The following is a 43,014-nucleotide window of genomic DNA, read 5'->3' as shown; positions in this document are numbered from 1 at the left end:
ATCCACCCGATAAGCAGGTCATGGTCTTCTTTTTCAAATGCTCTAAGTTCCATTTTTCCCTCTAAGGTTATAACGCCGCATTAAGGTGTGAGCAACGCTACCTCAGCACTAAACCAATGCGCCATAAACACGAAACCCAACGATGGAATGAAAAATGCCAAGCGTTGGGAATCACTCTTAAATGCTTTGTTATACGATAGCGCGCGCCAAATCCTGTGCGACTTTTTTAAACGCAGTTAACTCTTGCTCTGTTCTGCCACTTGCAACTGTTACCCATTGAAGCCCCACTTCATCTCGATGTTCAAACTCAACTTGCAACTGGTACTTCGAACGATAGACTGAAAGGAAGAAAACAACTGGAAACGTAACGAGTAAAGCCACTAAGCCAGCATTGATACTAAATCCCCAAAGAGTCGCAAATGGTTCGAACAACCACAAAATACTTGAAGCTATAACTGAAGTAACAATCGCTTTGATTAGATGCGATGACACCTTATTTTCAACGACTTTAACACTCTTTATCTGGCTAAGCCCATAGCTATCCTTTTTTACCATCAGCCGGCCGCTAACTATTGTAAAGTCAGAAACTTTAAACATAACACATCCTCGTTTGGGTTAAAAAGTTAGAAAAATATTTCCTCAAACGATTGGATTGATTGTTAAACATAGATAAGTAATATGCAATGAGTTTTAACTACATATGTCGTATAACGCCCTGTTAAGGTGTGAGCAACGCAATACCAATGCTCCCGCATACCACCTTAACCACTAAAACTAACGCATAGTAAAAATGCCACGCGTTGCGAATCACTCTTAAACAGTTTGTTATGTGTTGGCTAAATTGACAGAAAGACTATTCTCACTATGATCAATTTTTAGCTTAACATTCTTCCCGCTTGCCACGCTTAAGAAGACATTGAGAACATTAACCAATTGAATGTAATACAGTTCTTTCTTACTGTCATAGTCAGAAACAAAATAGAACCCCACACAGAAGCTCTCATCAGGCACAAATGGCGAAAAGTGAACGCTATGAACAAATTGGTGGCACATTTTCTTTAGGCTAAACAGCTTAGCAAAGCCCTTGCTGTGATTGTAATTACGAATCCATTTTTCTGATTTAGCTTCTTCGCAAGAAGGATAAGCTGTTAATGTCCAATTCAGGCTGGATACGCGTTGATCCAAATGCCCGCTTTCCTGTAACTTCCGAATAGCGTAAAACCCAACAAATATCGATTTTTCAACCTCATATTCTAGCCGTTCACTCCACTCTCCAGAGCGATAAAGTCCCTCTAGAAAATGTGCTGAGGCTTTAAGTTCATCCAGCCAATATTGCTTTAGACGTGCATCAATCATTATTACCTCGTAAACACATAACGCTCAATTAAGGTGTGAAGCACGCAACCACGACACCTGATTTGACCACCGTAAACACAGAACTTAACTCAAGCCAAAAATGCCAAGCGTGCTGAATCACTCTTAAATTGTTTGTTAGGCTTCTGAACAGACAGACTTAGCTTTACCTATTGTCTCTGTCCCCAACAAACCTAAATCAACTTCGGATTCTTGAATTGTTATTATCAGATTGGCAATAGATTTATATGTCTTTTGCAATTGTTCAATACGCATATCATTTGCATCAACATTATTTACCGCCACACCGTCAAATAATTTACCTAACCTTTTAACCCATTTTTGATGCTCAGGCTCTTCACTTTCAAACATGGCTTCAAACTCTTTATAGCCAATCACATCAAAAGTACGATTCTTGGACTCAGATTTGACTAGCATCAATTCACCAATACCTGTTTGCCAATCGCGATATATCCATGCTTCTCTAATAGCCAATCGCTTTGCCACATCGAACTGTGTAACTCTTAATTGTTCGTCAGCAATCCTAGCTATGTCGAGAGAATCACATAAATAATCCGCACATTGTCGAGCAACTTCCAGATTTCGGTCAGCAGATAGATCACTAATTAACTGAACTTCGCTAACTTTTAGTTCATGCTTTACAATACGTGATATTTCAGAACCTAGCGCCATTAATTCAGCTTGCGGAACCTCTATACTCCAAATCTCGCATAAATACCTTGCTCGATTTTCCTCAGTATGAGGTCCATCAGCTAGTGACTTTTCTAGTTTATTTAGCGCTTCTAAGAGTTTCTTACTATCACCATCATTACTTGCTCTAATATATGACTGCTCTTTTTTAATAGCAGTTATCCAACCTAATAGCGCACCCAAACGATATAGAGTACTGATATATTTGTAGTTATCGAAGTCTGTGATAACTTTCCCACGCTCCAAAAACTTTGCCTTTGTTCCGTTAGAAAAGATTTCATTCAAACGCCAAAACATACTTTCAGCAGACTTCCCTAATGGTTCAGCATACTTTTTGTAGATTTCAATCTTTTGCTTTTTCTCTTCCTTTGTTGCTTTCAATTTCGGGAGTAGCAAATCTCTTATGAAAAATAAAGAAATCGCTACTACTGACGAAATCACTACCGCTTGTATTCTAATATCCATATATTCTCTTTAATTTATAATCATCTTGGAGGTGCGTGTGGAAGCTAAGAAGCCTAACGCCCAATTAAGGTGTGAGTAACGCTACCACGCAACTCGATAAAACCACCGTAATCACTAAAGCCCAATTTTACACCAAAATTGCCAAGCGTTAGGAATCACTCTTAAATTGTTTGTTAGGGCTATTTTGGTAAGTTATAGCTCACTTTTGTGCCATTAATTGAAACTAATTTAGCAGCAACTAAGAGTTCAACTAAATGATCTACTTCTTTGTCTTCAAGTTGCTTCATAAACAACTGGCGAATTGAATTAGATAATGTTTTTACTGCTCTAGGCTTCGAGACACCACGAGTTATAAGGTATTCGGTTATTGCACTGATTCTTTCCGAGTCGGACTTGGTGTTAGAGATTTTTAATACTTGGATTTCTGAAACGTCTTTAACACGATTAGCCAATATTTTTCTACTTTTGAGATGTTTGATCAAAGGATCAAAGCCTGAATCTTTGGAAATAATATGGAAAAAACAGTCCTTATCTAACGCTGAAATACTGCCAATATAATAGGCAATATGGAAATCCAAAGCATTTGGTCCATTTCCATCTATTTTAATGTACTGTGCGCTAGAGCCTAGGTTTTGCATAGCAGTTGCGATATCAAAAGGAACCTTTGTTTGATTTGCACCAACAAAGACTATGACTTTAAAAGGGTGTCCCTCTAGCAACGATAAGTTCTTTGGCTGTACATTCTCAAAATCAATAAGAATATAATTCGTCTTCAATTTGTACTCCTAACTTTTGATAGCCCTAACGCCCAATTAAGGGGTGAACAACGCCTCCACCCTAACCTAAAGCATTGTGCCATAAACACTAAATTTGAAGTAGAAGCAAAAATGCCGAGCGTTGTGAATCCCTCTTAAATTGCTTGTTAGTTTACCTTTCGCACAAATCGCGCGATTTAATTAGATTGACCATTTCATGCGACCAACTATAATCTTACTGTAATTCCAGATTTGGAGATTGATCATGCATACATTAACAGCAAATGATGCCAAACGTAATTTTGGTGAGCTACTCCTAAGCGCCCAACGAGAGCCTGTGAAGATTAGCAAGAACAGTAAAGATGCCGTAGTTGTAATGTCTATCAAGGACTATGAAGAACTAGAAGCAATGAAAGCCGATTACCTTAGACATTGCTTCGAGTCCGCAAAACAAGACTTAGCACAAGGTGATGTGGTTGATGGTGAAGACTTTTTAAACGCCTTATAACCCGATATGCAAAAGAACAAATACAAACTGAGTAAATTAGCTCAGGCTCATTTACGGAAAATTAAAAGCTATACAGTGAACAATTTCTCCGAGATGCAGTGGCGAAGCTATAAAGATACGTTACTAACTGGTTTTCAAATGCTTGCTGATAATCCAGCTGTTGGTCGCAGTTGTGATGAAATCTACCCAAGCGGATTCTATTTTCCCGTAGGCAAGCATACCGCTTACTTTACAAAGGAAGATGGTTTCATTTTAGTTGTAGCTATACTCGGTCAATCACAGCTTCCTCAGAACCATTTATAATCAAGGTTTCACCCTAGATTTGAACTTAGGGTGATGATATTGATTGGTAAACTAACGCCGCATTAAGGTGTGAGCGACGCTTGGCTATACTTGAGCGAAGCGAAAACGCCAAGCGTTGCGAATCACTCTTAAATGCTTTGTTAGCTGTATACTAAATTATTTCTGAGAGATGCCCATTTACTGGCTCAGAAGGCATGCCTTGTGTGTGTTTAGCAAATGATTCAGGACAAGGGAGTTGGTTGACTACTCTTTTCTCCACATGACTATAATAAAACTGGTTGTCCCATGTTTTAGATATAAATCTATTTTTATAGGAATTTAACCTATTATCACTCCCACCCCAACCGAACCAAATTATAGGGGTATACTCTTTTTCACTTTCACAAGTCGGTATATTACTGAAATTCGCAATTTTGTTACATGCGGAGCTCAAGTCAGCGTCGCATAAGTAAAAAAGGTTCCAGACACGAACATAAGCGTTTATAGGAATGTCCTTCTGAGCAATTTTATAAGCATCCAAAAAGCGATTGCGAACGGCTGGAAGCATTTTGTCGCCATTGAGATCGAGAGGTTGCAGTTCTCCAAAAATGTGAGGTTGAGCCGAACCAGGATTTTTACCAACTATGGCTCCGACACAAACACTCGGTTCTTGCGGGTCAAACTCCGTAAGGTAAATACGAGTATCAAACCTAAAAAGTTGACCATTTATTTTTTCAAATCTTGCAAAATAACTCAATTTTACCTCCTTGCAGCTAACGCTTTCTATACGGCGACTTGCCGTCTTTCTGGCAGGCTACCGCCTTCTTTCTTATCAAAAGCGCTATCAATCGTAGCACTTATCTGTATGAAACAAATAGAAAAACAGTATGAATATGTGTGGTGGCGCGCGCAATTAGGCGGCGCACAGCACGCTAATTTCAAAAGTGGTGATACATTAACGGAACTGTGTAAATAAACAGGTTAATTTATCATGAAAAGTCAGTTTTTACTTAGTGTAAAAGAGCACATGCTTACTCGTCATTATGCGAATAAAACTATCGAAAGTTATCTATTTTGGATAAAACGTTTTATCACTTTTCACCAGCTCGCCCACCCATCAACACTAGCAGAAGATGATGTCATTCAATTTCTGAGTTACTTAGCGGTAGAAGAAAAAGTTGCGGTAAAAACGCAAGCTTTGGCGCTGAACTCAATATCATTTTTATATCGTGATTATTTTAAAACCCCACTATCACTTGATATGAGATTTCAGAAATCCTTGACCGAAAAGAAACTTCCCGTTGTGTTAACCAGGGAGGAGATCCGAAGATTCGTTCAGCATATCGACCCGAGGTATAGACTCCATATTCAGCTACTTTACGGCTCCGGGCTTCGAGTTATGGAATGTTTACGCTTAAGAGTTCAAGACATCGATTATGATTATGGTGCAGTTCGCGTTTGGCAAGGAAAAGGAGGTAAAAATCGTACAGTCACATTAGCCAAAGAACTACATGAACCACTCAAAGCTCAAGTTAATTTAGCAAGAAACTACTACTTTAAAGATAGGCACATGCCTGGTTATGCGGGCGTATACATCTCTGAAGGTTTACGACGTAAATACCCAAAAGCGGAGCTAGATTTTAACTGGCACTTTTTGTTTCCATCAACAAAGTTAAGCGCAGATCGAGACACTGGTGAATTGAGAAGGCATCATATCAATGAAAGCGCAATACAAAGAGCAGTAAAGCGCGCGGCAAGCGACGCAAGCATTGAGAAAACTGTAACTTGCCACACACTAAGACACAGTTTTGCCACGCACTTATTGGAATCTGGCGCAGACATTAGAACTGTTCAGGAACAATTAGGGCATACTGATGTAAAAACCACGCAAATCTATACTCACGTTATCGAGCGCGGGGCTGGTGGTGTGTTGAGTCCATTATCCAGCCTTTAGAAAAACAAAGCCACCTCGAAAGGTGGCTTTGTTTTATAACTCTTTATTGACGAACACCGAGTTTCACATTGCCTTTTGAATCAAACCAAAGTGCTTGCGAACGGCGACGTCCTATTAGTATCGGACCATCGTCATAAAAGAGAAAGTTCTTCCAGTGCTTTTTAAAAATAGACCATTTCGTTTCGATGACATTGTACTTCTCGTAGCAAAAGTAAACGGTTACATCGTCTTGCCAATCGATATGTGCCTCAGCTTCCGCTGGCATGTCAGGATCATCCGACTCCCACGCAGCCATCCAATCCACAGTTTCAGACCAATTCGCCTCGTTCATTGGCCAGTCTTGGGAACTTAGTCTATCCATATCAGGGCTTTGAGCACTGATATTTTCTTTCCAAAATTGTGCTGAGCGGGCTTGGCTCATCGGCTTAATAAAAGCCAAATCTTCTTCTGGCACAGGCATCGACTGATGCGTAAAAATCCATTTTCTTTGGTATTCGTCCAAAGGCAAATAAGACATTCAGTCTCCTTTATTACGATTTCAGCCAACCTTTCTCTGTGGCTTCTTCAATCAACTCTTTCGCTTTGTCCCATAAGGTAACAGAGCCAAATTCAATTCGTTTATTAATGGTAAGTGCTTGTTCGCGTGAGACACCATGTTCCTTCCAACTCTGACCATTATTATGGTAGTTCAAGAGCATTGGAATTAACCGATCGAGTGCTTTTGCATACTTAGCATCATCGGTCTGCGCGGCTTCAAATTCATGCCAAAGCGCCAATAGCTCTTGCTCCTGATCGCTGGGTAACATACCAAACAAGCGCTCTGCAGCTCTAATTTCTTTTTCTGCTTGCTCTTGAGACGCAGCAGTATCATAAACAAAGGTATCGCCCGCGTCGATCTCTACTACGTCATGTATCAATAACATTTTCATCACTCGGCAAATATCAACAGGTGCATTCGCATGCTCTTCCATCAATATTGCCATCAGTGCGACATGCCAACTATGCTCACCACTATTTTCGAGGCGCCCTTCAGCACTTTTAACTCGAGTTCGGCGCAAAATGCTTTTGAGTTTATCGAGCTCGATTACAAGTGCTAACTGCTTTTCCAATCGTTCCATACTATCGCCCTTCTGGCTGCCAATTCGGATTAGTAAGCGACGTTAGAACGTGGTCTTGCCACTCACCATTAATCAAAAGGTAATCTTTTGCATACCCTTCTCGGTTGAACCCTACATGCTCTAGCACAGCTTCACTGCGTTTATTGTGAGGCATGTAGCCAGCTTGAATACGATGCAGTTTCTGAACGTTAAACATGTAGTCGCAAGCCATGGTTAATCCACGACGCATATAACCATGCCCTTGCGCTTTTTCAGCGAGAGAATATCCGACGTTACAAGAATAAAAAGGAAAACGACTCAAACTACTAAAGGATATCGTACCTAGCATTTCACCCGAAGAGGCTCTGACTAAAAGGCAATAATACCCCAATCCCATTCGATGCAGCTCATTGAGCTTGATAAGCTTTTGCAACCAACCGTTCACTGAGAAAAAAGCCTCTTCACGTTTCGGTTCAAACGGTTTCAGGTATTCTCGGTTGGCTTGAAAATATTCGGCAATCATATCTGCGTCACCGATTTCAGCGGTACGAAGAAGCAAGTCACCGTCCAACTTATGAACGGCGATAGATGAGCTGTTATCTTCCATTACAAATGATTAATTCCGTCTTTTCGTTCAATTCGATTAATTCTTACGGATACCGTAATCACGCAGTTTATTAGCGATTGAGGTATGCGATACATTTAAGCGCTTAGCAAGCTTGCGGCTTGATGGGAATGACTGATACAAACGTTCCAGAACTTGAGATTCATAATCACGCATGATCTCATCCAATGAACCGTCGATGTTAAGCGTTGCACTACCAGCGCCGACTGACTGAGGCTGAGGTAAATTGAAGTGATCCGCGTTTAGTATACCACCATCCATTTCCGTGAGCGCTCGAAGAACCATGTTATCCAGCTGGCGCATGTTTCCTGGCCACTGATAATTTGCAAGGGCATCAACTAGACCATCATCAAACTCTGGCTTATCAATCCCAAGCTGTTGAGCATGTTTCGCCACAAACAACTCAAGCAATGGTGCAACGTCGTTTGAGCGCTTACGTAACGGAGGAATGCTGAGCGTAAGTACGTTGAGACGATAATACAAATCTTCACGGAACATTCCTGCTTCAGAAAGCTCGGCAAGGTTATGTTTTGTTGAAGCGATGATACGAACATCGACATGCATCTCATCTTCTGCACCGACACGACGGAAATTACCATCCTGTAGAAAACGTAACAGCTTGATTTGAAGGTGCGAACTCATTTCACCGATTTCATCAAGAAATACCGTCCCGCCATTTGCTTGCTCAAAGATGCCTTTGTGGCCTTGTTCATGATTAAATGAACCCGGCGCATGACCAAACAGCTCGGTTTCTGCTACATCGTCAGGCATCGAAGCACAACTCAAAACTAGGAATGGCTTGCTCGCGCGGCTAGAACGGCTGTGGCAAGCTTTAGCAAGCATTTCTTTACCAGTCCCCGTTTCGCCCTCAATCAACAATGGTTGGTCAAGCACAGACAGCTTCTTAGCTTGGTTCATTAGTGCTTTATGACGGTTCGATATACCAACAAAGTGCTCAAAACCCAGAGGATTATGCAGCGGTAGCGCTTCTTCAATTCTGGCAACTTGCTGACTAGAGCGAATCGTCATTAGAGTACTCGCTAGAGTCGAGTTTTGCGCTTCGTCTCGGATATAAACGGGCATCAACTCTAGAACATAGTCCAAGCCATCAATCACAAGGTTTTCCCGCGTTCGACCATTAACACCTTCAGACCAACGAGAGAAACGAACACTTGGTAACAAAGCACCGATTTGAGTACCAATCACTTCTTGCTTGTGAAGGCCAAGCAATGAAAGTGCAGACATGTTTGCCATGTCTACGGCACCTTTAAGATCAATGGCAAAAACCGGATCGGGCAAGTTATCAACTAACGAGAGCAGCTCCGTATTGTGGCGCTCCATCGGCATAAACTGGATTTTACGTACGTCTTTCACCCCCGGAATACGGCGGATTTCAGCCATCAGCTCACTAAACGTATCAAAATCAATATCTGGGCAATTCAAATAGATAATACCGCTAATATCGATTTCGATACCACGCAAGTCGATGCTTTTAGACGCTAAAATATCGAGCAGTTCTCGGGTCAAGCCGAGTCGATCTTCACATAAGACTTCAAGACGCACTTAAAATATCCCAATTCACAACTGTCAGGAAAAGTTGACAGTAGTTTCTATCATGCTTGGAATGGCGTCAAGCAATCCTATCCATCAAAGTTGATATTCGTTACGGTTTCATCGTAATTGATGCAACTTTCGCCGCCACTGCCTTGCGTATGGTGCCCAACTTAACCTGACGGTCAGGATACCAGGGTAGTGGACGCAATAAGGTCATCGCTTTCAAGCCCAAACGTGCCGTTAGAATACCAACACCTAGTCCCTGCCCCGCACGAGCAGAAACTTTGCCAGCAAGATCCATCGACATCAAATCCATACTGGCATCAATAGCGAGCTCACTGGCACCAGCCGCCGCCATATTGACAAATACCGCTCTTAGTAACTTGATGCGAGATGCATAACCTAGCTCTACCCCATATACCTTGGAGAGGTTGTCGATCATTTTGAAATTTCGCCAAGCCACCAGCAACATATCAGCGGCAGCCAGAGGGCTCACGGCGACTAGGGCCGCACACTCGGTTGCGTGCTGTGATACGATTTTCGTTGCCAACTTGTCTTGTTGGCTCACAACCATCGAGTCATACATATCAAGAATTTCAGCGTCACTATGAGCAGGGTTAATACTGTTCTGCCAACGATCAAAGCCCGGATTCTCTGCCATCACACCACTTTGTTCTGCTACGGTTTCGCAAAAGGCTTTCCCTTTCCCAACGCTCTCACTATTAACAAGTGCTTCTGCTTCTTCTTGAACACTAAAATGATTTCGTAGTTTTCGCAGTTTCCAAAGCTCTTTACCCATAGCTCCTAAACCAAGCGAAGCGATCGCAGCAATAAACCCCGTCCAGCTTAAGGCCAGCCAATCAGAAGCCTGAATTGCGGTTATAACCGAGTCCACCGCTTGCCAACCAACCAAACCAGCAAAAGTTGCAAATACGCCAGTCGCGAGCCATTTTCTGCCCGATTTTGGACGAATGACATGCTCGAGTTGCAATTCCTGTTCGGTCTCCTGGTGCGCTTCTTTAACTTCAACAGGTACAAATGTTTCTTTTTCGCCGAATGTTTGCTGCGCCGTCAACTCCGGTTGATTCGATTGCTGCTCTTTTTCCATTACCTTTTCAGAGAAAACTTGTTTTTGCTTCAACTCACTCATTTCAATTTATCTCCAATCAGGTAATCCAGTGCTTTGTCTAAGCGTATGTGCTTCACTGGCTCATCATTCGGTGAGGGCATCGGACGAAACGACGTAAAATCAAACCCGTTGTTTTGCCAATAAGCTGCATTTGGTAGCTTTTTCGGCACCTCTCCGGGAAACATAGTCATCGGCTCACCACCCAATGTTGTTCCTTGTAACGCCGGGATGGTCTTATCTCCAGAGGAAATAAACCCCGTCGTGGTTGCTTGGATAGAAGCGATACTCATGCAGCTCATCTCAATATTCTCGTAGGCTGCCGTTTGCCATGCTGGATGCACCATTTGTTGGAGCAGAGACACCAAATTTGGGTGCTGATCGGGCGTGATATGATCCGCTTTTGTAGCAGCAAACAACACTTTGTCGATTTTTGGTGAGAACAAACGACGCAAAAAGCTACTACGACCATAGCGGAAGCTATGCATGATCTGTTCTAGCGCTTGGCGCATGTCGTAAAACGCTTCATCACCGGCATTGAGAGGCTGCAAACAATCCACCAGTACAATCTGGCGATCGAAGGTCGCAAAATGATGCTTATAAAACGCTTTCACTACTTTCTGTTGGTATTCCTGAAAACGGGCTTCTAGCATCGCTAAGTTACTGCCCTTGGGCGCTTTGCTTTCCGAATCAGCACGACACGGAAAAAACTGCAGCACCGGCGCGCCTGCTAGCTCACCAGGTAATACAAAGCGGCCAGGCTGAACCCAATGAAGGCCAGAGTCTTTACAAGAATGAAGGAACTCTGTGTATGTGTGTGCAACTTTCTCAAGTAGTTTCTCATTCACTTCTGCAAAGAGACCCACTTTCTCCAGTTCAGAAAGCCAAGCTTTGGCTAAATCGCCACGCTGGCCTTTAAGTGCATCAAACTGAGTTTGCGACCACGTTGCAAAGTCCATGTCCAATAAAGGCAGGTCGAGCAACCACTCTCCTGGATAGTCGATAATATCAACATTTAAAATTGTGGTTTTACTCAACAGCTTTTTCGTAGTTTTATTTGGTTTGTACTTGAGCGCTAAGCGAATCTCACTCACATCACGTGTCGGTACTGGCCACTGAGGTGGAGTGGCATGAATTTGGCTCATCGCCTCATCGTAAGCAAAGCGTGGCACCATCATATTCGATTGAGGCTCACGCTTCGCCCCAATAAGGCGCTTATCTCTAGCCGCAGTCAAAAGAGGCAAATTGTCATGGGTTGCAGTATGAAGAAGCTGATTCACTAATGACGTGATGAATGCCGTCTTACCGGCACGAGAAAGTCCGGTGACAGCAATTCGAACATTAGAGTCCATACCTCTGTTGATAAAGTCATTAACTTCTTTCTTTATTCTCTTCATTACGCTTCTTTATCTTACTCCACTTTAAAACAACGTTGTCAGCGACTTCGAATTTCGATCTATGAATACTGTTCTATCCCGAATTCTATGAGTTTAACTTTATATACCTTAATAAAAGATGAACAAAACATCCGGTTTGATGCTGTATTAAAAAAAGAAAAGCCCCTGAGTTGTTCAGAGGCTTACTTAATCTACAGCATTAGTAACTCTATATGCGCTGATTACTATGTTAAACAGGAACCCGCTTTCTTTAAGCCTAGTCGTCTTCGATCAACTTATAGATAACAAATAGAGCGATTTCTAAAATCAACCACAACACACATGTGATGGTCACGTACTTTTCATCAAAGATGCTGATACCGTGAAGAATCAAGTCATAGCCAACAAAGCCACCTATCACTACAGCAAGAATAATTTGTAGAATCTGAATAAAACGAGGCATGCCGTCTCCTAATTATTGTTCGCATAACGTTTGATTGCTATGCCTAAAGGTTTATATCCTTAATTATATAGACAAAAAGTGCAGGTTTCGCTGCACTTTTGTCAATTGTTTGCTAGGTAAATCAGCACCTTGTCACATTCTCTCTACTGAGACGCAGCAAGATTGCCTTTTGCCTTATGCCTCCATCTCTTGAATTTTCACTTTCCAAGTGTCTGGACCAATTTGGTGCGCGTTAACACCATTTGAGTCGACAGCCACTGTTACTGGCATATCTTCAACTTCAAATTCGTAAATCGCTTCCATACCTAAATCTTCAAATGCGACAACGCGAGCTTTCTTGATCGCTTTCGCCACCAAGTACGCAGCGCCACCGACAGCCATTAGGTAAACCGCTTTGTGATTCTTGATAGATTCAACCGTTGCAGGGCCACGCTCAGCTTTACCGATCATGCCCATGATGCCGGTCTTTTCTAGCATCATGTCGGTGAATTTATCCATACGCGTAGATGTTGTTGGGCCAGCAGGACCAACGACTTCATCACCAACTGCATCAACAGGGCCTACGTAGTAAATGAACTTACCGTTGAGATCTACGCCTTCAGGTAGACCTTCACCGTTATCTAGCATGCCTTGAATACGTTTATGCGCAGCATCACGACCAGTCAGAATTTTACCTGATAGAAGAACCGTTTCGCCTGTCTTCCACTCTTGTACTTCTTCTTTAGTAATTGTGTCTAAGTTTACGCGACGCGTATTTTCGCCCGCTTCCCAAGTGATATCTGGCCAATCTTCTAGTTTAGGTGGTGTTAGCTCTGCTGGGCCGCTACCATCAAGCGTGAAGTGTACGTGACGAGTCGCCGCACAGTTCGGGATCAAACAAACAGGCTTAGAAGCCGCGTGCGTTGGCGCAGTTTTGATTTTAACGTCGACAACAGTCGTCAAACCGCCAAGACCTTGCGCACCGATACCAAGTTTGTTCACGCGATTGAAGATATCCAAACGAAGCTCTTCTTCTGCGTTTTGTGGGCCACGGTCAATAAGCTCTTGAATATCGATGTGTTCCATTAGAGATTCTTTTGCCAATACCGCTGCTTTTTCAGCCGTACCGCCGATACCAATGCCAAGCATGCCAGGAGGACACCAGCCCGCCCCCATTGTTGGTAGCGTTTTTTCTACCCACTCAGCAATATCGTCAGATGGGTTTAGCATCACCATCTTAGTTTTGTTTTCGCTACCGCCGCCCTTCGCAGCGATCTGAATTTCAACTTTATCGCCCGGAACCATGTTGATATGTACGACGGCAGGCGTGTTGTCTTTGGTATTAATACGTTTACCAGCAGGGTCCATAAGTACTGACGCACGCAACGGGTTATCAGGGTTCGTGTACGCTTGTCGAACACCTTCATCTACCATCTGCTGAACCGTCATGTCGGTCGAATCCCATTGCACGCCCATACCGATGTTGACGAAACACGTCACAATACCAGTATCCTGACAAATTGGACGGTGACCTTCTGCGGACATTCGGGAGTTAATTAAGATCTGAGCAATCGCGTCTTTAGCGGCTTGGCTCTCTTCGCGGTGATAGGCTTTTTCAAGAGCTTGAACAAAGTCTAGCGGGTGGTAGTAAGAAATATACTGTAGCGCATCAGCGACACTGCTGATCACATCCTGCTTGCGTATTACCGTCATTACATGCCTCGTTATAGTTATGCTTCCATTATTGGCTTGGCTTCAATCGTGTTTGTTGAGCTTATTGCTCTTTTGAGCTTCGTTTTTTATAAACAATTGTCGAACGGCTGATATCGACACACGAAATGCTGAAGTTGCCTACTTGTAAACCATCTCAAAACCCTATGAATAGAGGGAGTTTGGCTATACAGAGGAATATGATACTCTTGCTGCCCATGACATGCCATGCAGTGAACGATCTCTTTGTCACAAATTACACAAATGAACAACATGGACAATCAATTCATTGATTTTAAAGCGCTGGAATACGCACCAGAGTTTACTCTTCACCTTTTTTCTCGCATTCAACACCTACCTTGGGCGATGTTGCTGCGTTCTGCATCAAAAACGCATATCGATAGCCGCTTCGATGTATTGGTTGCCAACCCAATTGCAACGTTAGAAACCACTGCCGACAACACACAAGTTGAAACGCCATCGAATGCCTATTCAACTCAAGATGACCCATTTGCGCTGCTTCATCAGATGCAAGAACAGTGGCTTCCTCACGTAGAGTTAAATAAAGAATTGGATTTGCCTTTTGTCGGCGGTGCGCTAGGATACTTCAGTTACGATTTAGGTCGCCGCGTAGAAACGATGCCAGAAGTGGCAGAAAAAGATCTCAACACGCCGGATATGGCGGTAGGTCTGTATGAATGGGCCGTCGTTGTTGACCACAAGCTTAAAAAAGCATGCTTAGTCGGTCAGAACATCGAGCAAGCTTGGCAATGGTTAAACGAGCAAAAAGCAGAACAAACCGTTGACTTCGCTTTGTCTGGTGCTTGGCAGTCAAACATGACAAAAGAGAGCTACGCCACTCGCTTTGACAAGGTGCAAGAATACTTGTTGAGCGGTGACTGTTATCAGATCAATTTGGCGCAACGCTTTAACGCACCGTATCAAGGCAGTGAGTGGCAAGCGTATCTAAAATTAGAGTCCGCCAACCAAGCGCCATTTTCCGCTTTTATCCGTATGCCTGAGTCTTCGATTTTGAGTATCTCTCCAGAGCGCTTTTTAGAGCTCAAAGATCGCGTCATTGAAACAAAACCAATCAAAGGTACTCGCCCACGCAGCGAAGATCCAAAGAAAGATAACGCTAATGCCCATGACTTGCAGACAGCGGAAAAAGATCAGGCAGAAAACCTGATGATTGTCGATTTGCTGCGTAATGATATTGGTCGGGTTGCATCACCGGGTAGCGTTCACGTGCCAAAGTTGTTCGATATTGAAAGCTTCCCTGCCGTGCATCATTTGGTGAGCACTATTCGTGCAAATTTGGATGAACAATACGCTCCTGCGGATTTGCTGCGAGCGTGTTTTCCAGGCGGTTCAATTACGGGCGCACCTAAAGTTCGCGCAATGCAGATCATTGAAGAACTGGAGCCGCATCGACGCAGCGCGTATTGCGGCAGTATTGGCTACATTTCACGCCATGGTCGTATGGACACCAGCATTACTATCCGAACTCTTGTTGCGGAAAAAAACAAACTTTACGCTTGGGCTGGCGGCGGCGTCGTGGCAGATAGCGATTGCGCCTCTGAGTATCAAGAAACGTTGGATAAGCTTTCAAAGATTTTGCCAGCGCTGCAATCGTAGGTTTCAACAGCACACAACGCCGCTTTAATGCTATTGACGAAAACAATCTAAAACGCCTCCAGAACGGATAATGCCGCTCATTTAACAGCGAGTGGCATATTTCTGTATCTCATCACCCTGCACAGCGACGAAGGAGCGTGATACAGGTTCTTCTATTCAAGCACTTTGTGGTCAAATTTGTTTCATTACCCGCTCATCGTGCTGCTACTAGATTCTCAGTCTCGCCAAGGCTCGCTAGAATGACCCAAAAAACATCGTTAAATGATCGGCATTATCCAGTGTGGTGCGTTTTTTTGTGTGTTTTATTTGCATGTACTTTAGCTTTTAGCCGTTGGCCAACAAACATACTTTTTAAGAGGCAGCGTCTACTGCTCAAGCCACTTACACATAATCTGTTCGATATCGGTTGCGGTGTACGGCTTAGTGAGGATGTCGTCCATGCCTGAATCAATGCACTTTTGACGCTCTTCGATGGTAGTGCCAGCGGTTAATGCAATAATAGGATGAGTAAAGCCACGCTCTCTCAGATACATCGTCGCCTCATAACCATCCATTTCTGGCATTCGGCAGTCCATGAATATCAGTTCGTAGTCTTTACTTTTCACCGCTTCTAATGCTTCTTTGCCGTTGGCTTTTAAATCAGGTGTAATGTCGAGTTTTTTCAGCATTTGAGTAACAATGACTTGATTCATTCTGATGTCATCAACCACTAATATTGAGCGTCCTGCTAAATCGCTTCGCTCTATGGTGACCAACTCCCCCTCTGCTGTGCCTTGTGCTTGCCCTTCCTCAAGAGGAATAGCAACTTTAAAAGTTGTGCCTTTGCGCTCTTCACTCTCAAAGCTAATTTGACCTTGCATCAAATCCACAAGGTTTTTACAAATCGCGAGACCTAAACCTGAGCCTTCAAAGCTGCGTTTCGCCGAGCGATCAACTTGGACAAATGGATCAAAGAGTGACGGCTGTGCTTTTATTGGGATGCCAATACCAGTGTCTTCAACCTCAAAATAAGCCGTGCCGTTAAGCCATTCCACCCGTAACACGACACCACCCAAGTGAGTAAACTTAATCGCGTTTCCCACCAAGTTAACCAAAATTTGTGTAATGCGCTCTAAGTCACCGACTAAAAACTCTGGAATCCCCAGCTTTTTGTCGATAGAGAAATGGATACGTTTTTCCGCAGCCTTAGCTGCAAATACACCCATGATGGCTTTTTCAAGTTCCTCCCAGGCAAAGACTTTATGTATGATTTCCATCATACCGGCATTCATCTTACTGAAATCAAGAAGATCATTAATGATAACTCTCAATAAGTCCCCTGATTGAGTCAGATTGCTCAAGTATTGACGCTGCTCTTCTTCTAATTGGGTTCGACTCAATAACTCCGCACTACCCAATACGCCATTGAGAGGAGTTCGCAGCTCATGGTTAATCATGGCGACAAACTCCTTCGTCGCTTTTTCTGATTCCTCAGCCCGCTTTCTCAGCTCGACCTCTCGCTCTAAACTTAAGTGTCGACCAATAACACCATGAACTAAGTCAGACACGAGCTCCATCTGTTTGGAAATAAAAGACTGATCGATTTGATCTTGCAACACAGAGAAAATCAACTCCCCAACCGTTTCCCCATCAATGATAACTGGCAAATGCAAATTCTCTCCCTGCCAATTAGGAGTGGTGAAAATCTCGTTGTTATGACGAAGCTGTAAGTGACCAAAGTGATGACGACGCAATGAGCTCAGCTTTGTAGCGTCAAGAAACAAGTAAGCCGCAGAAATGATCGAGTTAGAAGTGAGCTGCTCAATAAAGCTCGCTATCATTGCTTCATCGAACGTGCTCGATAAAAAAGTACGACCGAACTTAATCAACGTGGCATCAATTTGCTCTTCAAACTCAAACTTACGAAGATCCTTTTTAGATTTCAGCTCTAGCTTTTTCAATGCAACACTGAGTTGCTGGTTGGATTCATATAACTCTAAGCTTTTCTGTTCCAACAGCTGCTCAGCTGCTTTTCTTGATGCAACTTCTCGTTTGAGTTTCCTTTCTAATGAGGAACTTCCCGTCATATCGTTCTTATTGAGCCTCTAACCAAAAACGTACTTTGCTGCCATCTTCTGACTGGTTTTGATGTTTGATATGAACTACCTCACCAAAATGTGCAGCACAACCTTTTATCAATCCTAAGCATACGTGAGACATACATCTTGCGCTGTGGTAGTCAAATACCAATTGGGATTGGTTTTCACTAATGAAATCAAATTGCGGAGGGTTAGCATCAGGATAGAGCTTCTTAACTTCGACATGAATAAAGTCTTCAACATGGCGAACAAATTGAAACGTCGTTTCACACTGTTGCAAACTGGCGTGACTAGGAATAGAGCGAAGTAAATTCAAAAAGACGCACTCTCCAAACACCTCTTGCAGTTGCTCGGGGGGAACACCAGATACTTTACTGAGATTCACGATCAACTTAACCAAGTCTTTGTGATCGTAACTACCAACAGCGGTGTAAACACCTTCATCGTTAGAAAGGTCGAGAACTTGGTCTAACACATCAAGACCGAATTTCTCTTCCACTAACTCCATGAACTCGGTGAAAATAATCCCTTTCATTGGCCAATACTTGCCCTATAGTGACGTCCTAAAATAAAGAATGGTGTATAACCTTATAAGTTTCAAATTAATATGTTCAAGCAGAGTGAGACACACAACACAAAGAGGGAAAGTGCTGGCGAGTGTTTTAATGCGAATGCTTTATTTGGTAACCAGTAACGATAACGCCATACGCTTTGCCGTCTTTGAGTATAATAGATAATGGTTAGGCACGATAAATAAGGACTCAGTTTGGTTATCGACAAAACTCATTTACTACAGAACTTTCAATTTCGGCTTCCAACGGGCTACCACAAAGAGTCCCTTGCACGACTGAAATGGATGAAAGAAAAGTCCCTGAGAGATGCGGCAGTCTTAATCGGTTTTGTGGAACGCGATGACGGGTTACAAGTCATTCTGACTAAGCGTGCAGCCCACTTACGCCATCATCCGGGACAAATCAGCTTTCCCGGTGGCAAATATGAGCAGGAAGATATTCAGCTCGTGAATACCGCTTTAAGGGAAACCAAAGAAGAAGTTGGGATAGAAGATGAGCATATTCATGTGTTTGGTCAACTGCCTACACTACCAACGATTAGTCAATTTAATGTGACACCTTTTTTGGCTTTTGTTTCTCCGGAATATAAAACGCATATTGACCCAAATGAAGTAGAGTCAGTTTTTGAGGTTCCTGCCAACCATATTCTGAACCCCAAAAAATTGTATAGCACCAAATTTGACCTAAAAAGAAGCAGTCATCGTGTATTTGCTATCCCATATAGACAGCATTTCATCTGGGGCATGACGGCACAAATTATCGAATCAATGCAAAAACATATTATTTCACATTAAACAGTTGTTGATATCGGTGCTTTTATAGGCGCGATCATTATGCGCATCAATATTAATAAAACGTTGCTTCATAAACATTCATTCACATTAGATTAATTTTCCATTTTCACCGCAAACGCTTGCGGTGAAATAAATTTATACAAACAGCCCTATTGATAAGTTTTTCTAATTTTACTCATTAGCAGAAATCACGAGTAGCACATCATTTTCGTGATAAAAAGCAGGTTTTTGACATATCATTCAATAAGCGTAAGCAATAAATGATTTAGATCTAATTTTCCTAGTGTAAAATCTTGCAAAATTACTCCCGACTTATTTCCTGTTCCCAAAATGAGTAACTAAAAAATGAATACAACTACTTCTGCGGTTTCTACCGCACAATCGTCTAGTAAGTTTTCTTACAAAGACTTTACCTGGTGTCTGTCCCTTTTTGGTACGGCAGTAGGTGCAGGTGTACTGTTCCTTCCTATTAAAGCAGGTGCAGGTGGCTTCTGGCCATTAGTAATCCTAGCCCTAATCGCAGCACCAATGACTTGGTTCGCACACAAATCTTTAGCTCGTTTCGTTCTTTCTGCGAAAAACCCTGAAGCGGACATCACCGACACAGTAGAAGAGCACTTTGGTAAGACTGGCGCAAACCTTATTACGTTCGCTTACTTCTTCGCTATCTACCCAATCGTACTTATCTACGGTGTTGGTATCACAAACACAGTTGACTCTTTCCTAGTTAACCAAATGGGCATGGAATCTATTCCTCGCTGGCTACTTTCTGGTGCACTTATTGCTGCAATGACAGCAGGCGTAGTATTCGGTAAAGAGCTTATGCTGAAAGCAACTTCAGCAATGGTTTACCCTCTCGTGTTCATCCTACTAGCACTGTCTGTATACCTAATTCCTGGTTGGAACACTTCAATGATGGAAGTGTCACCTGACTGGGGTGCAATGCCAGCTATCGTTTGGCTAGCAATCCCTGTTATTGTGTTCTCTTTCAACCACAGCCCAATCATTTCTCAGTTCTCTAAAGAGCAACGTCGTGTATATGGTGATGACGCAGTTAAGAAAACTGACGCTATCACTGGTGGCGCAGCAATGATGCTGATGGGCTTTGTTATGTTCTTCGTTTTCTCTGTTGTACTTTCTCTGTCTCCAGAGCAACTAGCAACGGCGCAAGAGCAAAATATCTCTGTTCTCTCTTACCTAGCAAACGTGCATGAATCTCCACTGATCTCTTACATGGGTCCATTGGTTGCTTTCGCAGCGATCACCTCTAGCTACTTTGGCCACTTCTTAGGTGCCCACGAAGGTCTAGTTGGTCTAGTGAAATCTCGTTCAAAATCACCAGTAAGCAAGATCGAGAAGATGTCTCTAATCTTCATTGTAATCACAACTTGGATCGTTGCTATCGTTAACCCAAGCATCCTAGGTATGATTGAAACAATGGGTGCACCAATGATTGCGGCAATCCTATTCTTGATGCCAATCTTCGCAATGCAAAAAGTTCCTGCGATGGCTAAGTACAAAACTTCAGCACCTGTGCAAATTTTCACAGCAATCTGTGGTCTTGCTGCAATTAGTTCTGTAATCTACGGCGCTCTTTAATCATCTCTGCCCAGTGCAGTATGATTAATCCAAAAATATAACGATAAAATTAAGCCTCCCAACTCCCCTTGGGAGGCTTTCTTCTGAGGTAATCGATATGATTAGTGTTTTTGATATCTATAAAATCGGTGTTGGACCTTCAAGCTCACACACTGTAGGCCCAATGAAAGCGGGTAAAGAGTTTATTGATGATCTTCGTGCAATGGGAAAACTGCGCGACATCACTAAAATCACCGTTGACGTTTATGGATCACTATCACTGACAGGGAAAGGTCACCACACAGATATTGCTATCATCATGGGTCTTGCAGGCAACACTCCTGAGAAAGTTGATATCGATTCTATCCCGGGCTTTATCGCTCGTGTAGAAGAAACTGAACGCCTTCCTGTTGGCATGCACTGTCACACAGTATCGTTCCCACGTGAAGGTGGAATGAACTTCCACAAAACAAACCTAGAGCTACACGAAAACGGCATGCAGATCCACGCGTGGATCGAAGACGAAAAAGTGTACTCAAAGACTTACTACTCTATCGGCGGTGGTTTCATCGTTGATGAAGAAAATTTCGGTAAAGAAGCTGAGAACCCAGTAAAAGTACCTTACCCGTTTACAACGGCAGAGGAACTGGTTAACCAATGCCACGAAAGTGGATTGTCCATCAGCGCACTAACCATGAAGAATGAGCATGCGCTTCATTCAGATGAAGAAACTCGTACTTATTTCGCGAACATCTGGCGCACAATGCGCGAGTGTATGGATCGCGGTATGAATGAAGAAGGTATTTTGCCTGGTCCACTGCGTGTGCCTCGCCGTGCAGCAGCACTTCGCCAGCAGCTACTTACTTCAGAAAAGACAACAAACGACCCAATGTCTGTTGTTGATTGGGTAAACATGTTTGCTTTCGCAGTAAACGAAGAGAACGCAGCAGGTGGCCGCGTTGTTACAGCACCAACTAACGGTGCGTGTGGCATCATCCCTGCGGTACTGGCTTACTACGATAAGTTCATCCAAACTGTGACTGAAAAAGATTACATCCGTTACTTTGCAGCTTCTGGCGCAATCGGTGGTCTTTACAAGCGTAACGCGTCGATCTCTGGTGCAGAGGTTGGCTGTCAGGGTGAAGTTGGCGTGGCATGTTCTATGGCAGCAGCAGGCCTTGCTGAGCTTATGGGTGGTAGCCCAGAGCAAGTATGTATGGCAGCAGAAATCGCAATGGAGCACAACTTAGGTCTAACGTGTGACCCAGTTGCAGGTCAGGTTCAGGTTCCATGTATCGAGCGTAACGGTATTGCGGCAGTAAAAGCAATCAACTCAACTCGCATGGCACTACGTCGCTCTTCAGCTCCAACTGTTTCTCTAGATAAGGTTATCGAAACCATGCTAGAAACAGGTAAAGACATGAACGCGAAATACCGCGAAACATCTCAAGGTGGTCTAGCAATCAAAGTGATTTGCTAATACGACTTTCTGAATACCAATCAAAACCCGAGTTTATGCTCGGGTTTTTTTATACCCCAAAAACCTAGGAGAATACGTTATCAGGACAAGTAAAAAAAAACCTAAAACGTTGAATATATCCAAATATTATGGATATCTCAGTAAAAAATCACATCTCTTCCCTAGCTTTATTGATAACGTAGCCAAAAATTAAACTTGGAGCACATCAACACATGATTAGGTTTGAAATTGGAAACCAAATCTGCGTTTGCTTGTCCGAAAACGAAATATCTCTAGAGCTCAATCAGTCACTCCACCACTCCATTCCTGTCAACCCAAATGAGTACGCCATTCTGTCAACTATCGCCACATACGGCAGTTTAAATACGCCGATTAGTCAGCGGTTAATAGAAAGCAAAATCACTCAACAATACAAAATGACACTGCCTGAAAATGGCTTTAAAAACGCGGTGGCCGCTCTAAGAAAGAAATTTCGCAAGCTCACGGAAGAACATTTAACCACTAACAAAAACATTATCGAAAACATTCACCGGACCGGATACTTCATTCCTTTTACTATGCAAAATAACCATCAGAATGGCATCGAACATCAACAGAAGATCAATCAATACACAACCAATAGTCTTCGCAAAGCGCTTCGTATTTGCCTGCGTAATAAAAAGATCTATTCAGAAGCAATGTGGGTTGTGTTGATCACTGCGATCATTTTCTTTGCTATCTGTTACTACGCGATAAACAGCATCGTTAAACATAATTATCTGGATAACGCCTTCGAAATTGCAGAGAACCTTTCCCGCAGGAGTTGCTTTGCTAATGAAAGCGAACTGAAGTCACTATTTGATAATGTGAAGTTGGTGGAGTCGAGCATGATGCTAGATCGTTTCAATATTCGATGCTTAGTCACTCCAGAAACCGTTGTCCCTGTCAGCAAAAAAGCGTTTGAAGAGTGGAGTAACAATAGCAATTACACTACCCAATCATTTGACTTAAATAACGCAACTGTTTTGGTTCGTGTTAAAAACATTAACTTATCCGACAATGTTGAAAATCATATTTCACGTTTTTTTCTTTCCGGTATGAAGCTATCAACGAATACCGGAACGTCGTTAGAGATTGGTAACACCAATGAACGCTTTTTCAATTATCACGTAAAGAATAGTGGCTATAAAGAGGTGTATTACATCTCTGGGCCGTTTCAAAGTATCATTATACTGAGCTTACTTTTTCTCATTATACTGCGTCACCGCTCCCTACAAGCCTTTATGGCTTACTTGTGCGCAATTCGACAGTTCAAAATAAAACTGGAGCCGATTTATAACACTTCGGCACAAAAGATTGTGCACTACGAAGCCCTCTCCCGGTTTAAGGTAAAAAATACGCAACGGTTTATTGAAACACTGATCCGCAATGGATTGCTGCTAACTCATACCTTACTGGTGATTGATTCCATCTACACCAAACAAAAAGCGTTGCCCATCCCTATCAGCATTAACGTTTGTCCTTCTTTGCTGCGAGGGCGTAACTTTTCAATCCTATATAGAGAGCTATCTAATCGGGATTGCCGTTTGCTGACAATCGAAATCACAGAAAATGCATCGATGTACTATACCTCTGAGATTTATGACAATGTCGCGAAACTAAAAGCTCTGGATTGTAAAATCAGTATTGATGACTTTGGCACCGGCAATAATAATGTGGCGCTTATCAGCAAGCTGAATCCGGACTACCTCAAAATCGACCGAGAATTTGTTATTGGCCTAAAATCTGATGATAAAAAGATAGAAACCTTGCGTCAGTTAATTGCTATGGGCAATACGTATCGCTGCACGGTCATTGTTGAAGGCGTAGAAACGGCAGACAGTGCTCACTTACTCACAACATTGGGCGCCTATATTCACCAAGGTTATTATTACCCTCTTCATTGCTAGCTTTTCTTCACTCGGTTAGTTACTTAAAATAGATCTAATACTCTATAAAAACTCGTGGTGGCATAAAGGTATGCCGCCAATTTGTGATTGAGCGATGATTGCGATTAAACCCACCAAACTGAAAGATTTTTCAAGTTTGATGCAATTGGATGTGCAAGAAGAGCAAAAAGGATTTTTTACACCGTTTGAAATGGCTTATCAAAAACGTAGTAAGTCAGAGGCGTTCTTTACGATTTATTCTGATGATCTATTAGTAGGCTATCTTGTTATCGATAAAGGTTTCTCCCAACATGCGCCGTTTGCTAAACGATACGAACTGGAGCTTAAGTACTTGATGATTGATCAACGTTTCCAACGTCAAGGGGTTGGGAGTGAGGCATTGCGTAAACTGTTCCTTTATGCGTATACCATTAACCCTAAAAGCACCTCTCTTTGCGCCACTGTTCCACAAAGTCAGCAATACGCTATCAGTTTTTTTGATGCGTGCGGATTCATTAATACAGAGGAAACAACATTGGGTGATAATGAAAAAGAATGGATTCTACGACACCCATTAAGCTAACTGGTGAAGCATAATCAAAATTGGGCCATTCAGATACAACAAAGGCAAGCTTCTCGCTTGCCTTTGTTTAATGCTCAATAGAAAGTGACTTATTCGCCTTTGTAAATACAACCCGCTGTGCACGTTTCTTTGATTTCTACTTTACTTAGCAGTGGTAAGCTTGGCTTAAGCTGCTGCCAAATCCATTTTGCTAACACTTCGCTAGTCGGGTTCTCTAACCCTTCAATGTCGTTTAGGTAGTAATGGTCTAAGCGATTGTAAATTGGTTTAAACGCAGCTTTGATCTCTGCAAAATCCACTACCCAACCTGTATGTGGATCAACTTCACCTTCTACATAAAGACGAACAAGGAAAGAGTGTCCGTGCAAACGACCACACTTGTGACCTTCTGGTACGTGTGGCAAATGGTGTGCTGCTTCGAACATAAACTCTTTGTATAATTCTGTTTTCATCTTGATTCTCAGGCTTTAAAAAGACAGGCAATACTAAGGAATTCGCTGCCAAGAGACAAGCGTTACCCCATACAAGCGTAGCAAAAACTTCCGCTAGTTCCCGGCCTCTTTGCTATCACTCACACCAAAGCGCCGTATTTCTGTCACGCGCCAAACATTTGATTACACAGCACTCACATCACAATTACATATCCCCAACATGTGTGGGGTCACAATCATTCATTTCGTTGTTCGCAGTGCGCATTTGTGCACATTAATATTGTGCAGTTCGTTCCAATTACACTTATAAATTTATGCGCTCAACTATCACTTTTAAGCTCTTACTGGCGTTAATTGCTGTCTTCAGCTGCGTTCTAGCTGCCTCTACGGCTTACCAATACCATCAACAAAAAACCTTAATCAATGATGTTCTTAGTGAACAACTCCATGATAAGGCTAGTAATTATTTCGATAGCCTAAATATGATGATGCTTACGGGCACCATGTCGCAAAAAGAGACCTTACGTCAAAAAGCCCTGGCCCAAGAAGGCATTGAAGCAGTTCGCGTGTTGCGAGCTGATACTGTGACCAAACTTTACGGACCTGGGCAACAAAACCAGCAGCCTGTCGATGATATTGATCAACGAGCGTTGAATGGTGAACTGGTGATTGAACCAATCTCAGCCGATTGGGGCAAAGGGTTAGTAGTCGCGCTACCAATGAAATCGAGCGAAAATTACCGTGGCACCAACTGCGTTTCTTGCCACGTTGCACCAGCAGGAGAAGTGTTGGGCGCGATTCGCTTGGAATACAACATGAATCATGTCAATTCAATGATCAGTAAACAGGCAATGTTTGCGATGGGAATAATGGCCGTAATCGCATTTGTGGGCTTCATCATAACGATGAGTTTGATTCAGAAAATCATTGTACGACCAATTCAAAGAACGTCGAAATTCATGTCGAATGTGAGCCATAGCAAAGATCTATCTCAACGACTTATGCATCACCAACAGGATGAAGTGGGCCAACTTTCTACTGCCATCAATTCATTCATGGATACGGTCTCCGAAAGCTTAGAACGTGTGCAAGACACCTCTCACTCACTTGCCGACTCCGCGAGTAAACTAACTGCTGTCGCGCAGTCCACAGATAAAGCTGCCAATAACCAACAGCTAGAGACCAGCGAAGTACAAAGCAATATCACCGATATGCTGCAGCAACAAACTGCGGTTGAGGACTCGACTAACAACGCTACTGTTTTGGTCAATCACACCGTTGATGTCGCCACTCATAGTGCAAGCCAAGCACACAATGTAAGTGAAGACATCAAACAACTAGTAAGTAACATTGATACCGTACGGGAAAAAATCAGCTCTCTAAATCAAAGAACCGAAGAAGTGTCGTCCATTCTTGTGGTTATTAAGGGTATTGCAGAACAAACCAATCTGCTCGCGTTGAATGCTGCTATTGAAGCCGCCCGAGCCGGAGAGCAAGGGCGCGGTTTTGCGGTCGTCGCGGAAGAAGTGCGTAACCTGGCTTCTAGGACGGCTGAGGCCACTGGTAATATTGAACATATCATTTCTCAATTCCAGCAAGGAAGTGAAGAGTCATTAACTTCTGTTGATACCGTCTGCCAGTTTGCTCATCAACGCTCTGTCGATGTCGAGGCACTATCAGCCACAATGCATAACGTTGTTGACGAAATGCGCCAAGTGCTCAGACATGCAGAAGATATCCAAAACCAGACGCAAACCACATCTGATGTAAGTCAGCATATTCAATCTAAAATAGATGTGATCACACTGCATGCTAACGACACATCGCAATCAGCATCGCACACGCGTGATATTAGTGTTGATTTAGAGCATCTATCCGAACGTTTAGAGCAATTACTAAACCAATTCACACTTTCAGAGCACAAAAGAGTGAATAAATAGAGAGATTCTCCCCATCAAAACGAATATAAAGGTTGATGCGAGCGAATTGACAGGTAATATGTCTCGTTGAATCTGTAAAATGCTACCCAACTCAGCGCTTAGCTTGTTTTTTGAACAAAAATGTTATTAGACAAGTACTTTAAGTAAGCGTTGAGTTGAATTTTTACCTCAATGGAGAATATTGAAAACATGACTTACGCGCCTGTATCAGACGTATTGAAAGGTCAGCTAGCAGTAGACAGCGAAGTGACTGTTCGTGGCTGGATCCGTTCACGTCGTGATTCCAAAGCTGGAATCTCTTTCCTTGCCATATATGACGGCTCTTGTTTCGACCCGATTCAGGCCGTGGTCCCAAATAATCTTAATAATTACGAAGACGAAGTATTAAAGCTAACGACTGGCTGCTCTGTTGAAGTAACTGGTAAGATTGTTGAATCTCCTGCAAAGGGTCAAGACTTCGAACTTGCTGCCACTGACGTTAAAGTGGTTGGTTGGGTTGAAGATGCTGAAACTTACCCAATGGCAAAAACTCGTCACTCAATCGAGTACCTACGTGAAGTTGCGCACCTACGTCCGCGCACAAACGTAATCGGTGCAGTAGCACGTGTACGTAACTGCCTATCTCAAGCAATCCACCGCTTCTACCACGAGCAAGGTTACTTCTGGGTATCTGCGCCGTTGATCACGGCTTCAGATGCTGAAGGCGCTGGTGAAATGTTCCGCGTATCTACGCTAGACATGGAAAACCTTCCTCGCACTGACGCTGGTAAAGTGGACTACAACGAAGACTTCTTCGGTAAAGAGACGTTCCTAACCGTATCTGGTCAGCTAAACGCAGAAGCTTACGCTTGTGCGCTAAGCAAAGTTTACACTTTCGGCCCTACTTTCCGAGCTGAAAACTCAAACACAAGCCGCCACCTAGCAGAATTCTGGATGGTTGAGCCTGAAGTTGCGTTCGCAGAACTGGATGATGTAGCGAAACTGGCTGAAGACATGCTCAAGTACGTGTTTAAAGCAGTCCTTGCAGAGTGTCGCGATGACCTTGAGTTCTTCGCTCAACGCATCGACAAAGAAGCAATCACTCGTCTAGAGCAGTTCGTTTCTTCTGACTTCGCGCAAGTTGACTACACTGACGCAATCCAGATCCTTCTTGATTCAGGTCGTGAGTTCGAATTCCCAGTTGAATGGGGTATCGATATGTCTTCTGAGCACGAGCGTTTCCTTGCTGAAGAACACTTCAAAGCACCTGTAATCGTTAAGAACTACCCGAAAGACATCAAAGCATTCTACATGCGTGCTAACGATGACGGTAAAACAGTTGCAGCGATGGACGTTCTAGCACCGGGCATCGGCGAAATCATCGGTGGTTCTCAGCGTGAAGAGCGCCTAGACATTCTAGATGCACGTATGCGTGAAGTGGGTATCGATCCTGAACACATGAGCTGGTACCGCGACCTACGTAAATACGGTACAGTGCCACACGCAGGCTTCGGTCTAGGCTTTGAGCGCCTAGTATCTTACGTCACTGGTATGGGCAACGTTCGTGACGTGATCCCATTCCCACGTACTCCTCGCTCTGCGAACTTCTAATCACTTTTTAGTGATATTGAATTAAAAAGACCTCCCATGTGGAGGTCTTTTATTTTGTACGAATGATTTTCTAGCAACCGGTGTATGCACTCTAGTTGTTATTTTCATCGTCATCCTCATCTGCTCGCGCTGCGTATTTTACTCCAACCACACACAAGCCAAACATCACAAATGGGATAACGGCAGCAGTGTATTCCGTCCAAACCATATGAGAGAAAGATTTCGCCAATATCAAGTGTGCAAACACCAACAAAAATGCGCTAAAAATAGCAACACCCATCAACCTAAGTTCATGCTTTACCAACTGCTTTTTCATTACGGCTCCTAACCTAAATGGTTGTCTGCCCATGATTGAAACACAGCTTCGGTATCGTCCACTGATACAGTTTGAGCAAAAAACAGGTAAACAGTTGGCTAATGAAGTAATTCTCCGACCGTCTTCACGGCTTGTTCTAATTCATCATTTACAGGTAACGATGTATTAAGCCTCAGGTAGTTCTCATAATTTGGAGCGACAGAAAACAACTGACCAAATGCTACAGTGATGTTCGCTTCCAATAACTTCTGATAAATCGCTTTTCCGCACTTTGTTTTCGGCAGTTCTATCCAAAGAAAATAGCCGCCTTCCGGTTGCGTGTAACGAATCGATTGGGGAAAGTACTTATCAACCAGTTCAATAAACGCCAATTGCCGCTGCTCAAGATTCTTTCGCAGTTTTCTAAGATGGCTATCATAACTATCGTTTTGCAAGTAATGCGCGATACCCTGCTGGATTGGCGCGCTGCCTGACAACGTCGAGATAAGTTGCAGCTTTTGAAGTTGCTCATTGAAGCGTTTGTTTACCACCCAGCCCAGCCTATAGCCAGGGCAAAGGCTTTTTGAAAATGATCCACAATGCAACACGCGCTCTTGTGTATCAAAAGCTTTAAGTGAGCTTGGCTTTTTTTCAGAAAAATAAAGCTCTGAATACACATCATCTTCGATCAAGTACACATCGTATTTATCAGCCAGTTCGACGATACGTTGCTTCTGCCCGTCACTTAATAAGGTTCCTGTTGGATTGTGAAAGTTAGTCATTAACCAACATGCGCGAACATCATTGCCGGCAAAAGTCGCTTCAATTTGATCCACTGAATGTCCAGTTAACGGATCCACCGTTATTTCTATCGCCTTTAGACCTAAACGTTCAATCGCTTGAAGTGCGCCATAAAACGTCGGTGATTCAACTACAACAGTATCTCCAGGCTGGGTCACGGCCTGAAGGCTCAAATTCAACGCTTCTAATGCGCCAGAAGTAACGACAATATCATCATGGGTAAACACCATACCTTGTTGGATGTACCGTTGAGCAATCAAACGGCGTAGAGACTCACAGCCCGGCGGCAAGTTATCCAATAACGTCTCTGCCCCCATCTTCCTGCCTGAGCTGGCTAGGTTGCGGTTTAGCGCTTCTAATGGGAACAATGCTGGGTCCGGAAACGCGGAGCCAAACTTCACCGCATTCGGTGAGGCCTGATTTTTGAGGTAGTCGTAAAGTTCATCGTTGATGCTAGAGCGATAAACGGAAGTGGCTGGAGAACTCGGTTCGAAGCGGTCCAACTCCGCAGTCACAAAGTATCCAGACTGAGGTTTCGCTGCGACCCAACCTTGTGCTTCGAGCAGCTGATAAGCTTGTAATACCGTACCTGCGCTGACAGAATGGTTTCGGCTTGTTACACGCACTGATGGCAGCTTTTCCCCTGCTCTCCATGTATTTTGCTGAATCTGCGTTTTGAACAGCTCAGCCAGTTGACGGTATCGGTTCATGTTTCCCTCATTTCACTTACAGCCGCACCATAGCATACTTCGCGCCAGCATTCTGATATGGGAGTATTCAATTTAGCAACGTAATTTATCAAGCTTATCAATAGATATTTCAGCCACGAAGTGAGCGTTTATATCCCATACTTTGACTGTTACACACATATTGCCTCACATCTTTGCAATATCTAAAAGCCAAGGTTTTACGTTGGACTGAGTTCGTTAAACTCACTTCGAGCTACGGTCTTTAAATCAGGAGGAAGCGATGAAAGTTTTTACAATGGACGATCTCTCGTATCGCGGAAAACATAAAGGTGTACATAGTTGGGACCATCCTGGCAGTACCACCCCTTATTATTGGCATCCTGATTGGCTGCATATCGCTGAAGATGCTTTGGGTGAACACAAAAAGGCTGACCTTGAAGTCCCTGATGGAGAAACAGCTACAGAAGAGCATGCAAAAGCGGCGATTCTCAAACACTTGAATGACGAGTAGTTTAGGCTCTATCACCGTTCAAGAATAGCATTAGGTAGGCGAATCCATCGTTGTATGCTTTAAACACAAATAAAGCTAAAACCTGCCAAATAGTAAATTCTTCTGAATGAGAAGTACGCATCTTCTATAGCGTTCAAAGGGCAAAATAAGTCGATTGTTATCACATTAATTTTCATTACATCTGTTACATTTAAATAGTAATGGTGATGCACACCTCAACTCATGGATTATGAGAGAAAACAATAATGGCGAAATACAACGAAGAAGATATTAAATACAAAGGTGAATCCAACGGCGTACATTCTTGGAGCTCTCCTTCCGGCCAACCTTATTACTGGCATCCAGATTGGTTACACGTTGCAGAAGATGCGACGGGTACGCATCCGAAGCAAAAACTTGAAGTTGAAAAGACAGAAGTACCAACCGAAAAACACGCATTAAAAGCGATCTTAAAGCATATGAACGACTGGGCGACTGAAAAACTTTCTTCTAACCCTGACATCGAAACCAATGCGGTTGAGTCGGAAATCAATCTGAAGAAATAACCCCAACCGATATCCATACTTCTAACAGTAAACGCTCCACCTTTGGTGGGGCGTTTTTGTCTCAACAAATCCTCACTAGACAACTATAAACGCGTTAACGCAAAGCACTGAATTGAAACGATTGGGATGTGTGCAAAACTTCTCCAACCATGGCATAAATGCCCTTCAAACTCTGTGCCTACCAAACGTTTTCATGGCAAAAACTTTAGTTATGTTAGAATTCTGTTTCAAATCGCAACTTTTTTAGGTTTTCTTTTCAGTAACGGTTGTAACCAATATTGCTGAAAGGTATAAATGTTAGCACACCCCTTCGATTAACATGGATGAAGATTATGTTTGAAAAAGTAGTTGCCGCTCCGGCTGACCCTATTCTTGGCCTTACTGAAGAGTTTAAAAAAGATGCTCGCGCAGACAAAATTAACCTTGGCGTAGGTATTTACAAAAACGAGCAAGGCGAAACTCCCGTTCTTGCGACAGTAAAGAAAGCTGAAGCAGCACTTGTTGAAACTGAAAAAACCAAATCTTACCTAACCATCGAAGGCACAGCAGAGTACGGCATTGCAGTGCAAAAATTGCTTTTCGGCTCTGATGCAGAAATTGTAAACGAAAAACGTGCTAAAACAGCTCAAGCTCCGGGTGGTACTGGTGCACTACGTGTTGCCGGCGAGTTCATTAAACGTCAACTAGGCGATGTAAAGATCTGGATCAGCAACCCAACATGGGCGAACCACAACGGCGTATTTACTGCTGCTGGTATCGAAACGGCACAATACAGCTACTACAATGCTGAAACAAAAGACAAAGACTTCGATGCGATGCTAAACGATCTGCAATCTGCATCTGAAGGCGACATCGTGCTTCTACACGGCTGCTGTCACAACCCTACAGGGATCGATCCTACAGCTGAAGAATGGGAAACATTGGCGAAACTTGTCGCAGAGAAGAAATTGCTTCCTCTGTTCGACTTCGCCTACCAAGGCTTTGCTAAAGGTGTGGAAGAAGATGCAGCAGGTCTTCGTACTTTTGCTAAGTACAACAAAGAAATCCTAGTCGCGAGCTCTTTCTCGAAAAACTTTGGCCTATACAATGAACGCGTAGGTGCCTTCACGTTAGTAGCTGAGTCAGAAGAAGTCGCAACAACCGCATTCTCTCAAGTTAAAGCCATTATTCGCTCTATCTACTCTAACCCACCTGCACACGGCAGCGCTGTCGTGACTCACATTCTTGGCAACGCCGAAATGCGTGCGGAATGGGAAGCTGAAGTAGCAGAAATGCGTGACCGCATTCAAGAAATGCGTGAACTATTTGTAGCGACACTAAAAGCAGAGGGTGTGGACGCAGACTTTAGTTTCATCGAACGTCAAAATGGTATGTTCTCTTTCTCTGGTCTTTCTAAAGAGCAAGTTAACCGCCTTAAAGAAGAGTTCGGTATTTACATTGTCGGTTCTGGCCGAATCAGTGTTGCTGGTATGACGAAGTCAAATATGGGCCCTCTGTGTAAAGGCATTGCAGCGGTTTTATAATCGACTGTCGCATACTTTATTAAAAGGAAAGGTCAGCATAAGCTGACCTTTTTTGTTTTAACTTAACGCCAAAAACGAACCCGTCCGATCTAGTAGACAAACTTCAAACTCAGCCCAACTTCATTGACGTAATCTGAGCTTTCACCGCTGTAATCAGTATCTCTAAACTGATAAAAAAGACCAGTGCCGATGACTTTATGCCATTGGTAGTTAAAACCGATCTTAAAATTGTTCTCATCAACGATATCACTTCGGTTCAACTCCACTTCAGCTGTCGCAATAAGCTTTTCACTGAGCAAGTAATTCACCCCAACAGTTACAGCTTGAATCAATTCGCTATCGGAAGACAACGTATTATCCGTTTTGTCATCCGTCGCTTTCGCTTTGATTGCGCCTATTCCATATATCCCGTAGATATCGAATTGCTCTGTAACTCCATAACGGTAACCACCACCAAACAAAAGGCGGTCAATGCGAAGAGTAAAATCATCCGGATGGAAAAACTGCGCTGAGTAATCAACATTAAACAACCAGTTCTCAGTAAACAAATAGTTACCACCGAGTCCAACTGTGGTCGCATTAGAGTTATCTAACCATTCTTCGTTTGTCGTTCCGGCACCAACATCCAAATGAATGTGTTCGTACCCAAATTTTTCTGCTTGGTCCATGACCGCTGCGCTTGATATCGCCGGCAAAGCAGCTAAAGAAACAAGCAATAAATTTCTCACCATTCGACTTCCTTTCATGAGAATTATCTAAACACTGTATTCCATCGCCTGAGCTACTTGGCTCAAGAAGAATAGCTTAATCTAAAGACGTGATAACGATCTGAAACAGCCAAAGATCTAATCAGTCATCACGAAGAAAACATATCGACGACGTCTTTTTCAATTGAGGTGACCATATAGTAGTAAAAATGAAGCTCCCTTATCGTGCGATATGTCAGAATCTTATGACTGAGCACGAAAATCGCGGTTCAGATAAGACTCTGTTTTAAAACTAAGTTAAGATTACTTTATTATTTGCGAACTAAAAGGCGCCTTCGATGGATGCAGAACTTCTCGAGATTTACAACTTTCTCGCCAAGTATCCCCCGTTCAATGAACTCCCTGAAGAAACACTAAACAAGGTGACAGAGAGTGTCGAAATCTCGTACTACCGAGAAGATACCCCCATCATCCATTTTGGAGACTATATCCAAGATTTATACGTGGTGCGAAGCGGTGTTGTTGAAGTTTATCGACGCAAAGGTGAGCTGTATAACCGCCTTGACGAGGGTGACCTATTTGGCCAGATGGGCATGCTCACCAATAACAAAGTCCGCTTTCCGGTAAAAGCCATTGAGGATACCCTGCTCTACTGTATTCCTGGTGACATTTTCCAAGAAATTTACGATAACTTTGATTCCTTTGCGGATTTTGTTGAAGTTGAAAATAGCGCTCGTTTACGCCAAGCCATTTCAGAAAACAAAGACGCCAATGACCTGACGACGTCGAAAGTGAAAACCTTGCTAACTGGCGATGCTCATACGATTGATCGTGGTCAGACAATCCAGCAAGCCGCGCAGCAAATGGCGAATGACAACGTATCGGCTTTACTTATCGTCGACCCAGATTTCGTTCGTGACGAAGACGATCCACAGTCCCCAGTACTTGGTATCATTACTGACCGCGACTTGTGTACCCGTGTGTTAGCTGAAGGTTTGTCCCCACAGGACGATGTGTCCAGTGTGATGACCACGGAGGTCATGTCACTTGACCACAACGCTTACATCTATGAAGCAATGTTAACGATGCTGCGTTACAACGTACATCACCTACCAGTGGTAAAAAACCAATTACCAATCGGTATTATCGAAACAACCGACATTGTTCGTTATGAATCTCAGAATTCGTTGTTGTTGGTGAGTAGTATTTTCCAACAACAGACTATCGAAGATTTAGCCGTTGTTGCCGAAGAAGTGAAAAGCAGCTTCGTGCGTTTGGTCAATGAAGATGCCAACTCTCACATGGTGGGTAGCGCGATGTCGGTCATTGGCCGAAGCTTCAAACAGCGTCTGCTAGAAATGGCAGAAGAAGAGCTTGGCCCACCGCCAATTCCTTATTGTTTCCTTGCACTTGGCTCAATGGGGCGAGATGAGCAACTGTTGGTAACTGACCAAGATAACGCCATCATTCTAGATGAGACCTATCAAGAAGAGAAACATAGTAAATACTTCGAAGCCCTAGCAAAATACGTCAGCGATGGTTTAGATGCCTGTGGCTACAAATATTGCACAGGCGATATTATGGCAACCAACCCACTATGGCGCATGACTCGTTCAGAGTGGGAAGAGTGTTTTGCTGACTGGATTGATAACCCGAACCCGAAAGCACTACTCAACGCCTCCATCTTTTTCGACTTGGATGGCGTCTATGGCCGCTTAAAATGGGCAGAACAGTTAACTAGCTTTATTGTTCGTCGCGCTCGAAAGAACAACCGCTTCTTAGCGTGTTTGGCTCGTAACGCACTAAACAGAACACCACCTCTAGGCTTTTTTAAAGACTTCGTGATGGAAAAAGATGGCAGACACAACAACTCCATCAACCTCAAACGTCGCGGTACTGCTCCTCTGGTCGACTTAATTCGCGTTCACTCTCTGGCGGTTGGTTCACGTGCACAGAACTCGTTTGAGCGTCTTGACGACATTATTGATGCTGGCATTTTGCCAAAAGGTCGAGCACAAGACTTAAAAGACGCGTTAGAGTTTATTTCCATGGTGCGTATTCGTCACCAAGCGACGGATGTGGAACTAGGCATTGATCCTGATAACAATATCGAACCGGAAAACCTCTCTGAGTTTGAACGTCGCAACCTAAAGGATGCATTCCAGATCCTAAGCAATGGTCAAAATTTCCTTAAGTTCCGCTACCAAGCGAACAAGAGCTTTAAGTGAGGTTTAGCATGATTAAAAAGCTCTTTCAGAAGCCAACCATTCAGTGGCCAACGAAGTTTGAACAAAAGCTGGAGATGGCGAAGGATGAGAATTTAATTGCGTTTTATAGCAACAAGCCGCCTGCTCCAGAAACACCGTTATCTGAGGTGGAGTTCGTGGCGTTAGATTTCGAAACGACGGGTTTGAATCCTGAAAAACATGACATCATTACTATTGGTTTAGTGCCGTTTAACCTGAAGCGAATTTTCCTACGTAACTCGCGTCATTGGAAGGTACGTCCACAGCGTGCACTCGATGAAGACTCAGTCATTATACACGGTATTACTCACAGCGAATTGATCGATGCGCCTGACTTAGGCGATATCTTAAGCGAGCTGCTACCATGCTTAAGCGGGAAAATCATTGTTGTTCATTACCGTCGTATCGAGAGAGAGTTTCTGGATAAAGCGCTCAAAAGCCGTTTAGGGGAAGGTATTGAGTTTCCTGCTTTAGATACGCTGCACCTTGAAGAAACGATTCAACAGAAACGTTCAGGCTCTCTCTGGGAGCGTTTAAAAGGGAAAAAACCAGAATCGGTTCGGCTAGCGCAATCTCGACGCCGTTATGGGCTGCCAGACTATACGCCTCACCATGCATTAACCGATGCAATTGCTACCGCAGAGCTACTGCAAGCGCAAATCGCCCATCATTACAGTGAAGAGCAACCCATCAGTGAGTTCTGGCTGTAATATACTTCACGCTTAATAGCGATCAGAAAAGGAGCCAGATGGCTCCTTTTTACTTAGCTTGAGACAAGATTACAGCTTAAAGCGTTGAATCTCTTGTTCAAGTTCGTGTGATAGCTCAGACAGGTGAGCAGCTTGTTCTGCTGCTTGATGAGCTTCGACTGACAACTCGTTAGACACGTCACGAATACCTTCAGTGTTACGAGTGATCTCAGTGGTTACCGATGCTTGCTCTTCTGCTGCTGAAGCAATCTGCGTTGCCATATCACTGATACGCTCAACAGCAGTGTGGATTTGCGTCAAGCTCGCTGCAGCCGCATTGGCATCATCAACACTGGTATCAGCTAGACGACGACTGTCACCCATAATACCGACCGCTTTGGCCGTTGTGCCTTGTAGCATCTCGATAGTTTCTTGAATCTCTTGCGTTGAAGCATGAGTACGTTGGCTCAATACGCGGACTTCATCTGCAACCACAGCAAAACCACGGCCTTGCTCACCTGCACGTGCCGCTTCGATCGCCGCGTTAAGTGCAAGTAGGTTCGTTTGCTCTGCAATGCCTTGAATCGTTGATAGAATCGTATTGATGCTATTTCCGTGTGCTTCTAGCTCTTGAATCACATCAGTAGCAACTTGAACTTCTTGCGCTAAGTTCTGAATAGAGCCTTGCGTTTGAGTTACTTGGCTTGAACCGTGTGAACAAGCTTGAACCGCTTCTTCTGAGTTACTTGCCGTGCTATCAGCATTACCTGCAATTTCTTGTGTCGCTGCTGCCATTTCGTTCACGGCCGTCGCCACCATGTTGATTTCATCTTGCTGGTAAGAGATACGCTGACTACGCTCCTCAGCTTGCTGTGCTGTCGTGCGTGCTTGCTCTGAAAGCGCAGAAGATACGTGGCTAAGCTTAGTAACCATTGTGTGCATGTTGCCAACAAAACGGTTGAAGTTTTCCGCCAGTTTACCTACTTCATCATCACTGCGTGGTTCTAGGCGTTGCGTTAAGTCACCTTCACCAGATGCAATTTCTTCCAGTGCATTTGATACGCGGTTCAAGTCACGGAACAAGAAACCAACTAGCCAAGAAACTGCAAGAATAACCACAATCGTGATCGCCACAGCAGTAAACAATAGATCTCGTAGCAATACCGCATGACCTGCTTCTTCTGTTGCGCGATCCATTTCAATCGCAAACATCCAATGCGTACCAGGAACTTTATTGAAGTAGTAAAGCTTCTCTTTTCCTTTGATTACCGTATCTTCGATACGACCTTCATCGGCGGCGCGCTCAATTGCCTCTTCTGAAAAATCTTTTAGAACACTGGTGATAGGCTTAAGCGTCAAGCTTTTATCTGGATGCGCTAAGAAGGTGCCTTCATTCATGTCGATTAGCATCGCATGCGCGTTTTCACCTGCATCTAAGTTAATCACATCGCTGATAAGCTGATCGATCAGTACGTCCGCACCAACAACACCAACAAACTGACCATTTTTCATTACTGGCTCAGCAATGGTCACAAGTAGTGCATTCGTGATTGCGTCTTGATATGCGGCTGTGATGATTTGCTTACCCGCGGCATCAGCATCCTTGTACCAAGGACGTGTGCGAGGGTCATAATCAGCACGGTTACGCTCCGGATGAGAGCGGTACATATCACCGTTTGGTGTACCAAGGAAGATGTCATCGAAGCCACCAGCCTTGCGAGCTTGTTGTAGGAAAGGAACAACGTCTTGCTCGGTCGAGTAGTCGTTGAACGCAGTGGCAATATCTTTACGGATATTGACCCAATCAGAAATTCCCTCTGACGCAGTAGTACTAAGACTTTGCGCACGTGAATAGACACCTGAACGAGTCTGATCAAATAATTGACCAGCCGACAACCAAGTAAGTGCTGTTGCCATCACAACAACAGCAGAAAGGCTTGCGCCTATAAGCTTTTGTTTTAATGATAATTTCATATTTATAGTTTTTTGAGTTGGGAGAACAGTTAAGGTGCATGAATATTACACACTTTTTTACGACTATTCACTAATTTTTAAAAAACAAAATAGCACATTAACTCTTTGTAAAATATGAACTTTCATGTGTCATTTTTTTGTCTCGAGCGTCATAAAAACCGCACAAAAAAAGCCAGCAAATTGCTGGCCTTTTGATTGATTGTTAGTCAAACGGTTTTATAAAATGCCGAATTACTGACGCTCAGTTCGCATACCCATCAATAAGCTCACACACATTGCAAGCAGAATGAAGGTAAATGGCAGTGCTGTAGAAATGGCACCAGCCTGAAGAGCTTGAACCGCCTCGGAGCCACCAATCCATAGCAGAGCAACCGCAATTGCACCTTCCATGAATGCCCAGAAGACACGTTGAAGTACAGGTGCATCGACTTTACCACCTGCCGTGATACTGTCGATAACAAGTGAACCAGAGTCAGAAGACGTAATGAAGAACACAAGTACCAACACAACAGCGATGATAGAAAGCATGCTACCAAATGGAAGAACATCAAACATTTGGAACATAGCAAGTGATACGTCAGTCAAGCCATTTGTGCCCAGCTCACCTACTTTATCAACAACTTGCTCGATCGCCAGGCCACCAAATACAGACATCCAAACAACGGTAACCGCAGTTGGAACCAGTAGAACTGCTGTGATGAACTCGCGAACGGTACGACCACGAGAAACACGCGCGATGAACATGCCTACGAATGGCGACCATGAAATCCACCAAGCCCAGTAGAACACTGTCCAGCCTTGGAACCAAGCTTCGTCCGTACGACCAAACGGGTTACTTAGTGGGATGATATTCTCTACATATGCCATAAGTGTGGTTGGAATCGAACCTAGGCTCGCCGCCCAACCGATAAGACCAACAAGGAGAAGTAGCAAGAACGCCACAACCATGTTGATGTTACTAATGACTTTAACACCACCATCGATGCCGCGTACGACTGAAACAACAGCAAGTAAAGTCACCACGGTAATAACGACGATTTGCAGACCTAGGCCTGGCTCAACACCAAATACGTGATGAATACCACTTGCTGCTTGCTGCGCACCTAGACCTAGGGATGTAGCAAGACCAAATAAAGTCGCAAGCACAGCCAGAATGTCCACAATGTGGCCAGCCCAACCCCATGCACGATCACCCAGAAGTGGGTAGAAGATCGAACGCATAGATAGCGGTAAACCTTTGTTGTAGGCAAAGAATGCTAAAGAAAGTGCTACAACACCGTAAATTGCCCATGGGTGAAGGCCCCAGTGGAACATCGTTGCACCCAGTGCCAATCTCGCGGCTTCTGGTGTATTTGCCTCAACACCAAGTGGCGTTTCATACCAACCGGTGAAGTAAGCGACAGGTTCTGCAACACTCCAGAACATTAAACCGATACCCATACCAGCTGCAAATAGCATTGCAAGCCATGACATAAACGAGTAATCGGCAACAGCGTCTTTACCACCTAGTCGAATCTTACCCATTGGTGAGACGATAAGCGCCAAACAGAAAATAACGAAAATGTTACCTGCAATAATGAACAACCAATCGAATGAACCAATAATTTTCCACTTCAGCCCATCAAGTGCCGTCTTTGCGGTATGTGCATCTAGAACTAATGCAGCGACAAGAAACAGCGCAATTAAACCTGCACTAATACCAAAAACTGGGTTATGAACATCAAAACCCCATTTTTGAACGTTGTCCTGACCTACCGTATAGTCGGTACTATCGATACTGTACTTATCTATACCCTTTGTCATCGTTCCTCTCTATTTTTGTAGTGTTTTTACGTACCAAACAAAAAAATCTTTCGAACACGATACGTTTTGCATTCCGTGAAGGCGCAAGATCCTATCATTTGACACGTTTTTGTCTATCTTTTTGCTATTAAAAAATCCAATAACTTACTTTTCACTGTGTGGTTACGGCCTTTGATAGAACAAATCACTACTACAATAGTTAGACCACAAACATTTATTGCTATAATAATTTTAGCTCTTCTTATTTTGTCGAAAAGGCGCGACAAAATGGTATTGAGGACACGGCGTAAAATTGTAGGGGTAATTTTTGATTTCCCCCCTTTAAATAAGGGCGCATTTAAGTTAGTGTCGCCTCGATAAATGTTCCCTACAGACTGGATGAATAAATTGGAAAAGTACGAAGAAGTATTGGTCTCGATTCGTCAGATCATCCGCGCTATTGATTTACATTCTAAAAAGCTGAGCAAAGAGTCTGGATTGACTGCTCCACAGTTGATTTTGATGCGCGCTATCAATGACTTAGATAACGTGACGATTAAACAGTTGTCTAGCCACACTAACATGAGCCAAGCGACCGCAACGACCATTCTAGATAGACTAGAACGAGGCCAGTTTGTTGAGCGTCAGCGCAGTGTTCAAGACAAGCGTAAAGTGCATGCTGTACTTACGAGCAAGGGCCAAGAAGCCTTAAAACAAGCACCAACGCCGCTGCAAGAGCACTTCATTAATCGATTCCAAAAATTGGAAGAATGGGAGCAATCCCTTCTACTATCTTCCGTTCAACGCATCTCGACGATGATGAATGCAGAGGACATCGATGTTGCTCCAATGCTAGAGCTTGGTAGCATTACCAAAGCCGATTAGTTTCGCTCCCACGTGCTCGCTTTTTGCGGGCACTACTCTCCTACTCAGTCAAGCCAGTTTCAAACGCATATTTTGCTAACTCTGCCGTCGAATGTAAGTCCAACTTGTGCTTAATGTTATGGCGATGCGTCTCTACCGTTCGATAACTAATATTGAGTAAAGTGGCGATTTTTTTGCTGCTGTTTCCTTGAGCAACTAATTTAAGTACCGCTTCTTCCCTGCGGCTGAGAGGATTCGTTTTTTGCGTGGCAGGCACCACTTCTTGGGTAAAGAGTGTTTGTGTGACGGATTCACAGAAATACGTCGAGCCTTGGTTCACCGTTTTTATTGCTTGCACCATTTTCTCGGCCGAGATTTCCTTGAGCATATATCCTACGGCACCAGCTTGCATGACCTTCATGATGTACTCGCGATTATCGTGCATGGTCAACATAAGTATTTTGCTCTCTGGGCGCGCTTCTTTAATTACACCAGTCGCTTCAATACCGTTCATTATAGGCATGCTGATATCCATCAATATGACATCCGGTTGCAAGTGCTTTGCGACCTCTATCGCTTCCAAACCATTACTTGCTGTACCCACCACTTCGATGTCAGGCTCTAACTCCAAACGAGCCATGAAGCCATCCAACACCACTTGATGATCATCGACAATCACTACACTAATCGGTTTATCCATAAACTATTTCATCCAAATTAAGCAGCACGGTAATCTCTGTTCCCAAGCCAAGCTCACTCATTAGCTCAAATTCACCACCGATGAACTCTACACGCTCTTGCATATTCCTTAACCCAATCCCTTGTTGGTGCACTGCTTGGTTAACCACAAACCCAACGCCATCATCACGTATGAGTAATTGCAGCATATTGCCCATTTTTTGCAAAGTAACCGTTACTTTTTTCGCTCGCGCATGTTTTTCAATGTTATTCAAAGACTCCTGAGCGACGCGATATAGCGTCGTTGCGACTTCCGAAGTCAGTTTGTGCTGCTGAGTATCGAAATTGCTCTCGATATCAATCCCGGAATGGGAATGAAAATCCTGTAGCAAGGTCGTCAGTGCTGCTTCTAAACCGATATCATCGAGGGCGCTTGGACGGAGCTGATGAGAAATATGCCGCACCTCATTTATCGCGGTGACGAGCGATCGTTGTGATTTATCTAAGTGGGATTTGAGTTTTTCGTCTTCCAGTCTATGACTCATTAAGTCTAAATGACATTTACTGGAGACTAACAACTGATTGATTCCATCATGCAGTTCTCGCGCTAAATGCTTTTTCTCATCTTCTTGGAACATCACGGTTTTATGTGCCAATTCTTTCAGGTTCTTATCAGCGAGGCGATGCTCGTGCAGATTGATCGCCAAAGTGAGAACAATGATTACAGCAACGGTCACCGCTAAGATCACGACGACTGAGAAAAATGTCGTTTCGATATTTTTGTTCACTGCCGCGCGCATATTGGCGACTTCTCGGCTGACATCCTCAATATACAGCCCAGTCCCTATCATCCATTCCCACTTATCGAGCCATGCAGCGTAACTAAGCTTAGGGACGACTTCACCCGTAGATGGCTTTTGCCACAGGTACTGATGAAATCCGCCACCGGATTGCGCTTGATACAATAAAGCTTCGATTAAGCGATCGCCATTTTCGTCTTCAAGATAGAGTAAGTTTTCCCCGACAAGCTCTGGAAGAACTGGGTGTACAAGGTTGGTACCATATTTATCATAAGCAAAAAAATAGGTTCATCGCGGCTTTCCGGGGAAAGCCGCTTTTATCTTTAAGAAGAAGTAATCAGTATCTCGATATCCATACCCC

39 protein-coding genes and 1 pseudogene are annotated in these 43,014 nt (G+C 43.5%); 17 read left to right on the top strand and 23 right to left on the bottom strand.

Annotation, left to right across the window (positions count from 1 at the left end):
- Positions 1-189 precede the first annotated feature (189 nt).
- The 4 genes from R7035_RS23180 to R7035_RS23165 all read right to left on the bottom strand — a co-directional run bounded on the left by R7035_RS23180 (position 190) and on the right by R7035_RS23165 (position 3,305).
- Entirely contained in the window at positions 190-597 is a 408-nt protein-coding gene (locus R7035_RS23180) for a hypothetical protein (RefSeq protein ID WP_262652396.1), read from the bottom strand.
- A gap of 228 nt (positions 598-825) precedes the next feature.
- A complete protein-coding gene (locus R7035_RS23175) occupies positions 826-1,356 on the bottom strand; it encodes a hypothetical protein (protein ID WP_054702813.1) in 531 nt (176 codons plus the stop codon).
- 135 nt (positions 1,357-1,491) lie between these two features.
- On the bottom strand, positions 1,492-2,529 hold the full coding sequence (locus tag R7035_RS23170; protein ID WP_025631051.1) for a hypothetical protein: 1,038 nt from the start codon (positions 2,527-2,529) through the stop codon (positions 1,492-1,494).
- A 179-nt stretch (positions 2,530-2,708) separates the two neighbouring features.
- Positions 2,709-3,305 (bottom strand): PIN domain-containing protein, encoded by a 597-nt coding sequence (locus tag R7035_RS23165; protein ID WP_103161755.1) that lies wholly within the window; start codon positions 3,303-3,305, stop codon positions 2,709-2,711.
- 244 nt (positions 3,306-3,549) lie between these two features.
- Between R7035_RS23165 and R7035_RS23160 the strand changes: the two genes are divergently transcribed.
- Both R7035_RS23160 and R7035_RS23155 read left to right on the top strand, forming a co-directional pair.
- Positions 3,550-3,792 carry a type II toxin-antitoxin system Phd/YefM family antitoxin gene (locus R7035_RS23160; RefSeq protein WP_000557294.1) on the top strand — a complete coding sequence of 81 codons (243 nt, stop codon included), beginning with the start codon at positions 3,550-3,552 and terminating at the stop codon, positions 3,790-3,792.
- A 6-nt stretch (positions 3,793-3,798) separates the two neighbouring features.
- Positions 3,799-4,095 (top strand): type II toxin-antitoxin system RelE/ParE family toxin, encoded by a 297-nt coding sequence (locus tag R7035_RS23155; RefSeq protein WP_045623917.1) that lies wholly within the window; start codon positions 3,799-3,801, stop codon positions 4,093-4,095.
- 151 nt (positions 4,096-4,246) lie between these two features.
- On the opposite strand, the gene R7035_RS23150 is transcribed toward R7035_RS23155, so the two are convergent.
- A complete protein-coding gene (locus R7035_RS23150; RefSeq protein ID WP_085570168.1) occupies positions 4,247-4,831 on the bottom strand; it encodes a hypothetical protein in 585 nt (194 codons plus the stop codon).
- A 234-nt stretch (positions 4,832-5,065) separates the two neighbouring features.
- On the opposite strand from R7035_RS23150, the gene R7035_RS23145 reads away from it, so the two are divergent.
- Positions 5,066-6,028 (top strand): integron integrase, encoded by a 963-nt coding sequence (locus tag R7035_RS23145; RefSeq protein WP_017636093.1) that lies wholly within the window; start codon positions 5,066-5,068, stop codon positions 6,026-6,028.
- Between the two features lie 43 nt (positions 6,029-6,071).
- Here the strand turns inward: R7035_RS23145 and R7035_RS23140 are convergent, their stop codons facing one another.
- From R7035_RS23140 to R7035_RS23105, 8 genes are all read right to left on the bottom strand, one after another.
- Positions 6,072-6,545 carry a DUF2947 domain-containing protein gene (locus R7035_RS23140; protein ID WP_017636094.1) on the bottom strand — a complete coding sequence of 158 codons (474 nt, stop codon included), beginning with the start codon at positions 6,543-6,545 and terminating at the stop codon, positions 6,072-6,074.
- A gap of 13 nt (positions 6,546-6,558) precedes the next feature.
- Positions 6,559-7,146 carry an HD domain-containing protein gene (locus tag R7035_RS23135; protein ID WP_005376917.1) on the bottom strand — a complete coding sequence of 196 codons (588 nt, stop codon included), beginning with the start codon at positions 7,144-7,146 and terminating at the stop codon, positions 6,559-6,561.
- Position 7,147: 1 nt separating this feature from the next.
- A complete protein-coding gene (gene rimJ / locus R7035_RS23130) occupies positions 7,148-7,732 on the bottom strand; it encodes a ribosomal protein S5-alanine N-acetyltransferase (RefSeq protein ID WP_132936778.1) in 585 nt (194 codons plus the stop codon).
- 36 nt (positions 7,733-7,768) lie between these two features.
- A complete protein-coding gene (gene tyrR, locus R7035_RS23125) occupies positions 7,769-9,313 on the bottom strand; it encodes a transcriptional regulator TyrR (protein WP_005376914.1) in 1,545 nt (514 codons plus the stop codon).
- A gap of 100 nt (positions 9,314-9,413) precedes the next feature.
- The gene (locus tag R7035_RS23120) at positions 9,414-10,454 is read right to left on the bottom strand and encodes a YcjF family protein (RefSeq protein WP_132936779.1); all 1,041 of its coding nucleotides are present in this window, start codon (positions 10,452-10,454) and stop codon (positions 9,414-9,416) included.
- Complete coding sequence (locus R7035_RS23115) at positions 10,451-11,827, bottom strand: YcjX family protein (RefSeq protein ID WP_132936780.1); 1,377 nt, start codon at positions 11,825-11,827, stop codon at positions 10,451-10,453. The genes R7035_RS23120 and R7035_RS23115 overlap by 4 nt, the downstream gene beginning before the upstream one ends.
- 256 nt (positions 11,828-12,083) lie before the next feature.
- Positions 12,084-12,269 carry a hypothetical protein gene (locus R7035_RS23110; protein WP_005376906.1) on the bottom strand — a complete coding sequence of 62 codons (186 nt, stop codon included), beginning with the start codon at positions 12,267-12,269 and terminating at the stop codon, positions 12,084-12,086.
- A gap of 174 nt (positions 12,270-12,443) precedes the next feature.
- Positions 12,444-13,961 carry a fumarate hydratase gene (locus R7035_RS23105; RefSeq protein ID WP_005376905.1) on the bottom strand — a complete coding sequence of 506 codons (1,518 nt, stop codon included), beginning with the start codon at positions 13,959-13,961 and terminating at the stop codon, positions 12,444-12,446.
- Positions 13,962-14,231: 270 nt separating this feature from the next.
- On the opposite strand from R7035_RS23105, the gene pabB reads away from it, so the two are divergent.
- Entirely contained in the window at positions 14,232-15,596 is a 1,365-nt protein-coding gene (pabB, locus tag R7035_RS23100) for an aminodeoxychorismate synthase component I (protein WP_054729084.1), read from the top strand.
- A 365-nt stretch (positions 15,597-15,961) separates the two neighbouring features.
- On the opposite strand, the gene R7035_RS23095 is transcribed toward pabB, so the two are convergent.
- Together R7035_RS23095 and R7035_RS23090 are read right to left on the bottom strand one after the other, a co-directional pair.
- Positions 15,962-17,662, bottom strand: coding sequence for an ATP-binding protein (locus R7035_RS23095; protein WP_005376903.1), 1,701 nt, complete (start codon positions 17,660-17,662; stop codon positions 15,962-15,964).
- Positions 17,663-17,669: 7 nt separating this feature from the next.
- Positions 17,670-18,209, bottom strand: a complete 540-nt coding sequence (locus R7035_RS23090) for a heme NO-binding domain-containing protein (protein ID WP_005388282.1) — start codon at positions 18,207-18,209, stop codon at positions 17,670-17,672.
- 231 nt (positions 18,210-18,440) lie between these two features.
- On the opposite strand from R7035_RS23090, the gene R7035_RS23085 reads away from it, so the two are divergent.
- From R7035_RS23085 to R7035_RS23065, 5 genes are all read left to right on the top strand, one after another.
- Complete coding sequence (locus R7035_RS23085) at positions 18,441-19,040, top strand: CoA pyrophosphatase (protein ID WP_005376901.1); 600 nt, start codon at positions 18,441-18,443, stop codon at positions 19,038-19,040.
- Between the two features lie 345 nt (positions 19,041-19,385).
- Positions 19,386-20,639 carry an aromatic amino acid transport family protein gene (locus R7035_RS23080; protein ID WP_005388284.1) on the top strand — a complete coding sequence of 418 codons (1,254 nt, stop codon included), beginning with the start codon at positions 19,386-19,388 and terminating at the stop codon, positions 20,637-20,639.
- Between the two features lie 97 nt (positions 20,640-20,736).
- The gene (locus R7035_RS23075; protein ID WP_042522776.1) at positions 20,737-22,098 is read left to right on the top strand and encodes an L-serine ammonia-lyase; all 1,362 of its coding nucleotides are present in this window, start codon (positions 20,737-20,739) and stop codon (positions 22,096-22,098) included.
- Positions 22,099-22,310: 212 nt separating this feature from the next.
- On the top strand, positions 22,311-24,026 hold the full coding sequence (locus R7035_RS23070; protein WP_262652086.1) for an EAL domain-containing protein: 1,716 nt from the start codon (positions 22,311-22,313) through the stop codon (positions 24,024-24,026).
- A gap of 94 nt (positions 24,027-24,120) precedes the next feature.
- Positions 24,121-24,588 (top strand): GNAT family N-acetyltransferase, encoded by a 468-nt coding sequence (locus R7035_RS23065; RefSeq protein ID WP_017636099.1) that lies wholly within the window; start codon positions 24,121-24,123, stop codon positions 24,586-24,588.
- A gap of 89 nt (positions 24,589-24,677) precedes the next feature.
- On the opposite strand, the gene queD is transcribed toward R7035_RS23065, so the two are convergent.
- Positions 24,678-25,040, bottom strand: coding sequence for a 6-carboxytetrahydropterin synthase QueD (gene queD / locus R7035_RS23060; RefSeq protein ID WP_005376896.1), 363 nt, complete (start codon positions 25,038-25,040; stop codon positions 24,678-24,680).
- 293 nt (positions 25,041-25,333) lie between these two features.
- On the opposite strand from queD, the gene R7035_RS23055 reads away from it, so the two are divergent.
- On the top strand, positions 25,334-26,959 hold the full coding sequence (locus R7035_RS23055) for a methyl-accepting chemotaxis protein (RefSeq protein WP_042522778.1): 1,626 nt from the start codon (positions 25,334-25,336) through the stop codon (positions 26,957-26,959).
- A 189-nt stretch (positions 26,960-27,148) separates the two neighbouring features.
- On the top strand, positions 27,149-28,549 hold the full coding sequence (asnS, locus tag R7035_RS23050) for an asparagine--tRNA ligase (RefSeq protein WP_017636101.1): 1,401 nt from the start codon (positions 27,149-27,151) through the stop codon (positions 28,547-28,549).
- 91 nt (positions 28,550-28,640) lie between these two features.
- Here asnS and R7035_RS23045 read toward each other — a convergent pair whose 3' ends face one another.
- On the bottom strand, positions 28,641-28,865 hold the full coding sequence (locus R7035_RS23045) for a hypothetical protein (RefSeq protein ID WP_017636102.1): 225 nt from the start codon (positions 28,863-28,865) through the stop codon (positions 28,641-28,643).
- 98 nt (positions 28,866-28,963) lie between these two features.
- Positions 28,964-30,355, bottom strand: coding sequence for a PLP-dependent aminotransferase family protein (locus R7035_RS23040; protein WP_171344301.1), 1,392 nt, complete (start codon positions 30,353-30,355; stop codon positions 28,964-28,966).
- Positions 30,356-30,614: 259 nt separating this feature from the next.
- On the opposite strand from R7035_RS23040, the gene R7035_RS23035 reads away from it, so the two are divergent.
- From R7035_RS23035 to R7035_RS23025, 3 genes are all read left to right on the top strand, one after another.
- Positions 30,615-30,845 (top strand): hypothetical protein, encoded by a 231-nt coding sequence (locus tag R7035_RS23035; protein WP_017636104.1) that lies wholly within the window; start codon positions 30,615-30,617, stop codon positions 30,843-30,845.
- 245 nt (positions 30,846-31,090) lie between these two features.
- The gene (locus R7035_RS23030) at positions 31,091-31,390 is read left to right on the top strand and encodes a hypothetical protein (RefSeq protein ID WP_005376885.1); all 300 of its coding nucleotides are present in this window, start codon (positions 31,091-31,093) and stop codon (positions 31,388-31,390) included.
- Positions 31,391-31,722: 332 nt separating this feature from the next.
- A complete protein-coding gene (locus R7035_RS23025; RefSeq protein WP_017636105.1) occupies positions 31,723-32,913 on the top strand; it encodes an amino acid aminotransferase in 1,191 nt (396 codons plus the stop codon).
- 89 nt (positions 32,914-33,002) lie between these two features.
- On the opposite strand, the gene R7035_RS23020 is transcribed toward R7035_RS23025, so the two are convergent.
- Positions 33,003-33,644: an outer membrane beta-barrel protein gene (locus R7035_RS23020; RefSeq protein ID WP_025767291.1), complete on the bottom strand. Its 642-nt coding sequence runs from the start codon at positions 33,642-33,644 to the stop codon at positions 33,003-33,005.
- 314 nt (positions 33,645-33,958) lie between these two features.
- Between R7035_RS23020 and R7035_RS23015 the strand changes: the two genes are divergently transcribed.
- Both R7035_RS23015 and R7035_RS23010 read left to right on the top strand, forming a co-directional pair.
- Positions 33,959-35,848: a DUF294 nucleotidyltransferase-like domain-containing protein gene (locus tag R7035_RS23015; RefSeq protein WP_104979487.1), complete on the top strand. Its 1,890-nt coding sequence runs from the start codon at positions 33,959-33,961 to the stop codon at positions 35,846-35,848.
- An 8-nt stretch (positions 35,849-35,856) separates the two neighbouring features.
- On the top strand, positions 35,857-36,576 hold the full coding sequence (locus tag R7035_RS23010; RefSeq protein WP_318146293.1) for a 3'-5' exonuclease: 720 nt from the start codon (positions 35,857-35,859) through the stop codon (positions 36,574-36,576).
- Between the two features lie 69 nt (positions 36,577-36,645).
- Here the strand turns inward: R7035_RS23010 and R7035_RS23005 are convergent, their stop codons facing one another.
- Positions 36,646-38,529 (bottom strand): methyl-accepting chemotaxis protein, encoded by a 1,884-nt coding sequence (locus R7035_RS23005; RefSeq protein ID WP_005376880.1) that lies wholly within the window; start codon positions 38,527-38,529, stop codon positions 36,646-36,648.
- Positions 38,530-38,760: 231 nt separating this feature from the next.
- Positions 38,761-40,332, bottom strand: a complete 1,572-nt coding sequence (locus R7035_RS23000; RefSeq protein ID WP_005376879.1) for a BCCT family transporter — start codon at positions 40,330-40,332, stop codon at positions 38,761-38,763.
- Between the two features lie 387 nt (positions 40,333-40,719).
- On the opposite strand from R7035_RS23000, the gene R7035_RS22995 reads away from it, so the two are divergent.
- Positions 40,720-41,196, top strand: a complete 477-nt coding sequence (locus tag R7035_RS22995; protein ID WP_005376877.1) for a MarR family winged helix-turn-helix transcriptional regulator — start codon at positions 40,720-40,722, stop codon at positions 41,194-41,196.
- Positions 41,197-41,236: 40 nt separating this feature from the next.
- On the opposite strand, the gene R7035_RS22990 is transcribed toward R7035_RS22995, so the two are convergent.
- Together R7035_RS22990 and R7035_RS22985 are read right to left on the bottom strand one after the other, a co-directional pair.
- Positions 41,237-41,875 (bottom strand): response regulator, encoded by a 639-nt coding sequence (locus R7035_RS22990; protein ID WP_005376875.1) that lies wholly within the window; start codon positions 41,873-41,875, stop codon positions 41,237-41,239.
- Positions 41,868-42,938: pseudogene (locus tag R7035_RS22985) on the bottom strand (cache domain-containing protein); the annotation flags it as partial. The pseudogene R7035_RS22985 and the gene R7035_RS22990, both read right to left, overlap by 8 nt.
- Between the last annotated feature and the right edge of the window lie 76 nt (positions 42,939-43,014).

This window comes from Vibrio sp. 1731, assembly GCF_033339955.1.
Taxonomy (GTDB): Bacteria; Pseudomonadota; Gammaproteobacteria; order Enterobacterales; family Vibrionaceae; genus Vibrio; species Vibrio alginolyticus.
The sequence above is the reverse complement of the archived record's forward strand: the minus strand, read 5'-3'. Positions and strand labels throughout refer to the sequence as shown.

What these genes read in the sequence shown, in the direction of transcription:
- R7035_RS23000 (WP_005376879.1), bottom strand. Translation starts at nt 40,332, where the DNA reads ATGACAAAGGGTATAGATAAGTACAGTATCGATAGTACCGACTATACG.
- R7035_RS23045 (WP_017636102.1), bottom strand. Translation starts at nt 28,865, where the DNA reads ATGAAAAAGCAGTTGGTAAAGCATGAACTTAGGTTGATGGGTGTTGCT.
- R7035_RS23055 (WP_042522778.1), top strand. Translation starts at nt 25,334, where the DNA reads ATGCGCTCAACTATCACTTTTAAGCTCTTACTGGCGTTAATTGCTGTC.
- R7035_RS23095 (WP_005376903.1), bottom strand. Translation starts at nt 17,662, where the DNA reads ATGACGGGAAGTTCCTCATTAGAAAGGAAACTCAAACGAGAAGTTGCA.
- R7035_RS23015 (WP_104979487.1), top strand. Translation starts at nt 33,959, where the DNA reads ATGGATGCAGAACTTCTCGAGATTTACAACTTTCTCGCCAAGTATCCC.
- R7035_RS23035 (WP_017636104.1), top strand. Translation starts at nt 30,615, where the DNA reads ATGAAAGTTTTTACAATGGACGATCTCTCGTATCGCGGAAAACATAAA.
- R7035_RS23170 (WP_025631051.1), bottom strand. Translation starts at nt 2,529, where the DNA reads ATGGATATTAGAATACAAGCGGTAGTGATTTCGTCAGTAGTAGCGATT.
- R7035_RS23090 (WP_005388282.1), bottom strand. Translation starts at nt 18,209, where the DNA reads ATGAAAGGGATTATTTTCACCGAGTTCATGGAGTTAGTGGAAGAGAAA.
- R7035_RS23010 (WP_318146293.1), top strand. Translation starts at nt 35,857, where the DNA reads ATGATTAAAAAGCTCTTTCAGAAGCCAACCATTCAGTGGCCAACGAAG.
- R7035_RS23040 (WP_171344301.1), bottom strand. Translation starts at nt 30,355, where the DNA reads ATGAACCGATACCGTCAACTGGCTGAGCTGTTCAAAACGCAGATTCAG.
- queD (WP_005376896.1), bottom strand. Translation starts at nt 25,040, where the DNA reads ATGAAAACAGAATTATACAAAGAGTTTATGTTCGAAGCAGCACACCAT.
- R7035_RS22990 (WP_005376875.1), bottom strand. Translation starts at nt 41,875, where the DNA reads ATGGATAAACCGATTAGTGTAGTGATTGTCGATGATCATCAAGTGGTG.
- asnS (WP_017636101.1), top strand. Translation starts at nt 27,149, where the DNA reads ATGACTTACGCGCCTGTATCAGACGTATTGAAAGGTCAGCTAGCAGTA.
- rimJ (WP_132936778.1), bottom strand. Translation starts at nt 7,732, where the DNA reads ATGGAAGATAACAGCTCATCTATCGCCGTTCATAAGTTGGACGGTGAC.
- R7035_RS23110 (WP_005376906.1), bottom strand. Translation starts at nt 12,269, where the DNA reads ATGCCTCGTTTTATTCAGATTCTACAAATTATTCTTGCTGTAGTGATA.
- R7035_RS23175 (WP_054702813.1), bottom strand. Translation starts at nt 1,356, where the DNA reads ATGATTGATGCACGTCTAAAGCAATATTGGCTGGATGAACTTAAAGCC.
- R7035_RS23070 (WP_262652086.1), top strand. Translation starts at nt 22,311, where the DNA reads ATGATTAGGTTTGAAATTGGAAACCAAATCTGCGTTTGCTTGTCCGAA.
- R7035_RS23075 (WP_042522776.1), top strand. Translation starts at nt 20,737, where the DNA reads ATGATTAGTGTTTTTGATATCTATAAAATCGGTGTTGGACCTTCAAGC.
- R7035_RS23155 (WP_045623917.1), top strand. Translation starts at nt 3,799, where the DNA reads ATGCAAAAGAACAAATACAAACTGAGTAAATTAGCTCAGGCTCATTTA.
- R7035_RS23005 (WP_005376880.1), bottom strand. Translation starts at nt 38,529, where the DNA reads ATGAAATTATCATTAAAACAAAAGCTTATAGGCGCAAGCCTTTCTGCT.
- R7035_RS23105 (WP_005376905.1), bottom strand. Translation starts at nt 13,961, where the DNA reads ATGACGGTAATACGCAAGCAGGATGTGATCAGCAGTGTCGCTGATGCG.
- pabB (WP_054729084.1), top strand. Translation starts at nt 14,232, where the DNA reads ATGGACAATCAATTCATTGATTTTAAAGCGCTGGAATACGCACCAGAG.
- R7035_RS23135 (WP_005376917.1), bottom strand. Translation starts at nt 7,146, where the DNA reads ATGGAACGATTGGAAAAGCAGTTAGCACTTGTAATCGAGCTCGATAAA.
- R7035_RS23080 (WP_005388284.1), top strand. Translation starts at nt 19,386, where the DNA reads ATGAATACAACTACTTCTGCGGTTTCTACCGCACAATCGTCTAGTAAG.
- R7035_RS23115 (WP_132936780.1), bottom strand. Translation starts at nt 11,827, where the DNA reads ATGAAGAGAATAAAGAAAGAAGTTAATGACTTTATCAACAGAGGTATG.
- R7035_RS23020 (WP_025767291.1), bottom strand. Translation starts at nt 33,644, where the DNA reads ATGGTGAGAAATTTATTGCTTGTTTCTTTAGCTGCTTTGCCGGCGATA.
- R7035_RS23160 (WP_000557294.1), top strand. Translation starts at nt 3,550, where the DNA reads ATGCATACATTAACAGCAAATGATGCCAAACGTAATTTTGGTGAGCTA.
- R7035_RS23025 (WP_017636105.1), top strand. Translation starts at nt 31,723, where the DNA reads ATGTTTGAAAAAGTAGTTGCCGCTCCGGCTGACCCTATTCTTGGCCTT.
- R7035_RS23180 (WP_262652396.1), bottom strand. Translation starts at nt 597, where the DNA reads ATGTTTAAAGTTTCTGACTTTACAATAGTTAGCGGCCGGCTGATGGTA.
- R7035_RS23030 (WP_005376885.1), top strand. Translation starts at nt 31,091, where the DNA reads ATGGCGAAATACAACGAAGAAGATATTAAATACAAAGGTGAATCCAAC.
- R7035_RS23120 (WP_132936779.1), bottom strand. Translation starts at nt 10,454, where the DNA reads ATGAGTGAGTTGAAGCAAAAACAAGTTTTCTCTGAAAAGGTAATGGAA.
- R7035_RS23065 (WP_017636099.1), top strand. Translation starts at nt 24,121, where the DNA reads ATGATTGCGATTAAACCCACCAAACTGAAAGATTTTTCAAGTTTGATG.
- R7035_RS23145 (WP_017636093.1), top strand. Translation starts at nt 5,066, where the DNA reads ATGAAAAGTCAGTTTTTACTTAGTGTAAAAGAGCACATGCTTACTCGT.
- R7035_RS23140 (WP_017636094.1), bottom strand. Translation starts at nt 6,545, where the DNA reads ATGTCTTATTTGCCTTTGGACGAATACCAAAGAAAATGGATTTTTACG.